At 70.7% G+C, this 57671-nt stretch carries 53 protein-coding genes and 1 riboswitch (2 of these 54 cut by a window edge); of the genes, 27 read left to right on the top strand and 26 right to left on the bottom strand.

From position 1 onward, the window contains the following. From ASG41_RS20935 to ASG41_RS20895, 9 genes are all read left to right on the top strand, one after another. On the top strand, window positions 1-1242 hold the 3' portion of the coding sequence (locus tag ASG41_RS20935) for an SCO6880 family protein (protein WP_056300280.1). Its footprint begins 264 nt before the window's first position; only the last 1242 of its 1506 coding nucleotides appear in the window; its start codon lies beyond the left edge, outside the window; its stop codon occupies window positions 1240-1242. Window positions 1243-1289: 47 nt separating this feature from the next. Next, on the top strand, window positions 1290-2798 hold the full coding sequence (locus tag ASG41_RS20930; protein WP_369800068.1) for an ATP-binding protein: 1509 nt from the start codon (window positions 1290-1292) through the stop codon (window positions 2796-2798). Between the two features lie 2 nt (window positions 2799-2800). Beyond that, window positions 2801-3913, top strand: coding sequence for a C40 family peptidase (locus ASG41_RS20925; protein ID WP_235564969.1), 1113 nt, complete (start codon window positions 2801-2803; stop codon window positions 3911-3913). Then, window positions 3910-4392, top strand: coding sequence for a hypothetical protein (locus ASG41_RS20920; RefSeq protein WP_056300086.1), 483 nt, complete (start codon window positions 3910-3912; stop codon window positions 4390-4392). The genes ASG41_RS20925 and ASG41_RS20920 overlap by 4 nt, the downstream gene beginning before the upstream one ends. Before the next feature lie 284 nt (window positions 4393-4676). Then, complete coding sequence (locus ASG41_RS24975) at window positions 4677-4832, top strand: hypothetical protein (RefSeq protein WP_235564968.1); 156 nt, start codon at window positions 4677-4679, stop codon at window positions 4830-4832. Continuing rightward, a complete protein-coding gene (locus ASG41_RS20910) occupies window positions 4832-6109 on the top strand; it encodes a hypothetical protein (RefSeq protein WP_056300078.1) in 1278 nt (425 codons plus the stop codon). The genes ASG41_RS24975 and ASG41_RS20910 overlap by 1 nt, the downstream gene beginning before the upstream one ends. 350 nt (window positions 6110-6459) lie before the next feature. Next, window positions 6460-7626, top strand: coding sequence for a type IV secretory system conjugative DNA transfer family protein (locus ASG41_RS20905; protein ID WP_235564967.1), 1167 nt, complete (start codon window positions 6460-6462; stop codon window positions 7624-7626). Further along, a complete protein-coding gene (locus tag ASG41_RS20900; protein WP_235564966.1) occupies window positions 7620-8105 on the top strand; it encodes a hypothetical protein in 486 nt (161 codons plus the stop codon). The genes ASG41_RS20905 and ASG41_RS20900 overlap by 7 nt, the downstream gene beginning before the upstream one ends. A gap of 68 nt (window positions 8106-8173) precedes the next feature. Continuing rightward, complete coding sequence (locus ASG41_RS20895) at window positions 8174-8677, top strand: hypothetical protein (protein WP_200939165.1); 504 nt, start codon at window positions 8174-8176, stop codon at window positions 8675-8677. Between the two features lie 38 nt (window positions 8678-8715). Here the strand turns inward: ASG41_RS20895 and mobF are convergent, their stop codons facing one another. Continuing rightward, the gene (gene mobF / locus ASG41_RS20890) at window positions 8716-13941 is read right to left on the bottom strand and encodes a MobF family relaxase (protein WP_200939164.1); all 5226 of its coding nucleotides are present in this window, start codon (window positions 13939-13941) and stop codon (window positions 8716-8718) included. A gap of 378 nt (window positions 13942-14319) precedes the next feature. On the opposite strand from mobF, the gene ASG41_RS20885 reads away from it, so the two are divergent. The 4 genes from ASG41_RS20885 (at window position 14320) to ASG41_RS20870 (ending at window position 15828) form a co-directional block, all read left to right on the top strand. Next, on the top strand, window positions 14320-14619 hold the full coding sequence (locus tag ASG41_RS20885) for a hypothetical protein (protein ID WP_157499029.1): 300 nt from the start codon (window positions 14320-14322) through the stop codon (window positions 14617-14619). Window positions 14620-14745: 126 nt separating this feature from the next. Then, window positions 14746-15258 (top strand): hypothetical protein, encoded by a 513-nt coding sequence (locus ASG41_RS20880; RefSeq protein ID WP_200939163.1) that lies wholly within the window; start codon window positions 14746-14748, stop codon window positions 15256-15258. A gap of 13 nt (window positions 15259-15271) precedes the next feature. Next, the gene (locus tag ASG41_RS20875) at window positions 15272-15520 is read left to right on the top strand and encodes a helix-turn-helix domain-containing protein (protein ID WP_056300069.1); all 249 of its coding nucleotides are present in this window, start codon (window positions 15272-15274) and stop codon (window positions 15518-15520) included. Next, entirely contained in the window at window positions 15517-15828 is a 312-nt protein-coding gene (locus tag ASG41_RS20870) for a hypothetical protein (RefSeq protein ID WP_157519599.1), read from the top strand. Before ASG41_RS20875 ends, ASG41_RS20870 begins: the two co-directional genes overlap by 4 nt. Before the next feature lie 587 nt (window positions 15829-16415). On the opposite strand, the gene ASG41_RS20865 is transcribed toward ASG41_RS20870, so the two are convergent. From ASG41_RS20865 to ASG41_RS25140, 6 genes are all read right to left on the bottom strand, one after another. Then, window positions 16416-17078 carry a DUF4396 domain-containing protein gene (locus ASG41_RS20865; protein WP_056300061.1) on the bottom strand — a complete coding sequence of 221 codons (663 nt, stop codon included), beginning with the start codon at window positions 17076-17078 and terminating at the stop codon, window positions 16416-16418. Window positions 17079-17315: 237 nt separating this feature from the next. Continuing rightward, window positions 17316-17942, bottom strand: coding sequence for a DUF305 domain-containing protein (locus ASG41_RS20860; RefSeq protein ID WP_082557191.1), 627 nt, complete (start codon window positions 17940-17942; stop codon window positions 17316-17318). Window positions 17943-18057: 115 nt separating this feature from the next. Further along, the gene (locus ASG41_RS20855; RefSeq protein WP_162245592.1) at window positions 18058-18513 is read right to left on the bottom strand and encodes a hypothetical protein; all 456 of its coding nucleotides are present in this window, start codon (window positions 18511-18513) and stop codon (window positions 18058-18060) included. 175 nt (window positions 18514-18688) lie between these two features. After that, window positions 18689-19174: a signal peptidase II gene (lspA, locus tag ASG41_RS20850; RefSeq protein WP_157519621.1), complete on the bottom strand. Its 486-nt coding sequence runs from the start codon at window positions 19172-19174 to the stop codon at window positions 18689-18691. A 41-nt stretch (window positions 19175-19215) separates the two neighbouring features. After that, window positions 19216-21213 (bottom strand): cation-translocating P-type ATPase, encoded by a 1998-nt coding sequence (locus ASG41_RS20845; protein ID WP_304438038.1) that lies wholly within the window; start codon window positions 21211-21213, stop codon window positions 19216-19218. A 94-nt stretch (window positions 21214-21307) separates the two neighbouring features. Then, window positions 21308-21706 carry a metalloregulator ArsR/SmtB family transcription factor gene (locus ASG41_RS25140; protein ID WP_056300054.1) on the bottom strand — a complete coding sequence of 133 codons (399 nt, stop codon included), beginning with the start codon at window positions 21704-21706 and terminating at the stop codon, window positions 21308-21310. 193 nt (window positions 21707-21899) lie between these two features. Here ASG41_RS25140 and ASG41_RS20835 point away from each other — a divergent pair, with 193 nt between their 5' ends. Genes ASG41_RS20835 through ASG41_RS20820 form a run of 4 tightly spaced genes read left to right on the top strand, consistent with a single transcriptional unit; the run spans window position 21900 to window position 24747 of the window. After that, the gene (locus ASG41_RS20835) at window positions 21900-22535 is read left to right on the top strand and encodes a thioredoxin domain-containing protein (RefSeq protein WP_235564964.1); all 636 of its coding nucleotides are present in this window, start codon (window positions 21900-21902) and stop codon (window positions 22533-22535) included. 2 nt (window positions 22536-22537) lie between these two features. Further along, window positions 22538-23230: a vitamin K epoxide reductase family protein gene (locus ASG41_RS20830; RefSeq protein ID WP_082557188.1), complete on the top strand. Its 693-nt coding sequence runs from the start codon at window positions 22538-22540 to the stop codon at window positions 23228-23230. Further along, complete coding sequence (locus ASG41_RS20825; RefSeq protein ID WP_369800067.1) at window positions 23214-23891, top strand: TlpA family protein disulfide reductase; 678 nt, start codon at window positions 23214-23216, stop codon at window positions 23889-23891. Before ASG41_RS20830 ends, ASG41_RS20825 begins: the two co-directional genes overlap by 17 nt. Continuing rightward, window positions 23884-24747: a cytochrome c biogenesis CcdA family protein gene (locus ASG41_RS20820; protein ID WP_056300051.1), complete on the top strand. Its 864-nt coding sequence runs from the start codon at window positions 23884-23886 to the stop codon at window positions 24745-24747. Before ASG41_RS20825 ends, ASG41_RS20820 begins: the two co-directional genes overlap by 8 nt. Window positions 24748-25156: 409 nt before the next feature. On the opposite strand, the gene ccsB is transcribed toward ASG41_RS20820, so the two are convergent. The 3 genes from ccsB to ASG41_RS20805 all read right to left on the bottom strand — a co-directional run bounded on the left by ccsB (window position 25157) and on the right by ASG41_RS20805 (window position 28943). Further along, window positions 25157-26176 carry a c-type cytochrome biogenesis protein CcsB gene (gene ccsB / locus ASG41_RS20815; RefSeq protein WP_056300047.1) on the bottom strand — a complete coding sequence of 340 codons (1020 nt, stop codon included), beginning with the start codon at window positions 26174-26176 and terminating at the stop codon, window positions 25157-25159. Further along, complete coding sequence (gene lnt, locus ASG41_RS20810) at window positions 26173-27801, bottom strand: apolipoprotein N-acyltransferase (protein WP_235564962.1); 1629 nt, start codon at window positions 27799-27801, stop codon at window positions 26173-26175. Before lnt ends, ccsB begins: the two co-directional genes overlap by 4 nt. A gap of 101 nt (window positions 27802-27902) precedes the next feature. Then, complete coding sequence (locus ASG41_RS20805) at window positions 27903-28943, bottom strand: cytochrome c oxidase assembly protein (RefSeq protein ID WP_235564961.1); 1041 nt, start codon at window positions 28941-28943, stop codon at window positions 27903-27905. Window positions 28944-29229: 286 nt separating this feature from the next. On the opposite strand from ASG41_RS20805, the gene ASG41_RS20800 reads away from it, so the two are divergent. Continuing rightward, on the top strand, window positions 29230-29808 hold the full coding sequence (locus tag ASG41_RS20800) for a M23 family metallopeptidase (protein WP_235564960.1): 579 nt from the start codon (window positions 29230-29232) through the stop codon (window positions 29806-29808). A gap of 184 nt (window positions 29809-29992) precedes the next feature. On the opposite strand, the gene ASG41_RS20795 is transcribed toward ASG41_RS20800, so the two are convergent. The 3 genes from ASG41_RS20795 to ASG41_RS20785 form a co-directional block, all read right to left on the bottom strand. Continuing rightward, on the bottom strand, window positions 29993-30310 hold the full coding sequence (locus ASG41_RS20795; RefSeq protein WP_235564959.1) for a plastocyanin/azurin family copper-binding protein: 318 nt from the start codon (window positions 30308-30310) through the stop codon (window positions 29993-29995). A 254-nt stretch (window positions 30311-30564) separates the two neighbouring features. Then, window positions 30565-31524: a M56 family metallopeptidase gene (locus ASG41_RS20790; protein WP_056300044.1), complete on the bottom strand. Its 960-nt coding sequence runs from the start codon at window positions 31522-31524 to the stop codon at window positions 30565-30567. Then, a complete protein-coding gene (locus ASG41_RS20785) occupies window positions 31521-31895 on the bottom strand; it encodes a BlaI/MecI/CopY family transcriptional regulator (protein ID WP_055767950.1) in 375 nt (124 codons plus the stop codon). The genes ASG41_RS20790 and ASG41_RS20785 overlap by 4 nt, the downstream gene beginning before the upstream one ends. Before the next feature lie 293 nt (window positions 31896-32188). Here ASG41_RS20785 and ctaD point away from each other — a divergent pair, with 293 nt between their 5' ends. The 6 genes from ctaD to ASG41_RS20755 all read left to right on the top strand — a co-directional run bounded on the left by ctaD (window position 32189) and on the right by ASG41_RS20755 (window position 40886). Further along, window positions 32189-33895 (top strand): cytochrome c oxidase subunit I, encoded by a 1707-nt coding sequence (gene ctaD / locus ASG41_RS20780; RefSeq protein ID WP_056300257.1) that lies wholly within the window; start codon window positions 32189-32191, stop codon window positions 33893-33895. 106 nt (window positions 33896-34001) lie between these two features. Next, on the top strand, window positions 34002-34691 hold the full coding sequence (locus tag ASG41_RS20775) for a copper resistance CopC family protein (protein WP_162245591.1): 690 nt from the start codon (window positions 34002-34004) through the stop codon (window positions 34689-34691). Between the two features lie 140 nt (window positions 34692-34831). Continuing rightward, window positions 34832-36898 (top strand): cytochrome c oxidase assembly protein, encoded by a 2067-nt coding sequence (locus ASG41_RS20770; protein ID WP_056300038.1) that lies wholly within the window; start codon window positions 34832-34834, stop codon window positions 36896-36898. A gap of 50 nt (window positions 36899-36948) precedes the next feature. Then, a riboswitch (cyclic di-AMP (ydaO/yuaA leader) is annotated at window positions 36949-37098 on the top strand. A gap of 226 nt (window positions 37099-37324) precedes the next feature. Beyond that, window positions 37325-38368: a M23 family metallopeptidase gene (locus ASG41_RS20765; RefSeq protein WP_235564958.1), complete on the top strand. Its 1044-nt coding sequence runs from the start codon at window positions 37325-37327 to the stop codon at window positions 38366-38368. Window positions 38369-38583: 215 nt separating this feature from the next. Next, the gene (locus ASG41_RS20760; RefSeq protein WP_056300034.1) at window positions 38584-39885 is read left to right on the top strand and encodes a M23 family metallopeptidase; all 1302 of its coding nucleotides are present in this window, start codon (window positions 38584-38586) and stop codon (window positions 39883-39885) included. Between the two features lie 74 nt (window positions 39886-39959). Further along, window positions 39960-40886 (top strand): cation diffusion facilitator family transporter, encoded by a 927-nt coding sequence (locus ASG41_RS20755; protein WP_056300030.1) that lies wholly within the window; start codon window positions 39960-39962, stop codon window positions 40884-40886. Window positions 40887-41085: 199 nt separating this feature from the next. Here the strand turns inward: ASG41_RS20755 and ASG41_RS20750 are convergent, their stop codons facing one another. Then, window positions 41086-42144, bottom strand: coding sequence for an arsenic resistance protein (locus ASG41_RS20750; protein ID WP_235564957.1), 1059 nt, complete (start codon window positions 42142-42144; stop codon window positions 41086-41088). A gap of 69 nt (window positions 42145-42213) precedes the next feature. Here ASG41_RS20750 and ASG41_RS20745 point away from each other — a divergent pair, with 69 nt between their 5' ends. After that, window positions 42214-42615, top strand: coding sequence for a MerR family transcriptional regulator (locus ASG41_RS20745; RefSeq protein WP_056300026.1), 402 nt, complete (start codon window positions 42214-42216; stop codon window positions 42613-42615). 226 nt (window positions 42616-42841) lie between these two features. Here the strand turns inward: ASG41_RS20745 and ASG41_RS20740 are convergent, their stop codons facing one another. The 9 genes from ASG41_RS20740 to ASG41_RS20700 form a co-directional block, all read right to left on the bottom strand. Further along, window positions 42842-43102 carry an SHOCT domain-containing protein gene (locus ASG41_RS20740; protein ID WP_056300024.1) on the bottom strand — a complete coding sequence of 87 codons (261 nt, stop codon included), beginning with the start codon at window positions 43100-43102 and terminating at the stop codon, window positions 42842-42844. A gap of 186 nt (window positions 43103-43288) precedes the next feature. Continuing rightward, a complete protein-coding gene (locus ASG41_RS20735; RefSeq protein WP_056300021.1) occupies window positions 43289-44758 on the bottom strand; it encodes a multicopper oxidase family protein in 1470 nt (489 codons plus the stop codon). Window positions 44759-44904: 146 nt separating this feature from the next. Then, window positions 44905-46941 carry a heavy metal translocating P-type ATPase gene (locus tag ASG41_RS20730; protein ID WP_200939162.1) on the bottom strand — a complete coding sequence of 679 codons (2037 nt, stop codon included), beginning with the start codon at window positions 46939-46941 and terminating at the stop codon, window positions 44905-44907. Between the two features lie 310 nt (window positions 46942-47251). Then, window positions 47252-47863, bottom strand: coding sequence for a DUF305 domain-containing protein (locus tag ASG41_RS20725; RefSeq protein WP_235564956.1), 612 nt, complete (start codon window positions 47861-47863; stop codon window positions 47252-47254). A 121-nt stretch (window positions 47864-47984) separates the two neighbouring features. After that, window positions 47985-48455 (bottom strand): hypothetical protein, encoded by a 471-nt coding sequence (locus tag ASG41_RS20720; protein WP_157519593.1) that lies wholly within the window; start codon window positions 48453-48455, stop codon window positions 47985-47987. Window positions 48456-48646: 191 nt separating this feature from the next. After that, window positions 48647-49066 (bottom strand): YkvA family protein, encoded by a 420-nt coding sequence (locus ASG41_RS20715; protein ID WP_235564955.1) that lies wholly within the window; start codon window positions 49064-49066, stop codon window positions 48647-48649. A 227-nt stretch (window positions 49067-49293) separates the two neighbouring features. After that, complete coding sequence (locus ASG41_RS20710) at window positions 49294-50379, bottom strand: cation diffusion facilitator family transporter (RefSeq protein WP_056300005.1); 1086 nt, start codon at window positions 50377-50379, stop codon at window positions 49294-49296. Then, window positions 50376-50744 (bottom strand): metalloregulator ArsR/SmtB family transcription factor, encoded by a 369-nt coding sequence (locus ASG41_RS20705; RefSeq protein WP_304438037.1) that lies wholly within the window; start codon window positions 50742-50744, stop codon window positions 50376-50378. Before ASG41_RS20705 ends, ASG41_RS20710 begins: the two co-directional genes overlap by 4 nt. A gap of 408 nt (window positions 50745-51152) precedes the next feature. After that, the gene (locus tag ASG41_RS20700; protein WP_055767973.1) at window positions 51153-52271 is read right to left on the bottom strand and encodes a TDT family transporter; all 1119 of its coding nucleotides are present in this window, start codon (window positions 52269-52271) and stop codon (window positions 51153-51155) included. A gap of 104 nt (window positions 52272-52375) precedes the next feature. Between ASG41_RS20700 and ASG41_RS20695 the strand changes: the two genes are divergently transcribed. Both ASG41_RS20695 and ASG41_RS20690 read left to right on the top strand, forming a co-directional pair. Then, window positions 52376-52990 carry a uracil-DNA glycosylase gene (locus tag ASG41_RS20695; RefSeq protein WP_055767976.1) on the top strand — a complete coding sequence of 205 codons (615 nt, stop codon included), beginning with the start codon at window positions 52376-52378 and terminating at the stop codon, window positions 52988-52990. Beyond that, the gene (locus ASG41_RS20690) at window positions 52981-53955 is read left to right on the top strand and encodes a LysR family transcriptional regulator (protein WP_200939161.1); all 975 of its coding nucleotides are present in this window, start codon (window positions 52981-52983) and stop codon (window positions 53953-53955) included. The genes ASG41_RS20695 and ASG41_RS20690 overlap by 10 nt, the downstream gene beginning before the upstream one ends. A 527-nt stretch (window positions 53956-54482) precedes the next feature. On the opposite strand, the gene ASG41_RS20685 is transcribed toward ASG41_RS20690, so the two are convergent. The 3 genes from ASG41_RS20685 to ASG41_RS20675 all read right to left on the bottom strand — a co-directional run. Next, window positions 54483-56651 (bottom strand): heavy metal translocating P-type ATPase, encoded by a 2169-nt coding sequence (locus ASG41_RS20685; RefSeq protein WP_082523326.1) that lies wholly within the window; start codon window positions 56649-56651, stop codon window positions 54483-54485. 193 nt (window positions 56652-56844) lie between these two features. Further along, window positions 56845-57474 carry a DUF305 domain-containing protein gene (locus ASG41_RS20680; RefSeq protein WP_055767978.1) on the bottom strand — a complete coding sequence of 210 codons (630 nt, stop codon included), beginning with the start codon at window positions 57472-57474 and terminating at the stop codon, window positions 56845-56847. Window positions 57475-57587: 113 nt separating this feature from the next. Continuing rightward, a protein-coding gene (locus ASG41_RS20675; RefSeq protein ID WP_055767983.1) for a DUF6153 family protein crosses the window boundary here: on the bottom strand, window positions 57588-57671 show its 3' portion. 357 nt of this gene lie beyond the right edge of the window; only the last 84 of its 441 coding nucleotides appear in the window; its start codon lies off the right edge, out of view — the gene reads right to left on this strand; the stop codon is at window positions 57588-57590.

Genomic DNA, 57671 nt, shown 5'->3' with positions numbered 1-57671 from the left:
TGGTCCGACTGGCAGTCGCGGGTCGCCGCGGGGACATCACGAGACCTCGACGAGGCAGACCTCCCCGGCGTGCTGTCAGGCGTCAGGACCCATGACGGCCCACCGTTCGGTCCGCTGCTGACCCGACCGGCCGTCGTCGCCGACCACCGAGGGCGCACCTGGGCGGTGGTCGCCCGGATCACCCATCCCGGGATCGGGCTGGCCGAGGCCACAACCAGGTCACGCATGGGCACAGGCCTGGCCGAACTGCTCGAGGGCGCAGCCACGACGGAGTTGGTGTCCGCCGTCGCCCTGCAGGTCCGGACCCTGCCCGACGACGGCGCAGAGCGCACCGCATGGCAGCGCGCCCACCTGCGCAACGAGGCCCCACCTCTCGCGCGGGCCATCAACGCGGAGCTTGCTGCCGTCATGACCGCAGCCGGGGTGCGGCACGAGGCCTTCGTGACGGTGGTCGTGCCCGAACGCCGTATCGCCAGGCAGGCACGAGAAGCCGGGGGAGGGGTGGACGGTCGTGCCCGCGTCCTGCAAGGCGTGATGGGGGAGCTGGAGGCTCGACTCATCGGGCCGGTGGGCTGCACCAGCGTGACGTGGCTCGACTCCGCTGGCCTCGCGTCTGCCATCCGGACCGGTTTCGCGCCCGGTGACCGGGGGCCGCTGGCGGACGCAGCCCTCGACCCGGGGGTCACAGGGCTGCCGATGGCCGCCGCGGGGCCGACCCTGGCACCCGCAGCGGAACGGCGGCACTACGCCCACGATGCCTGGCACTCCGCCACGTGCACCGTCCTGCTTCCTGACAAGGGCGCAGTCATGGGTGCCCTGGCACCTGTCCTGATGCCGACGGCCGCAGGGGAGCGGCGGTGCGCCACGGTGTTCTTCGAACCGATCAGCCACACGAAGGCCGATCGCATGGTCGGCAACGAGTCCATGAGCTCCGAGTTGGCCACTGAGATGCGGCGGCGCGGTGGGTTCCGCTCCAGGGCAACACACCGACGTGACGCCGCCCGCGTCGAGGGCCAGGACGTCCGCCTGGCGCAGGGCAACGCACTGGTCCGCGTCGCCCTCGCCGTCTCGGTGACCGTTCCCGGCACGTGGTCGATCACGGAGTACGGCCGACGTCTGGAGTCGAGCGTCACGGGGAGCGGGTTCCGCCCGCTGCGCCTCGACCTGGCCCAGGACGCAGCCTTTGCCGCGGCCTGCATCCCGCTGGGCATCGGGTTGCCCCGACGCCGGGGCCTGCGATGAGCCGCCTGCCCACCGGCCGACACCGGGGGAGGGGGATCACCCAGCTGGTGGCCGACTTCGGACACCAGCTCCCGCCGCTCACCCCTGAGCCACTCGGCGCCGTGGACGACGCGGTCCTCGGTGAGGCGATCGGCCGTCACGGCCGACGAGGCCGAGCCACCGGCTGGGCACCGGTGTCGGCACCCCTCGCCGTCTACCGGATGACCTCGGAGCAGGTGGGCGGGGTCTGGCCGCTCATCGCCGGAGACGGGCTGCCCCCAGGTGGGGCGCTGCTCGGGCTCGACCACCTGTCCGGAGGGGCCTTCTCGGCCGACCCCATCGGTTGGACGCTGAACAACACCGCCGGCGTCACCAACCCGAACATGATCTTCTTCGGCGCACCGGGACGAGGGAAGTCCGGCACCGTCAAGATGTTCGCGCTGCGCCAGATGGCCTACGGCTACCGCACGTTGGTGCTCGGCGACGTCAAGGACGAGTACGACCCCCTGTGCCGGGCGCTGCAGGTGCAACCGCACGCCGTCGGCCACGGGTTGCCCGCCCGGATCAACCCGCTGGACTTCGGCCCGGTCGGGAACGACTGGAGCCGGCTGTCCCGGTCCGAGGCCCAGCGCCGGGCAGCCATGGTGTTCTCCCGGTGGCTGCTCCTCCTCCGTGGACTGGTCGGTTCTCAGCACGTGCCGTTCGGGCCGACGGCTGAGACAGCCGTCGGCCGGGTGCTCCGTGATCTGACCGGCTACACCGACGGCGCCGACCGGATGCGCGAGATCACCATCCCCCAGCTGTGGGAGGCGCTGCGAGCTCCCGGTGAGGAGCTCGTCGATGCCTGCCGGTACGCCGACCGGCAGCAGTTCCTCGACGACACGCGACCGGTACGGGACGCCCTCGGCGCACTCGTCACTGGTCACCTGGCTGGGCTCTTCGACGCGCCCACCACGGTCTCAGTGGACTGGCGTGCCCCGATCCAGTCGCTCTCGCTGTCCCGACTGGACCCACTCGGCGATGAAGCCGTCGGGGTGGCACTGACGTGCCTGAACTCCTGGGGGCGCGCCATGACCCAGCTGGCAGAACCCGGAGACCTGCGGATCGTCATCCGCGACGAGTGCTGGAAGCAGATGCGGCTGGGCACCGACGCGGTCAAGTCCTTGGACGCCGACCTCCGACTCTCCCGCAAGGACGGGTGCGTCCAGGTGGTCATCGCACACAAGCCCTCCGACATGCTCACGGTCGGCGACAGCGGAAGCCAGGCCGTGGCCATCGCCAAGGACCTGCTGCACCTCTGCGCGACGAAGGTGTTGCTCGGCCAGGACGACCAGATCGGCGACGAGCTCTCCGGGCTGCTGGGACTCAGCGCGATGGCGGAACACATCGTCACCGACTGGGCCGCGGCCGATCGCGGGCGCGCGCTCTGGTTGGTGGGGAACCACGTGGCGAAGGTGCAGACCGTCCGCACGTCCCTGGACGTCGCCTTGACGGAGACGAACGACGCCATCACTGCTCCGCCGCCCCCTGCGGACGGTGTGGGCGAACCCGGGCTCGCACCCCCCGGGGGGTGGTGACCGTGTCCGGGCCCAACCAGGGAGCGACGGCGGCGGCCGTCGTCGTCTTGCCGATCGTGTCGATGGTGGTGGCCGTGATCGTCGTCGTGACCGGTGGCGGTGCGGCCTCATCCCCGGCCAGCACCGGAGGCTGCGGATCGGGCGGGACAGCCCAGACAGTCGCTGACATCGACCTGGACGCCGAGCAGATGGGGCACGCCCAGACCATCGTCTCCGTCGTCGCCACGAGGCAGCTGCCTGCTCACGCTGCGGTCATCGCGCTGGCGACCGCCTACACCGAGTCCCGTCTCATCAACTCCGCCGTCCAGACCGACCACGACTCGGAGGGGCTGTTCCAGCAGCGGGTGTCGATCTACACCGAGGCCGTTGCCATCGACCCCGTCCGGTCCACCGGAGCCTTCCTCGACAGGCTCGTCGGGGTCGCGGACTGGCAGACCATCCCTGTGGGCGTGGCGGCCCAGACCGTGCAGATCAGCGCCTACCCGGATCGCTACCAGCCCAACGCCGCGCTCGCTGCTGAGCTCGTCGGTCAGGTCTGGCCGACCGCGGTGGCCGAGGGGGTTTCGTCGCCGCCGGCTCCCGGTGGGGAAGCGGCAGTAGCGATCTGCCCGGGTGCCGGCGGGGCCGTACCCGCGGGCGAGATCGTCGGGCCGCGAGGGAACAACGTCGCCGGGACGACGACCATCCCGGACGGGTTCGTCATCAACGGGTCGGCGCAGGGCATCGTGGCCGTGCAGTACGCCCTGGCCCAACTCGGCAAGCCCTACGTCTGGGCAGCAGCCGGCCCCGACTCGTTCGACTGCTCGGGCCTGACGATGGCCGCCTGGGCCGCCGCCGGGGTGGCTCTGCCCCACTTGGCGGCCGGACAGACACGGAACGGCGAACCCAGCCCGACCAATCTGACGCAGGCGGTCGCTGGGGACCTCGTCATGATCCCGGGGTCCGGCGGCACCGCGGCAGCACCGGGGCACGTCGGCATGGTCGCCGGCTACGTCGACGCAGCAGACGGCCGTCACCTCTACCTGATCCAGGCACCGATGACCGGGATCCCGGTCCAGCTCACCGAGGCCACCCGGTGGGACGGGCAGATCGTCGCGGTCAGGCACATCGCATGAGTTCCCCCAACCGACGAAGCCGCGAACCGCAATCGATCAACCAAGGCTGGGAGCTGGCCGTAGCCGCGGTCGGCGGCGTCGTGATCGCTGTGGTCCTCACGGCCCTGACGGGGGTCGGGGTCGGGGCCGCGCTCTGGGGAGGCGGTTGGGTGTGGCCGCTCGGCACCGACTCGGTCATGAGCGTCGTCTCGGGTCTGCTGCACGGTGACCTGCGACAGGGGTTCACCCACGCGCAGGCTCGCCGGCTGGCGGGTCCTGTGCCCACGTACGTGGCGGTGGCCGTCGCGGAGGTCGTCCTCGCCGTGGTCGCCGGTGCCGGTTTGGTGGTGGTCCGGCGGCACATCCTGCCGAGTGACTCCCGCGGGGGGATGGCCACGCGCTCCGAGGCAGCGAATGCCCTGGGCATCCGACAGCTGCGTTCTGCTCGCTCCGTCATCCGCCCCGATTGCTACGGCACGGGATCGCAGGGACCGCCGTGACACCGGCCGTCCACAGCCGGGTGACCACACCGCGCCCCGTCCACAGATCCACAGGACAAGCGCTCGCCGACGGCCTCTCCGAAGGACCGTCTATCGACCCACACCCCGATCCCTCCAGGAGACCTGCGATGACGCTCATTGACGACGACGGCCGAGCAGACCAGTCCGCGGTCGCCCGGGAGCACGCTGCAGCGCTGTTCGCGGCTGCGGCACGAAGCGACCGGGCCGGGTCGGCCACACAGTTGCACTGTCTTGCGGCGTGGTCGGCGCTCGACGTGCCCAGCATGCTGGTTCCCGGCCTGACCGACGGAGCCGAGCCCGACGAGCTCATCACGCAGGCCCTGCGGATCCTCGGTGAGCTGGATGCCGCCGAGTTCGCGGAACCCGAGGTGCTGGCCGCCGCTCGGCACGGACGCCGCGCCCTGCGCGGACCGCGCTGATGGCGACCTCGCTCGGGCAGTTGCTCGACAGCCTCGTCGCGACGGCTGAGGCCGTCGCCCCGACGCCGGGGACCCGGGCCGACGCGGCCCTTGCACTCGGGCAGCTGGGCAGGGCCCTGCAGCAACTGCGCCAGGACGGCGTGTCGAAGGCCATCGGTGCCCAGCAGGAACGCCAGGTCGGCGCGCTCGGTCTGGCGTGTACAGAGGTGTCCCGTCGCGCACCGGCGAACGAGGGCACCATGGGAACGCTCGCGGCCGCCGCAGCCGACACGCTCGCAGCCCTCTACGACCACAGCACCGTCAGCGCCAGATGGGCCATGGCCACCGCAGTCACTGACGCCGTCACCCCGGTGGCACGGCTGGTGGGAGGTGGGCTGCCTGCTGGACCCACGTCGCAGTGGCTGGACGAGGTGTACCGGCAGTCGGTGCTGGTCCAGCAGACAGCCGCGTTGAACCCGCCGTCCCGGGCCGGCGCCGCCATCCTCGACCGGCCGCTCCCCGGGCCAACTGTCCCGGGGAGTACGGACCCTCGGGACGTCGTCCCCGAGACCGTTGCGGTCCTCCTGCGTGCCACCGGCAGCTCGCGGAACACACCCTCGGTGGCCGAGGTCCTCGCTTACACGCTGGCGGCTGAGACGCTCAGCAGTGCCGTCCAACGGCTGGACGGCACTGCGGCGCCAGAGGGGGGCCAGCTCGCTGCCCCCGGGTGGCGCGCCGTCCGCTCGGCGCTGAGGCCGTACGACGACGGCACCCGGCGTCCACATCCGCACGCCCCTCCGGCCGTCGATGCTGCGTTGCGCCTTCACGGCGCGCTCAGCCATCCAGACGCCGAGTCATCGCCCGGGCTGCACGGGGTCCTGGCCGCTGCAGCGCAGCACCTGCCGACCCTTGCCTCGCAGTTGCTCTACCGGACGGTGCGGTCGTGGGCGGACTCCGGGACCCTGCTCGCCTATGCCCGAGACCTGCCGCCCCGGGACGACCGAGTGGCCGCGTTCCTGCGTGGCTACCAGCCCAGCGGCCTCGTCCGCGTCAATGCTGTCGACCTCCAGCCGGTGGCCGGCGCCATCCACAACGCTCGTCTCCTCTCGTTGGACGTGGCAGCACGGGTGGCCCCGGCCGACATGGACGCCGACTTCCCGCGTCGCTCGCTGGCCGCCAACCAGGCCTCCCTGGGCCGACCGGACGCCGCGTCGGCTCTACAGGCGGCACGGATCGAGGCTGGGCGGCAGCTCCTGCTCGGTCGAGACTCTCAGCCCGGTCGGACGTGGGGACGCTGATGAGCACCTGGGGCCGCCGGGCCCGGTTCGAGCCCACCGATGTCGGCTGGCGGCTGGGGCGCTCGACGACTCCGAGGGGCGTCGAGCTCTGGTGTCGGTTCGACCGGACCGCTGGGGTGTACGGGGAGCAGGGCTCTGGCAAGACGTTGGACCTGCTGGCGCCGGCCCTGCTGGCACACCGTGGCGCCGCCCTCGCGACCTTGACGAAGGTGGACGACCTGCTGCTGACCGCAGGCCGGCGCCAGAGGCCCAACAGGCCCGGTGAGGCTCCCCGTCCCATCGCGGTGCTTGATCCGTTCGGGTCGGCGCCCGGGGTCCCGGAGCTGGTGTGGGATCCCGTGGCGGGGTGCGTGGACCCCCACGTCGCCGAGCGGCGGGCCAAGGCGTTCTCGGCGGGAACGGTCTCCGGATCGGTGTCCGGTGGTCGGCAGGACAACGCGGCACGCTTCTACGCGGCGGAGACGGCGAAGGTCCTCCAGGGGTTCCTGCATGCTGCCGCGCTGACCGGTCGGACCCTTGACCACGTCCTCGAATGGGTCGCCAACCCCGTCGCCGCCGAGCAGCCGGCTGAGATCCTGCAGCGGCACCCACACGCGGCGCGCTTCTGGGACGGGTTGCTGTCCGGCGCGCTGCGGGGCAGCCCGGACACCGTCGGCAACACCGTGACGACCGTGCAGCAGGCGATGGCTCTGTTCTTCCAACCGGAGATCCGAGCGCGCTGCGTGCCGACAGTCGGTCGCCCCACTACCGACCTCACGGACCTCATCTCCCGGCACGGGACCGTGTACCTGCTCGGGCGCGAGGACCCCTACGCGTCAGCGGCGCCGCTGATGACCGCTGTCGCCGAGCACGTCCTGGACACGGCGCTCCACCTGGCGAACACCTCGCCGCACGGACGACTGACCCCGTCGTTCCTGGCCTGCCTCGACGAATTGCCTTCCACGACGCCGCTGCCCACCCTGCGTGTCCGGATGGCCAACGAGCGTGCCCTGGGGCTCTCCTTCATCTACGCCGCCCAGACCTGGAAGCAGATGGTCGTCTCGTACGGGGAGGACGAAGCGCGCTCGATCTTCGGTCTGACGAACACGCTGGTGGTCTTCGGCGGTGGGAAGGACGTGCACTTCTACCGGGAGCTGTCCGAGCTGCTGGACGACGTCCGGATCGCTCGGCGGACCGTCACCGACGGCCCCGGGGGCGTCGGGACCTCCCGGTCGGGGGAGGACGTCAGAGTGCTGCGTCCGGGGGACATCCGGCTGGTCCCGGAGCGGCACGCCCTGGTCATCGCCGGGACGACGCCCCCGATCCTCGCCCGGCTGCGTCGCTGTCTGGACGGCAGGGACGGTGGAGAGCTCATGGCCGAGCAGGAGTCCGCCCGGTCGGAGGTTTCGCGGGCTCGGGGGAAGGCTCCCGACGCCGATGCGCGCACGAGGCGCGCGGTCACCTACGCCCACGAGCACTGGTTGACCGCTCGTCCGCTCGAGGGCGACCCCGCGGGACAGGACGACGCCCCGTGGTGAACCTCCTGCCCTTCCCACCCCCACCAATGCTCGTGCAGGGTTCTCTCGAGCTCCTCTGGGACATCAGCCGGCGGGACCCCCGCCACCCAGCGACCGCTGACGCGCTGGCCGGTCTGGAACGACCATGGGAGCCCGCTGCCTGCACGAGCGAGCTCGGTGCCGCCGTCTGGTCGTGGTGCGACGACGTCATCGCGTGGGTCAACCACGAGTTCGCCTGGCGACCGGCACACATGGTTCCGGCCTGCTGGAGGCAGCACCCGCACATCGCTCGTGAGGTCCCGGTCCTCGCCGTGCTCCGGTGGCAGGCAGAGATCGCTCCCGGCCCCGAGTTGGTCGAGGAGTGGCACAGGTACGCGCTGCCCACCTTCTCGGATCGGATGGCCGACCGGCTCGGAGAGAGCACGTGTCGCACGGGGCGACACCAGGACTGGCCTGCGCAGAGCCGGTACGCCAGCTTCGTCGAGGACCTCGCGCGGTGACGACGAACGCTGCCGTTCGCGTCACGAACCTCCAACCATCCAGTTCCCGATGACGAGAAGAGGCAGACGTGCACTCCGAGCCACTGGCCAGCGACTTCGAACTGGCCGATGTGGAGGCCGCCCTCATGCGGTCGGCCGCCGGGGACAACGCCGCTGAGGCCTCAGTGCTGCTCCTCTTGCATGCGGGCCACTGGTTGTCAGAGCTGGTCGCGGCTGGCCTCATCGCCGTCGACTACGACGACGTCCCGGTTACCTCGTCGTCAGACCGTCCTCTCAGGGTCGGTTGGGCTGCAGTCACCTGGATCGACGTGGACGCCGCCGTCCTCGCTGGTCGCATCGTGGGAAGCGGAGGCCAGCTGAGGATCCTGCGTGCTGCTGCGTCCCTGGCCTCAGGGCATCTCGTCGACCTCGATGACCTTCCCTCGGGTCTGGATCGACGGCACCTCCACCTGCTGGTCGCAGCGATCGCCCACGCGGGCGGGAGTCATCAGCACCGCCAGGAGCCGGACGCCAGTCTGGAGTTCGGGGGCCACGGGGCGCCCACGCTCGGAGCCTGGCCGCCGCGAGGCTGAGGTCAGGTCGCGGCCGCCGGGCGCCGCCAGAACGGCGATCACCGTCCGTGGCCGCCACCGGCGGTCGACCGCGCAGCCCGCCGGGTCAGGGTGGCCGCCCTGTCGAGTTCTTCCTGTCGGCCCTTAGTGCTCGGCCGGAGGACGGGGGCCGGCGTCACGGGGCGGGTTACCCGGTGACCTGATCCTGCGGCTATCGAGGTGGGTCCTGTCCCCCCGCGGGCCACCGTGCTTCCTGGAGTCCGCTGATCGGCCGCAGCCAAGACCTCGCTGAGGGCGATGTCGGGGGCGATCCCCGTCCGGGCAACCACGTGGGTCAGATGCTCGGCCCAGGTCGTCCTGACGGTGCTCGCGATGACCTCCGCAGCTCGGCGCGTTGCGTGAACGCGCCCCTCGACTGTGTCGAGGCGATCGACGAGGACATCGATGCGAGCCTCGATCATGGTCGCTGCCAGGCTGGGGGCGTCGCTCAGCGCATCGCGGAGCGCGCTCGGGCCTTGCGTCCGAAGTAGGTCGGCCGGGTCCATCCCGCACGGCAACACGAGGCGTCGTGGGTCGCCGCCGGAGTCGGCGAGCTGCCAGTAGATCCGTTCGGCTGCCAGGTGGCCCGCGCGGTCGTCGTCCGTGCCGACCACGATGTCCTGCCCGCCTGCGCCGACCACCGCGTTGAGACGCGCCGCCTGGGTGGCGGTGAACGCCGTGCCCATCGGGGCTACGCCGACGAACCGGCCCGCACCGGCGAGGTTGACCGCGAGGGCGTCCATCGGGCCCTCGACCAGGACCGCCGTCGCCCCGCGGCGGAGTTGCGTCGACCCCTCGATCAGGCCGAAGAGCTCATGCCCCTTGGTGAAGAGCTCGGTGTCCGCGGTGTTCAGGTACTTGGGCGCGGTATGGCTGCCACCGTCGTCGGCCGGGTTGCGGCGGCCTATCCAGCCGTGGATGCCGTCATCGCCCTGGATCGCAAAGACCAAGCGATCGCGGAAGCGATCGATGAGCTGGCCGGTGGAGGCACGGCTCGCCAGCCCGGCGGCCAGGAGTTCGTCGTCGCTGGCGCCGGCGGTCCGCAGGTGCACTACCAGACGGTTCCAACCGCCCGGGGCGTGCCCGACGATGAAGCGTGCGTCGTCGACGAGGTCGGTGCCGAGTCGGTCCGCGAGGTATGACCTGGCCCAGGAACACGGGTAGGCGGCGGCGAAGTAGTCGGCGGCGAGTCGGTTGAGCTCCAGCAGCCGAACCCGATCTGCTGGGAGCCGCCCATGCGTGCCGGGCTCGGCCGGGGTTGGTCCCGCCACGGGGCCGGCTGGCTCGGGTCGGGGTGCGGCGTCACCGGGCGCGGTCGGACTCGGCGGTATTTCGTCATCACCGGCGCTGGCTGATGAGGGCGAGGCTGGGGCGGTTGCTCCATCCGCGGCCAGCGCGGCGGGTGAGAGGTGATCGGCCAGGCGCCACCAGAGCGCAGCTGCAGGCTGTTCATCCGGAAGCGGTCGAGCGCAGGCAGACCGGACGAGGGAGGTGACATCGATGCCAGCGCCCTCGGCGGTGGACATCCGCTCGCACAGGAGCGGCCAATAGGGGTCGTCGCACAGCCGTGGTTCCAGGCCGTCGGCCATCGACCTCCACCGCTCGGTGGCGGTTCCGGGTCGACCGAGCAAGCGGGATCGGCGGTCGTCGAGGTCGCGCTGCGAAGCGGCCTCGGCGGCCAACGGCAGCGGTGGACCCGTGGGTCGCCGTTCGTCGTCCGGGATGCCGTGCGCGGCCCGCCAGACGGCTGTGTCCGCGAGCAGCGAGGCATCGTGGTCGACCAGAGGCTGGGCCCATGCCGGAGCGTCGGCCGCCGTCCAGGCAGCAGCCTCGTCGCTGACCCTGACGGCAAGCCGGGAGACCTCCTGGGAGCGTCCAGTGAGGTAGTGGCCCCACTCGGCGTCGTGGCGCAGCGCATCAGGAAGAGCGGGAAGCCAGGGGAGAGGGCCAGCGTGAGGCGACCGGTCCCCGGAGGGGCCGAGCCGCCAGTCCAGGACCGCGGCGATGTCCCGGGCATCACCCAGGCCACGGGGATCGTCGATGGCCCGCCGGAGGAGCTCCACGGGATCCACGCCACTGACGGCGCTTAGGGCCAGGTGGCCTCGCAGTGTGGGGTAGCTGTCCTCGTCGGTCAGCCCGTGTACGTCCTGCTCGGCCGCCTCGTCGATCTTGGAGAGCAGTTCCGGTCCGACGACGTGCTGGGCCGCTGTGGCGAGCGCGTGCTGGTACTGCCCGACAGCCACGTGGAGGCAGGTCGCTGGATCGTCCTGCGCTCGCCGCAGGCCGGTGGCAGAGGTGGGTGCGTCGTCTCGAGCAAGGACCCGACGGAGGACGTCGACGGCGGTCGGAGGGAGCAGAGCATCCCGGGTCACGAGGCTGTGCGGATCACCGTCGCCGATGGTGCTCAGGAAGACGTGGTTCTCGTGGCGACCGCGGGTCATCGCGACGTACAGCAGCTGGCGTGACTCGGCGCCGGTGGCGATGGCGTGGCAACGGTCGGCGGTGATGCCCTGTGCCCCGTGCACGGTGGTGGCGTAGCCGAGGGTGACGTGGGCTTGCACGTATCCCGCGGGCAGGGTGACGTGCTTCCCGGTGCGCCGGTGGACGACGTCGAGGTCACCGCCGGCCCGCACCCCCGTGACGGTCCATCGGTCACCGTTCTTCACCCAGTCACCCTGGCCGGCGGCGAGCAACCGGTCGTTGCGGCGGGTGATCACGACATCGCCGGCGGAGGCGCGGCTGGAGTCGGGGAGGTCCACCTCGAGACCGGAGGATCCCTGCCTCGCGATCCGCTCCGTGCGTGCTTTGGTGTTCAGTTCGAGAACCAGCTGGCGAGTGGGTGCGAGCAGGACGGCATCGTGGCCTGCGGTGAGGTCCGTCGCCCAGGCGGCGAAGGCGCCGTCGACCACCGTGGATCCTTCTCCGACGTGCAGCCGGCCGTTGTCGACGTAGAACGCCAGGGCTGCTGGGTCTCCGTCACGGAGCGCGAGAGAGGCAGCTCCTTCGGCCTGGTTGGGAGCCCCGGTGACCGGATCGATGAAGCGGACCACCTGGGTGAGCCGCGCGGCACCCTGGGTGTGGGCGAGTTCGCGCAGCAGCCCACCTGCGCCGATCGGCCCCAATTGATGGTCGTCGCCGATCAGGCGGATCGAGCCTCCAGCACCGACCACGAAGTCGACCAGGCGCGCGAGGTCGCGGGTGGGGGCCATGGCGGCCTCGTCGAGGACCACCAGCGTGGAGGGGCCGATCGACTCGACCCAGGCCGGGACGTCGACGCCGGTGGTGACCGCGTGGACGAGCTTGGCCAGGGTGTCGGTCTGCGAGCCCAGGTGCTCTCGCAGCACCGCGCTGGCGCTGGCGGAGGGCGCGAGGCCGACGACGCTGCCACCACCCGCCGTCCACGCTGCTGCCAACATGCTCAACGCCGTCGTCTTGCCGGTCCCGGCCGGGGCCAGAGCGAGTTGGACCCGTGCTCCGGAGGTCGCCAGCTCACGGACCAGCTGTTGCTGTCCCGTGTTGAGGACGGTGCCGTCCGCGGCTGCCGTCGAGACTGCCGCCATGACGGCTGCAGCCGGGGTGACGCGTCCGTCGCGGCGTTCGGCAGCTAGGAGCACGGTCGCCTCGTCGGCCAGCATGCGACGGGACGTGTACGCCTCGGCTCCGGCGACGTCGAAGACAGACGATCCATCGGTGCGCCGTAGAGAGCCGGGCACGGACTCCCTTGCCCCGTCTTGCAGGCGCAAGGACCGCTGGGGTGACAGCGCTGCAGCGACGACGGCCTCCCCTGCTCGGTCGAGCTCAGCGAGCGGGATCCCCGCGGCGCGGAGCTGACGTTCGGTCTCTGCGCGCACGTGCGGCTCTTGCCAGGTCGACCGGTTGCCCTCCATGACGGAGACCACCAGGTCGGCCGTCGCTGCGACCCAGGCGCCGGTGGGGCGCCCGGGACCCGGCCCTGGCGGCGCATGGAGGGCTGAAGCGACGTAGGCCCGGATCTCGTCGTCACTCCCGAGCACGGTCCTGGCCTCCGCCCGCCACGCGGTCCTCTGTTCCGCGTGAGAACGGGGCTCGTGCTTCGCCGATCGGGTCTCTAGGTTGGCCTGCTGGGCCAGTCCGACGGACTCCTTGGCCGACGGCGGTCGCCCGTGGTCGGCTTGGAACTGGGCGGCAAGGACCGCCCTCCGGGCGTCGATGTCCGATCGCCGAGACGACCAGAAGCGGGGGAGCGGGCCGTCCACCCCGACGATCTCGCGCACCGGGCGCTTGCCGGGATCGATGGCCGGTCGGTCGGCGAAGCGCACGCGGAGGCGGTCGGTGAGCAGGGCTTCGACGCGCGTGTTGTAGCGCTCGGACGCGGCGACGTTGTTCTTGTAGACCGCGCGCCCATCGAGCGCCAACCACCTGTCATCCAGGGTCTGGACCTTGTTGCTGATCGCTACATGGGTGTGCAGGTCGGGGTCCCCGGCCCGGGAGTCGCGGTGGGTGAAGGACGCGGCGATGAGCCCCCGGACGTCGACCTGCGCGACCCCGCCGCGACCGGTTCGGGTGTAGGTCGCGTGGGACTCCAACCAGGAGACGGCGTCTTCGACGGCGTCCTGGTGTGCCCGCTCGATCACCGCCGCGACGTCGTGCGGTGCGATCGCCCAGAGCGTCGAGACGCTCTTGACTGGGCTGAAGGTGAGGTCGTAGCCGGCGACGGCGGTGGTCGGCTGCCGAGAGATGCGTGCCAGGTGACCGGACAGCTCACGGGCGTCGAGGGCGGGGCGACCGAACCTCTCCTCGAACATCGCCCCGGCCACCTCGGTGTGGATCCGGGCGCGCTCGTCGTCTGAGACCGGCGAGGCGGCAGGCAGACCGAGCGCTTGGTTGAGCTCGCGGAACTCGACGGCACAGCGCTCCCGGAAGTCGTTCGACGCCCCGAAGACACCGAAGGGCCTGCCGAGACGGCTCGCCCGGTCGATCTCCTGTGCATCTCGTCCACCGGCTCGAGCCGCCTGCTCGATCTGAGCGGCGTTCGGATGACGGCCATGACCGAACAGCGCGACCATCTGCGCCTCGGTGACCGCATCGCCGACCGGGAAGTCCGATCTGCCGGCGAGGCCCCGGCCCATCCAGCGCCCCGGCGCTTCGCCCTTCTCGCTGTAGTACGCGCCCAAGCCGCCGGCCGGCTGATCGGTGGCGTCGTGAGCAGCCACTTGGCGGGTCAGGTAGGTGTACCCGGACCCCGCCGTCAGCTTGTGCACCGTCATCACAGCTGCACAGGCGGCACCCCTCCTGCAGGCGTGTCACCCGGAGTGCATGAGGTGTGTCGATGCTGGTCTTGGTCTTGGTCTTGGTCTTGGTCTTGGTCTTGGTCTTGGTCTTGGTCTTGGTCTTGGTCTTGGTCTTGGTCTTGGTCTTGGTCTTGGGTCTTGGGTCTTGGTCGTGGTCTTGATCTGGAGTCCTAGGTCTCCTCGTCTCGGGTGGACGCAAGCTCACCTCGAGGGTCGGACAAGCCACTAGCACCAGTCCCTCCCGCCACCCCGGCCGCGCCACGTTGTCACCCCGATTGCGCGGCGGTGCGACTGCTGCTGCGGTGGAAGGGTCGGTCCGGCCGCTGTCGGACCCCGGCCCTACGGTCCCCGCCGATGGACAACCGCACCGTGGACCCACCCAGCCCGGTGTGGGTCACCAAGCCGCGGTTCTCCAGCGTCGACGACGTCCAACCTGGGCTGCTCTACGCCTGGGAACGCGACCGGTACGCACTCATCTGGCGGGCCCGGGTGTGGTGCCTGCGGGAGACCGCACCCGGCTTCCCCGGACCAGACTTCCGCGGAACCGTCGTCGCCAGCCGCGTCGCCCCCCGCGACCCCAGAACTCATTGGTCGGTGGCTATCGACGGCGCCCTACAGGCCGCAGCTGCCGTCCCGGCCGGCAGCCTTGCCTGACCAGCCCAGGCACCCAGAGGGGTGGCGTCCATCCACAGACCCGCTGCGATCGGCCCGCGATGTCAGCAGAGAGAGGCAGACTCACCAGCAGAGCAATCGACCGCCGAAGCGAATCGAGGACCCGCTGTGCTGTTCGAACCGAAGGCCAGCGACTTCGAGGCCACCGATCTAGAGAACGCGCTGCTGCGCACCGCGGTGGGGGACTACGCCGCAGAGGCCGCCGTGCTGCTGCTGGCCAACGCCGGGCACTGGCTTCCCCAACTCGCCGCCGCCGGCCTCATCGCCGTCGACTACGACGACGACCCCACCGGCCCACCCACCGGACAAGCCCCCGGCGTGGGGTGGGCGTCGGTCACCTGGGTCGACATCGACCCAGCCCTGCGCCATGGGCGCATCCACGGGTCCAGCGGACAGCTGCGCATCCTGCGCGCGGCGGCATCGATCGCCGACGGTCAGGCCCTCGACCTCGGCGACGTCGCCTCCGGGCTGGATCGCCAGCACCTCCAGTTGCTGCTGGCCGCGATCGCCCACACCGGTGGCAGCCACGAACACCGCACGCAGGACTTCTACCCCCACACCGGTGCGGTGTTCCTCAGCGATCCGTTGCCCTCGCTGCAGTCCTGGCCACCCCGCGACTGAGCCGGCCGCACCGATGCCGCGCACCCCGAAGCCGACCTGGGCGCCCCTGCCGGAGTTCGCCGGCACCTCCACCACCGGCCCCGCCAGAGACCGGGCACTGCAGGACCGCCTCGAGGCCTACGTCGTGAAGGCCTACCGGCAGGGCATGTCCATCCGCGACATCGCCCAACTCGTCGACCGTGCACCCACCACCGTCCACGGCATCCTCAAGGTCCACCAGGTGCCCCGCCGTATCCAGGGTCGACCACCGGCCCAGCCATGACCGCGCCACCCGCAGCGCCACAACCGGGCAACCGCGCCGGTAGGGGAGTGCTGCGGGAGCTGGAGAACGCAGCCGCGGTCAAGCGGGCCGCCCGCCAGCGCATTGCAGACGCGGTCGCGCACCCGAGCGGCGACACGGCTGAGCTCGCAGAGCACCGGGCCGCCCACGACATCGCCACCGCGCGCTGGGTCAGCCTGCTGCGCGCGGCCAATCACGACGGGCACCCGGTGGCCGTCATCGCCCGCGCTGCCGGCGTCACCGCGGCATCGGTGCACTACCGACTGGCGGCTACCCCGCCGGCGGTCTAGCTGGTGGCGATGTCACCGGGGGACAGGCCCAGGCGCAACCGCACGAAAGCAGAGGATGCCGCGACACCCAGCGGTCAGTGCTGGGTCCGCCGATACCTCGACCCACCGCCGTTGGGTCGACCCGGGGTCTTGCGGCTACGACGACTTCCAGATCGGCACCTGGCGCACCTTCCAGCTCTAGGCCCAATTGTGCGTCTAACGGCTCAAGCAGCGGTGAGATCCCGGCGCTGGAAGCACATCTGCACCCCCCGCGGCGGCGGCCAGTCGAGCGGCAGGTCGACTATGACCGGCGTCCCGCAGAGCGCGACCAGGTGCTGCGTCTCGCAACTGGCGATCCCCACAGCATGGGCCGGCCCCACCATGACGTTCCGCCGGAAAGTATCCCCACCAGCAGCACCGGGGTTTTGGGGCCTCGAAGGCGCGGGTTCGGAGCCAGTGAGGCACGCGAGGACTGTGCGCCACGCTTGTTCAGAGGTCACCTACATCGCTTCAGGCAAGAACCACCAGGAGGCATCTGAACCCCTTGGCGGGGCGTGACCTGGGTGACCACGCCCCGCCGCGGGACTCAGTTCCCGGTGGTTCGTGGCTCAGGCGGCTGTGGGGAGGCGTGCCGGAGTGCGCCGGAGTGCGGCGACGGCGGGTGCGCCGGTGAGCAGGCCGGCGAGGATGCCGATCTGCATAAGGAACCAGAACTGCACGTCGGCGGCCGGGGGCATGAGGTCGTTGAAGTGCAGGAGGAGCATCCAGCCGCCCATTCCGATGTCGAAGGCGACCACGGTGAGGGTGGCGCGAGCGACCGCGGTCAGCGTGGTGGCGCCATCGGTGGTGCGCTCGTGGACGGCGAGCAGCGCGATGGCCACGACCGCGATGACGGCGATCATGACCCACAGGTCGGTGCCGGCGATGGTGAGCCCGGAGGCAATCACCAGGGGGACACCGACGAGGTGGGCCAAGGCTGAGGCGGTGCCACCGGGCAGGCTGTCCACGACGACGGGCCGGGCGTCGGTGGGTCGGGCGCCGGGCTGGGGCTTTCGGCCGTAGCGGCGGTAGAGCACGAGGGCAGCCGGGCCCAGGAACAGAGCTGCACCGACCCAGGTGATCTCGGCAGTAACGGTGCGATGGCGGTGCCCGCGGGCCCACACGTCGGTGGCGATCACCGCCGCGCTCAGCAGCGCCAGCAGTCCGTAGGTCCAGGCCAATGGGGTCAGCCAGTCCGGCAGTGCCGCGCCCATCGTGGTGTTCATGTCCATGTCAGTTGTGGTCCTTCAAGTGGGGTCAGTTGTGGGGAGTGCGGGTGAGGCATCGGACGCCGGCGAGGACGGCGGTGCCTCGGGGTGCAGGCCGGGGACGGCATGCAGGTCGTGTCGCGGTGGCGCACGTCGAGGGCTTGGAGGTCATCGAGGGCCGCGGTTCTCGGCGTCCACGGCTATCGGGTGACTTTGGGCGGGGGCTGCGCCGGGCTGGCCGCAGCCTCCGCTGTCGGGGGGTTACTGCGTGGACAGGCTCTGCAGCAGCTGTTCCATCTCGGTGATCTCGGCACCCTGGGAGGACTGGATGTCCTGGGCGAGCGCGATCGCCGCGGGGTCCTCGCCGTCGGCGATCTCGGTCTGGGCCATGCCTACAGCGCCGGTGTGGTGCTCGAGCATCAGCTGCAGCCACATGCGGTCGAAGTCCACGCCGCTGGCTGTCTCCAGGGAGGACATGTCGTCCTCGGTCATCATCCCGCTCATGCCGGAGTGAGCCATTCCCGAGGTGTCGTCTGAGCTGATGGCCCCCCAGCTGTTCAGCCAGCCGTTGAGAACGTCGATCTCGGGCCCCTGAGCAGCCTGGATGCGGCCAGCCAGGTCCAGCACGTCGGGGTTGTTAGAGCGGTCGGCGACCAGGTCGGCCATCTCGACCGCCTGCTCGTGGTGGGGGATCATCGACTGGGCGAAGGTGATGTCGGCGGTGTTGAACGTGGCCTCTGCCGGGACGGACGTCGAGGACCCCGCCGATGAGGGGTCTGTGCCGCCAGAGCAGGCCGACAGGGCCACCGAGGCGGCGATGAGGGCACCGACGAACCCGGCGGCGCGGGAGCGGTGGGGGGAACGGGTCGAAGCATGGTTGCTGAGCACAGGGGTCTCCTGAAAGGGGTGCCGCACCCGATATGAGCCGGGCACGAAGAGGGCAGGGAAGGTCGAGCACGCGACTCCGGGCCACACGTGGGCCACGGGTGTCAGGTGGTTCGGCCTAGACCCTCAGCACGCAGAGACGACTGAGCTCGAGAGGTGCTGGGTGAGGGAGCGCCTGGTCGAGGGCGCTGCGCAGCAGCACGGTGGGACGGGGCACAACGGTGAGGAGGCGCCGTCGCGACAGCCATGAGGCCAGCACTGCCAGTGCCGTGCCGATCCCGCCGGCCAAGACGGCCATGCACACCATCAGGGCGTGGGCCATGGTCCCATGACCGTCACCGGTCTGGCCGTCGTCGATCCAGGTGGGTGCAGCTACCAGCGATTGCGGTAGCGCGGAATCACGGGCGTTGGTCCCCGCATCAAGTCCGGCCCCTTCCCCCGTCTGGTCGGGTGAGGCGGGCGTGGCGTGCGAGGGCATGTCGGCCATGGCCGAGTCGCTGTCGGTGCAGCTGAGGCCGTGCATGCTGAACACTGCGCCGAGCACGAGCAGGGCCCAGAGCAAACGTGCCCGCATGACACCCCCCACCGCTAGCCGATACCCCACCAGGGTAGGCACGTGGTGCATCGGACCGCTTCCGGCGCTGGTGCAGGTGGCCTGCAGGCGCGAGTGCGCGGGCACCGGCGACCGCACGGCGGCGCAGCCGCAGACCGCAGATGGGGGAGGCAGAACTCCCCAGTGGCGATCGTCGTCATCTCTGGTCAGTAGTCATCGGCCGCGCCTTGGTGGCTGCGGTGTCCTCGATGTCGGGGTTGAGGACGGTACTTGCGGCGAAGACGACCGCCCCGCAGGTGATGAAGACATCGGCGAGGTTGAAGGTGGGGAACCAGCCGGTGTGCAGGTAGTCGGTGACGCGTCCGTCGCCTGCGCGGTCCACCAGATTGCCCACAGCGCCTCCGACCACGGCGGCCAGCCCAGCAACGGGCCACCCGGAGGTCCGCGCACGACCTGCCGTGACCCAGGCGAATCCGGCGACGACGACAGTGACCGCCGCAGTGACGGCCAGGACCAGCCAGCCGGGCAGGTCGGACCCCACACTGAACGCGGCGCCTGTGTTGTAGCCCAGTCGTAGGTCCAGAATCCCGACATCCAGGGTCCGCCCGTCGCCCAGGCGTTGTTCTATGAGGGCTTTGACCCCCAGATCCACCCCCACCAAGACTGCAGCGACCACAGCCATCACCAACCGAGCTCCCGACAGCCAGGCTGACTGTCGGATGTTCATTGGTGTGACCTGCCGGCGCGGATCCCGTTGGCGATCACGAACACCTCGGCGACCTCGTGGATCACGATCACTGCGGCCAGGGACAGCACCCCCAGGGCGGCCAGCGGGATGAGCACGATGAGGATCGCGGCGGACAACGCCAGGCTCTGCAGCATGATCGTCCGGGCCCGCCGGGCGTGGGCCAGGGTGCGGGGCAGCTGGTGCAGGCTCTCGCCCATCAGGGCGACGTCGGCGGTCTCGATGGCGACGTCGGCGCCCATCGCGCCCATGGCGATGCCGACGTCGGCGGTGGCCAGGGCGGGGGCGTCGTTGATGCCGTCCCCGACCATCGCCACCCCACCTCGGGTGCTCGAGCGCAGCTGGTCGACCAGGGTCGCCTTGTCCTCGGGGCGCAGCTCGGCGTGCACGTCGGTGATGCCGGCGGCCCGGGCGAGGTGGGCGGCGGTGCGGGCGTTGTCGCCGGTGAGCATCGCCGTCGCCACGCCCATCCTGCGCAGCCGGGCGATGACGTCGGCGGCCTCGGGCCGGAGCTCGTCGCGGATGGCGAGGGCGCCCAGCAGCTGGCCGGCGGATTCGACGAGGACGACGGTGGCGCCGGCGTCTTGGTGGTCCCGCACCTGTCCGGCGAGGGTGCCGGGCTCCAGGAAACCTGGTCTGCCCAGCCGCACCGGGGTGCCGTCCAGGACACCGGTGAGGCCCTGACCGGCCAGCGCCTGCACGTCTGTGGCGACCGGGGCCGGGGCGCCGTCGTGCGCTGCGGCCCAGTGGGCGAGGACCGCGGCGGCCAGGGGGTGCTCGCTGCGGGCCTCGAGGGCTGCGGCGACGGTGAGCACCTGCTCGGCGTCGTGGCCGTCGGTGGTGAGGACGGCGACGACGGCGGGGGAGTTGCGGGTCAGGGTGCCGGTCTTGTCCAGCGCCAGGGTGCGGACGGCGCCGAGCGACTCCAGGGCGGCGCCGCCCTTGACCAGCACGCCCTGGCGGGTGGCGGCACCGATCGCGGCCACCACGGTGACCGGGACGGCGATCGCGAACGCGCACGGGGAGGCTGCGACCAGCACCACCAGCGCACGCTCGATCCACACGCCCGGGTCGCCGAGGAGGGAACCCAGGACGGCGATCGCGGCGGCGACGACGAACACCGCGGGCACCAGCGGGGCGGCGATCCGAGCGGCCAGGCGCTGGGCTGCGCCCTTGCGGTCCTGGGCCTCCTCGACGATGTGCACGACGCGGGCCAGGGAGTTATCGGCGACGGTGGCGGTGACGGTGACCTGCAGGACCCCGCCGCCGTTGACCGAGGCGGCGAAGACCTCGGTACCGGGCTGCACCTCCACGGGCAGGGACTCCCCGGTGATCGCGGAGGTGTCCAGGGTCGATCGGCCGTCGGTCACGGTGCCGTCGGTGGCCAGCCGCTCTCCGGGCCGGACGACCAGCACGTCGCCGACGCGCAGGTCGGCCGGGTCGACCTCGGACTCCGAGAGCCCTGCGGGGCCGGGGCGGAGCACGGTGGCGCGGGCGGGCACCAGGTCCAGCAGGGACCGCAGGCCGCGGCGGGTGCGGTCGACGGCGTAGTCCTCCAGCGCCTCGGCGAGGGAGAACAGGAAGGCCAGCATCGCGGCCTCGCGCACCTCGCCCAGGGCGATGGCGCCGATCATGGCCACGGTCATCAGCGTGCCCACGCCCAGCCGGCGGTGGGCCAGCGCACGCAGGGTGCCGGGCACGAAGGTGGCGCCGCCGGCGAGCACGGCACCGAAGGCGAGCAAGGTCCCGAGCACGACCGGTCCACCGGTCCAGGCCGTGGCCTGCGAGGCCATCCAGAACAGCCCTGCGGCGCCGGCCAGCTGGGCCGACCGGGCTCGCCACAGTGGCAGGGCCGGCTCGTCGACCGGGGTGCTGGGTGCCGAGCAGGTGGGGTCACCGCAGCCATCGCCGACCGCGGCCAGCTGGTCGACGGTGCTGGGAGCGCAGCAGGCGCAGCCCTTACCGCACCCCGTCACCGGTTCCGTGGGACGAGCCGAGGTGAGGGGGATGGTGGCGAGTGCTCGCGCCGGCGTCCGGGGCGTCGGCTCGTCATCGGGGCCGCAACACAGGTCAGACACCGGGCGCCGCCGAGACGACCGGGCGGCCGGCGTCCGGGACAGCCGCGGGCGGCACGATCCCGGCCATGGCCAGCAGGGCCTGGCCGATGTCGGTGAGCCGGTACATGACCAGCTTGCCGTCCTTACGGGATGCAGCCATCCCCGCCGTCCGTAGCACCCGCGCGTGGTGGGACACCAGGTTCTGGCTGGCCCCGACGATCCAAGCCAGATCGCACACGCACAACTCACCGCCGGCTTGCAGCGCTGCAGCGATACGCAGGCGCTGTGGGTCGGCCAGGGCCCTGAACTGCTGAGCCGGCCCTGCGGCCTGTTCGACGTTGGGGAGCCCTCCGCGTACGGCCTCAGCATGAGGCAGATCCAGGCACAGCAGGTCGCAGCGGTCCTCAGTCACGGGTCACTCCACATCGCAGCACTTGGACACCCCTAGTGGGCTCAGGCTGAGTGACACTACAACATACTGACGCCTGTAGGTATGTTCACCCCGGGTTGATGCGCAGGTTTCCTATCCTGGATAGTAGGAAGCGTCCGTCTTGCGGCCCGTCTCGTGGCCGCCATCTCGAGGAGTCATCCTGCGGTCCAACACCATGATCTCGGTCCTGCTCGTAGCGGTCTTCGCTGCCGTGGTCGCTGTGGCGGTGATGGTGTTCGGCGGTGGGGGCTCAGACGCCACCGCGGACGGCCAGGGTGGCGAGGATCTGGTGGTGCGGGAGAACAGCCACCGCCTGGACACGGCCCCGGGGGAGGTGACTCTGGTGGAGTTCCTGGACTTCGAGTGCGAGTCCTGCCTGGCCGCCTACCCGGTGGTGGAGCAGCTGCGCGAGGACTACGCCGGACAGGTCACCTTCATCGCTCGTTACTTCCCGGTCGAGGGTCACTTCAACGGGCAGAACGCTGCGGTTGCCGTGGAGGCGGCTGCCCAGCAGGGGCAATTTGAGGCGATGTACCAGCAGATGTACGCCACCCAGACCCAGTGGGGTGAGCAGCAGACCTCCATGGCCGGGTTGTTCCGGGAGTTCGCGACCGACCTGGGGCTGGACATGGATGCCTACGACAGCGCCGTCGCCGACCCGGCGACCCTGGAGCGGGTGCTCGCCGACCGCGACGACGGGCTGGCCCTGGGCGTGCAAGGAACTCCCACGTTCTTCCTCAACGGGGAGCAGCTGACAGTCGGTTCGGCTGAGGAGCTCATCGCCGCCGTCGACGCGGCCGTCAACGAGTAAGCGTGTCCACCCCCACCTCGGTGTCGGTTCCGGCCGCCGACCCAGGAGCCTGGAACAGCACGCCTGAGTCATCAGGCCGCACGCCCCCGGTCGGGCCGGGTCAGCCCGGCCGGGAGCGGCGGCTGGGGGCGGGACTGATCCTGGGTGGCGCGCTGGGACTGCTGGCGGCATTCGTGCTTGCGGTGGAGAAGTACCGACTGCTCACCGACAGCGCCTACGTCCCGACCTGCAGCATCAACCCCGTCTTGAGCTGCGGGTCGGTGATGACCAGCCCGCAGGCCGAGGCATTCGGGTTCCCCAACCCCCTGCTGGGTCTCATCGGATTCAGCGTCGTGCTGGTCGTCGGCGCGGCTCTGGCCGGCGGCGCGGTGCTCCCGGTGTGGTTCTGGGCCGGGTTGCAGGTCGGGGTGAGTGCTGCGGTCGTCTTCGTGCACTGGCTGATCGCGGCCAGCCTGTACCGCATCGGGGCGTTGTGTCCCTACTGCATGGTCGTGTGGGTCGTCGTCATCGCTCTGTTCGTCGCCGTCACCGCCCGCAACCTCACGGCTGTCACGAGGCGCCAGCCCGGGCCGGCGGCGACGGCGGTCGGCGTCCTGCATCGGCGGCAAGGGGTGATCGTCACGGCGTGGATCTTGGTGATCGCCACCTTGATCACCGTTCGGTTCTGGACCTTCTGGAGTGTCTCCCTTGGCTGAGGGCCAGGCAGGGATCTCCAGACGGACGGTTCTGACGGTCGGTGCCTCCGGGGTGCTCGGGCTGCTGGTCGCCGGCTGCGGCAGTTCCGGTGCCAACCCGAGCACGAGCGGTGCCGGCGGGGATTTCGACTTCACTGCGGCCACCCCGGCGGCCCAACTGATCCCCGCCGAGGATCGGCAGAGTGCCCCGGAGTTCGGCGGGGAGCTCCTCGACGGGACGACCTTCGAGTCCTTCTCGCTGGCTGGGGACATCGTGGTGATCAACTTCTGGGGTTCGTGGTGCGCACCGTGTCGGGTGGAGTCACCGGAATTCCAAACCGTCTTCACCGACGTCGCCGAGGCCGGCGTGGCTTTCCTGGGAGTCGCCGTCCGGGACCAGAGGCAACTCGCCCAGGCCTTCACCACCGACTTCGGCATCACCTACCCCTCCTTGTTTGACCCCTCCGGGGAGGTGGCGCTGGCGTTCAACGGGTTCCCCGCCAACGTCGTCCCTACGACGATCCTGCTGGACCGGGAGAACCGGGTCGCCGCCGTCTACGTCTCCGCCGTCGCCGAGGACGACCTGCGGACCAGCCTGCAGACCCTGCTCGCCGAGGACCCCACCCCACCCCCGACCACCCCACCGTCGGCCCCACCTTCGACCGGCGCGCCCGATGAGTGAGTTGGGGTCGCTCTTCGCCGGGTTGGTCACCGATGGTTCCCTCGTGGTGGCCGTGGCCGTGGCGGCCCTGGTGGGTTTGATCAGCTTTGCCTCGCCCTGCGTGCTGCCGCTGGTCCCGGGTTACCTGGGCTACGTGGCCGGGCTCAGCGGCAGTCAGGCTGCCCGACCGGGGGTACCGGCCACGGCCGGGGCGACCCTCCAGACCCGAGGCGGGGCAGGCGTGGCTGCGCTGGGGCACGACGAGCCCGGACCCGATGCTCCCCAGGGTGGGCGCGGGCGGGTGCTGGCTGGGGCCGTGCTGTTCGTGGCCGGGTTCACGGTGGTCTTCATGTCCTTCGGCGCCGCGTTCGGGGGCCTGGGCAGGCTGTTGCTGGAATGGGCGCCAGTGATCACCCGGGTCATGGGTGTGGTCACCATCGTCATGGGTCTGGCGTTCCTGGGCGGGTTGGGCTGGCTGCAACGAGAGCGACGGCTGCACCGCCGGCCACCGGCCGGACTGCTCGGGGCACCACTGCTGGGCATGGTGTTCGGGCTGGGCTGGACCCCGTGTCTGGGTCCGACCCTCTCGGCGGTCAACGCCCTCGCCTACAGCGAGGCCTCAGCGACCCGCGGCGCCATCCTGGCCTTGGCCTACTGCCTGGGTCTGGGATTGCCGTTCGTGTTCATCGCCAGCGGAGCCCGGCGGGCCCTCACCCTGTCCCGGTACGCCCGCCGCCATGCCCGCACCGTCACCCGCATCGGCGGCGGCCTCCTGGTCCTGCTAGGAATCCTGCTGGTCACCGGCACCTGGGACGCGATCATGATCTACACCCGAGCATGGTTGGCCACGACCGGACTGGGCTCTTCGTTCGTCTGAGGGCCACCATCGCCCGACGTCGACTGCGCCCGGGTCGGCCGTCGGTGTCACCAGATGCAGGGGCACCCGGGTGACCTCACAGGGTGGCGGTCCCAGATGGGTTCGCAGCGTGCGCTGCTCGGGCCGACGTCGAAGCCGCCGACGCCCTTCGACGCCTGCCCCCACCAGGAGGGCAACCGCCACGCCGACGGCCGCGGATGCTGCGACGTACCCCGTCGACCACCCCCCTGCGACCACGTCGGCAGCGGCCTGGCCGCTGCCGGGGGTCACCGTGGCCTCGGCGGGGTGGCCGTGCGTGGCCACCCGGGTCAGCAGGCCGACCACCAGCACGGTGGCCGCTGCGGTCGCCGTCAGCACGACCGCTCGCCGCCGCGGGCGGCGCGGGCGGCGCGGGCGGCGCCCGAGAATCTCAGACACCGCCGTAGGAGTGCAGGCCGGTGGAGACGAGGTTGACAAAGAGCAAGTTGAACACCAGTGAGCCGAAGCCCACCAGGTTGATCCACGCCGCCGGCGCACCCCGCCACCCCGCAGTGCTGCGGGCGTGCAGGTAGGAGGCGTAGGCCACCCAGGAGATGAACGCCCACGTCTCCTTGGGATCCCAACCCCAGAACCGGCCCCACGCGCTCTCGGCCCAGATCGCCCCGGCGACCACGGCGAACGTCCAGATGGGGAACGCGAACACCGCCGCCCGGTGGGCTACCCGGTCCAGCGCGACCGATGAGGGAAGCCGGTCCAGCACGCCCATCCGTGCGCGGGGCGGGCGTCCCTCGCGGCGTCGCTGGAGCAGGAACAAGACGCTGGCGGTGGCACTGACCAGGAACACCCCGAAGGAGATGATCGCCGCCGAGACGTGCACGACCAGCCAGTCCGAGCGCAGAGCGGCGATCAGCGGGCCGGCCTCGGCGTAGAGGAAAAAGCCGATGAGCACCAGACTGACCATCACCGGGCCGGTCACGAAAAGCCCGATGTGACGCATCGCAGGCACCCGGAACGCTGTGACCAGGTAGGCCAGGACACCGATCAGCACCGCCGCGGTCCCGAACTCGTACATGTTGCCCCACGGGGCGCGACCGGTCCCGAAACCCCGCAAGGCGAGCACGGCGGTCTGCACGACCGCGCCCAGCACCGTCAGGGCCAAGGCCAGCGTGCTCCAGGAGAACCGGCGTGCGGGCCGGACGAAGGGCGAGTCGGCGGAGGGCGGGTCGGCGGCCGGCGGCTCGGCGGCGAGCGAACCGCCCTGTCCCGGCGGCTCCGTCCTCGGTCCAGCCGGGATGAGCACCGGGGACCGGGACTCGGCGTCGGCTGCGGTGGCCCGTTGCCGCGATCCGAACGCGAGCTGGGCGCAGAAGGCAAGGGTGGCCAGGCCATAGGCGAGCACGGAGACCGTGAAGAGCTGGTCGGACAGGGAGGCCATCGTCTGGGTGCTCATCGAATCAGGTGTCCTCGGGGTCGTCGGTGGGGGAGCTGAGCGGTGCGATCGGGGTCGCCAGCAGCAGGAGAAAGAGCGGGAGAAGTCGCGGGGGCAGCGGCGTGAGCTGTGCGCCGTCTCCGCACAGCGGGCCGGGTCGCCGCGACGAGTGCTGCCAGGGCAGCCAGGCTCAGTGCCGCCTCGGGGGCCGCACCCACACGGGTGGCCAGCGTGGTGCTCTCAGCAAGGGTGACCGGGCCGACGAACTGCCACGGTCGGAACAGCTCGGACTCATCGACCACCGTGCCGTCGGGGTCGATGACCGCGGACAGGCCACTGGTCGCGGACACGATGACCGTCCGGTCGTGCTCGATGGCCCGTAGGCGACTCATCGCGAGCTGCTGAGGGCTCTCATCGGTGAACCCGAAGGTCGCGTTGTTGGTCTGCACCACCAGCAACCGGGCACCTTGCTCGACGACGTCGCTGACGAGTCCGTCGTAGGCGACCTCGAAGCAGATGACGTCCCCGACCGGTACGCCGGCGATGTCGAGCAGCCCCACCTCCTCACCGGCCACGAAGTCCCGCTCGAGTAGGTCGACCTGGTCGCTGAAGAGCCGGAAGAACGACCGGGCGGGCATGTACTCCCCGAAGGGCACCGGGTGGCGCTTGGCGTACTGCTGTCCCGGCCCAGTGACGGGGTCCCAGACGATGCCGGCGTTGGTGAGGTTCTCCCCCGGTCCTTCCAGGACCGCCCCGATGAGGATGGGCACACCGATCGCCTGGGCCGCCTGAGTGATGTGGGCGGCCGCGTCGGGGTTGGTCAGGGGGTCGATGTCGGAGCTGTTCTCCGGCCAGATGACCAACCGGGGGGCTGGCTCGGTCCCTGCGTCCACAGCTGCAGCCAGGTCGAGGGTGGCCTGGACGTGGTTGTCCAGAACCGCGCGTCGTTGGGCGTTGAAGTCCAGGCCCGCTCGGGGCACGTTGCCCTGGATGACCGCGACGGTCACTGCCCGCCCAGTGTCGGTGGAGGAGGCCGGACTGAGATGGAATGCCGAGGCCCACAGGGGGACGCTGACCAGCATCGGGAGCATGGCCGACAGCAGTGCCGGCCCACCGCGGGGCCACGCGCTGCGGTCGGGTGAGGGCCGTGGCTGGCTGCGGCTGACCATCACCGCAGCGATCTGCGTGCCGGTCAGCGCGACCGCGAAGCTCACCAGCGGTACCCCACCCACGGCGGCGAGCTGGGCCAGTGGGGAGTCGGCCTGACTGAAGGCCAACCGTCCCCACGGCAACCCACCGAAGGGCCATCGCGACCGGGCAGCCTCCACGGCGACCCACAGACATGCCGACCACCACGCTGCGCCCGGAAGCCTGCTCAGGGCAGCGCATCCTGCGCCCAGAGCGGCGTAGAACAGGGCTTGGGACACGGCCAGAGCCACCCAGGGAACAGCGCCGACGAACACCCCAGCCCAGCTCAGCAGCGGCAGCATGAACGCCAGACCGAAGACCATGCCCAGGACGGCGCCCTGCCAGGGTGAACGCCGGTGGGTGGCCCACGACAGCATCGCCGGGGCCAGCAGGGCCAACGGCCACAGGTTCCAGGAGGGGAAGGCCAGCCACAGCAGCGCCCCGCCGGCGCCCGCCACGGCCAGCCCGGCGAGCGCGCCTGTCCTGGTTGGACTTCTCCACCGGGGAGCACCTGGGGCGGGGGCTGTCGAATCTCGGCCCAGTAGGGCTGGCGCCCCGGTCACCGGGAGGGCACGGCGTCAGTACCGGGGGAGCGCGCCGACTGTTGGGCCAACTGGGCCAGGTGAGCGTTGTAGGCGGCCAGGTCCAGGTCCCCCGAGCGGGCCTCGGCTCGGTCAGCGGCCCGGTTGCGGCGCTCATCTGATGCCACCCAGGAGAAGAACACCACGCCCAGCACCAGGATGGTGGGCAGTTCGCCGAACACCCAGGTGAGGCTGCCGGCGGTGGACTGGTCGGCCATCGGGTCGATGTCCCAGGCAGCAGGGGGGTCACTGAAGATCCGAACCAGGGGGGTGCTGGCCATCATGATCGCGACGCCGAAGAAGGCGTGCATGGGCATTGGGAGCAGCAGCTCGAGCATCCGCACCGGATGACGGGAGGAGTGTGGCCACGGGTCCACGGCCAGCACCCCTCCGAAGAACAGCAACCCGGTGACCAGGAAATGACCCAGCATCACGATGTGACCGACGGCGTTCTCCATCATCAGGTCCACCAGCGGGGTGAAGTAGATGCCGTACAGCGACGCGATGAACAACGGCATCGTGAAGCCCGGGTGTGACACGACGGCCGCGAACCGGCTGTGCAGCGCCACCAGGAGCCACCGGCGGGACGCCCCCGCCCGCTCGTGCCCCCGAGGCAGGGTGCGCAACGCCAAGGTCACCGGCGCCCCCAGCAGCAACAGGATGGGGGAGACCATGGACAGCACCATGTGCTGGCTCATGTGGATGCTGAACAACACCATGCCGTAGCCCTGGACCCCTGTCGCGGTCACGGCCAAGACGCTGAGCACACCCAGGGTGAACGTCATTGTCCGGTGCCAGGCCCAGCCGACGCCCGAGCGCCGCAGCCGGATGACACCCAGCAGGTACAGCGCCAGCGCCAGAACAGCCAGAGCGGGAATGACCGATGTCCAGTCCAGCTGGATGGCCATGAGGCGGGCCAAGGTCGGCGGCTGGGTGGGCATCCACATCACGCCGCTGTGATCTGCACCCACATCTACTCCTGCCGCCAGTGTGTCGCGGTCCGCCTCCGGGGCGGGCACCCGCTCGACTCATAGTCTCCTATGCGGGATCGTAGATGACCGCGGTCCCCGCTGCGACGACCGACCGGATCGCACGGCGCGCCAGTGCGACCGGACACCAGGTAAGGGGTTACTGCAGGTGAAACACGCCCCAGACAATGCCGTGGCGGCACCGCAGGCCCAGGCAACTCCTCGTCTGAACGTAGGTCGCAAGGTCATCCATGGACGACCACAGGCCCTTCTCGGCGCCCTGATCACCGGCGCTCTCCTGGCCGCCATCGGAGCAGCCCCCTGGTCCGGTCGCGGGGTGGAAGCCTTGCCGGACGGCGGGACCAGCGTGGCTGCCGCCTTGGAGCTCAGCGGGGACAGCGCGGACGCGGATTCCGAGGTCTTCGCCCAGGCCCAGGCTCAGGCCCAGATCAGCCAGAGCGAGGCCGCCGCCCGGTTGGAGCTCCTGGCGGCCTCGCGTGCAGAGCGCGTCGAGCGGGAGCGACCACAGGCCGTGCTTCCGGTTCAGGGCGTGCTGACCAGCAGTTTCGGTGCCCGATGGGGAACGACACACAACGGGTTGGACTTCGGGGCTCCCATGCTGACTCAAGAGGTCGCGGCCGCCGATGGTGTGGTGGTGCGGGCCGGGACGGCCAGCGGGTTTGGGCTCGCCGTCTACATCCAGCACCCCAACGGCGACGTCACCGTCTACGGCCACATGGAGACCATCCAGGTGCGGGCCGGTGACATCGTGGCCGCCGGAGACCCGATCGCCCTGCTGGGCAATCGGGGTCAGTCGACCGGGCCGCACCTGCACTTCGAGGTCCACCAGGGCGGCATGAACGGACCACGCTTGGACCCGGCGCAGTGGCTGGCCGAGCGCGGAGTGCAGCTGTGAGCACGCAGTTCGACGAGTTCACCCGCTAGTAGGTGGCCGACAAGGACCCGGTTCGGCACCTGCCCGGGCCATTTTGGCAAAGCTGACCTTCCGGGTGCCTCCCAGTGAGGCCAGGTCCGTGCGGGTGGTGCTCTGACCCGTGAAAAAGGGTCCTGCCGCCGCCGCCGCCGCTGTTGTTGGCGGCTCAGCCGGATGTCACCGTCATGGTCCCCACCTGGCCGAGGGCCAGGTGGAAGGAGCATTCAAAGGGGTAATTGCCAGGGGCGGTGACCTCGAAGTCGATGGTGGCCTCATCACCTGGCCCGAGGATCGGGATCTCCTCGGTGATGGCGGCGGGCCCCTGGCCTGCGCTGAAGAGGAAGTTGTGGGTCATCTGGGTCGCTTGGCTGGACAGGGTGAGCCGTACGGGTCCCGGTGCGACCGTGAAGGCGTCGGGGAGGAACACGAAGTCGTCGTTGACGACCAATTTCACTTCCTGGGTCCCGTCGACTGCGGTGGTCACCGCGGCTGGACCAGAGGCGCTGCCGCCGCTGACCGAGGAACCGGCGGGTGCATCACCGCCTCCCGAGCAAGCACCCAGCAGGGGGGGCACTGGAACCGAGGGCAACCGCTGCCAGGAACCCGCGGCGAGTCAGGGGCAACCCGACGGTGGCGCCCAGTGGTCCTGTCCCGCTGGTGGTGGCCATGCCCCCCACTCAACCATCTGCGACTAACAGCCTTAGTAGGAGCGGGTGGGGCAGCAAATGGCAGTCGAGATCAGAACGACACGGCGCACAGGTGATTGAGTGCCGCCACGACGGTCGGGGCCACGGTCACCAGCAGTGGAACGCCGACCAGGGCAGCGACGCCGACCAGCACCATGCCCTGGCGTCCCCGTTCCAGCGGAAGGGCTGGGGCGAGCAGACGGCCCACCCGGGCGGTGGTGGCGTGGGTGGCGGCTCCCCCGGCCATGGCGAATGCGGCGCCGGGAGCCTGCATCGAGGCCAGACGGACGATCGCTGAGGCAACGCTGAGGCGGTCGACCCGCTGGACGGCGCTGTCATCGGCAGCCATCTCGATCAACCGACGAGTCTGGGCGGTGGCGGTGGCGAAGAGTCCCACGTGCGGGAAGGCGCGCTGCAAGGACTGGGAGAGCACCACGGCGATGTGGTGACGGGCATTGAGGTGCGCCCGTTCGTGGGCCAACACCCCGGCCAGCTCGGCGGGGGTCAGAACCTCCAGCGCCCCTGAAGTGATGACGACCTGCGCCGAGCGGCCGGGCACACAGAAAGCGGCTGGGGCTGCGGCCTGCACCACGTGCACGCCCAGCCGGGGGTCCGCGGCACTGATCAGGGCCAGGGAGTCTCGGACCCGCCGCCGGTCCCGGTGCGCCCCGATGGCCTCCACGGTCACCCATCCCACCGTCCACGCCACCGTCGCGGCGCTGATCAGCAGCCCGATCGCCGGCTCCAGGGAATCGCCGTGGAAGCCGTAGGCGTCCTGGATGCTCTGAGCGCAGGCGTGCACCCACCCGGCGATGTCGGTGACCCAAACAGTGGCCGGGACCAACAATGTCAGTCCCATCAGGACCGGCACGGCCACTGCCGACAGGCACAAGGCCTGCCACAGCCCGATCGCCAGCTTCGGGGACCTCTCCACCCACCCCGCGTGGCGCAGGCGAGGCCCCAGCAGCAGGAGAGCCACACCCGCTGCACCCAGGATCCAGGTGGCGGTCACGCCGGAGTGTCCTTCTCGGTCTGTGCGGCCCGAACAGCCTGCTGCAGCTGCGTGACGACCGCGGGGTCGAGGTCGGCGACGAAGTGCATCAGCACGGCCCCCGGGTCCCCGGCGTCTTGCAGCACACCCTGCAGCAGGGCCGCTGAGTGCTCGGCCCGAGACCGCAGGGGTCTGTAGCTCCAGGCCCGCCCGTGCATCTCCCGGGTCACCTCGTTCTTGCGGTGCAGGTTGTCCAACACGGTCATGACCGTCGTGTAGGCCAGGGTCTTGGGTGTCTGCAGGGAACCCAGGACGTCGCGGACCGTCGCCGGCTCCCCGCGGTCCCACAGCACCTGCATGATCGCGGCCTCGAGGTCTCCGAACGGGCGCACGTGTCTCCCTGCAGATCGTTGTCGGTCCAGCGGTCGGTCCCCGGGGCGGCACGGTCGGTGACCAGGGTGTGCGGCCGGGACGACGTCCTCATCCTGCCCTGTCGGTCGGTACCGGGCGACGACCTCGCTCTCGCGCCGTGCCTGACGGCGCGCGTCGGGCACCTGACACATCTACTACGCTGCCTAGCAGACGGGGAGACCCGTGGCCGCCCCGCTCGGTGCGGCCAGAGCTGTGGAGAGAGGTCGCCGTGACCATCGCGCCGGTGCAGATCATCAGTCGACCCAGCCCCCCGATGCCGGAGGGCAAGGGCTCCCGACTGGCGGATCTGCTGCGCACGACCGACCACAAGAAGATCGGCGTGATGTACATGATCACGTCGTTCACCTGGTTCATGGTCGGTGGCCTGATGGCCATGCTCATGCGCGGTGAACTGGCCCGCCCCGGGCTGCAGTACCTGTCCAACGAGCAGTACAACCAGCTGTTCACCATGCACGGCACCGTGATGTTGCTGTTCTTCGCGACGCCGCTGTTCTTCGCGTTTGCCAACCTGATCCTGCCGCTGCAGATCGGCGCGCCCGACGTCGCGTTCCCCCGCTTGAACGCCTTCTCCTACTGGCTGTTCCTCTTTGGCGGGTTGATCGCTATGTCGGGGTTCCTGACTCCTGGTGGGGCAGCAGACTTCGGGTGGTATGCCTACAGCCCGCTTTCTGATGCCACCAACTCACCGGGCGCCGGCGCCGACCTGTGGATCGCGGGGCTGGCCGTGTCGGGCCTGGGCACGATCCTGGGTGCGGTCAACTTCATCAGCACCATCGTCTGCCTGCGGGCGCCGGGGATGACGATGTTCCGGATGCCCATCTTCGTGTGGTCTTCCCTCATCACCAGCGTGCTCATCCTGCTGGCCTTCCCGATCCTCACCGCAGCCTTGTTTGCGCTGCTGGCCGACCGGCATCTCGGTGCGTTGATCTTCTCGGCCGCCAACGGCGGGCCGATGCTGTGGCAGCACCTGTTCTGGTTCTTCGGCCATCCCGAGGTCTACATCATCGCGTTGCCGTTCTTCGGGATCATCTCCGAGATCATCCCGGTGTTCAGCCGCAAGCCGCTGTTCGGTTACAAGGGCATGATCTTCGCGATCATCGCCATCGGCGCCCTGTCGCTGACCGTGTGGGCGCACCACATGTTCGCCACCGGCGCGGTGCTGCTGCCGTTCTTCAGCTTCTTGACCTACCTGATCGCGGTGCCCACCGGGATCAAGTTCTTCAACTGGATCGGCACCATGTGGCGGGGGCAGCTGACCTTCGAGGCCCCGATGCTGTTCTCCGTCGGCTTCCTGGTCACCTTCCTCCTGGGTGGGCTCACCGGCGTGCTGCTGGCCTCCCCGCCCCTGGACTGGCAGCTCAACGACTCCTACTTCGTGGTCGCGCACTTCCACTACGTGGTCTTCGGCACCGTGGTGTTCGCCGCCTACGCCGGCATCTACTTCTGGTTCCCCAAGATGTGCGGCCGGATGATGGACGAGCGGTTGGGCAAGCTGCACTTCTGGCTGACGTTCATCGGGTTCCACGCCACGTTCCTGGTCCAGCACTGGCTGGGTTCACAGGGGATGCCGCGCCGGTATGCCGATTACCTGGCCAGTGACAACTTCACCACGCTGAACACGATCTCCACGGTCGGGTCTTTCATCCTGGGTGCCTCGACCATCCCGTTCCTCTACAACGTGGTGCACTCCTGGAAGTTCGGGCAGCTCGCGTTGCGCGATGACCCGTGGGGCCACGGCAACTCGCTGGAGTGGGCCACGTCCTCCCCGCCGCCGCGGCACAACTTCATCGAGATCCCGCGGATCCGCTCCGAGCGGCCGGCGTTCGAGCTGCACTACCCGCACCTGCAGCGACGGCTCCAGGAGGAGGCGCACGCGGGCAAGAAGCACGGGCCCTACGCCAGTGAACTGCTCGAGGGCACCGGCGCCCGACAGGGTGCCAACGACCCCGACCCGACCTGACACCACGGGGGAACCACAGGTCGCCAGCTGGCGACTAGACGAGGGGATCGCCGAGGCGGTCCCCGAGCACCCCGCAGCCCACCAGCCCAGGAGCCACCCTGTGACCGTGCAGTACACCGCCCGAGCCCTGGGCCCCCATAGCCTCCAGGCAGGTCAGGGCGCATGGGGGTCTGGCACCAGAAGAACGTCGCTGCGTGCAGCGGTGGTCGTGGCATCGGTGCTGTTCGCTGTTCTGCTCGGGGCGCCCTCCGCGCAGGCGCACAGCGACCTGGAGTCCGCCAGCCCCGCGGTCGACGGCACCGTCGAGGAGGCACCTGGTGCCCTGGAGCTCACCTTCACCGACGGGGTGCAGCCCGGGTTCGCCCAGATCGCGGTCCTGGACCCCAGCGGCACCGACGTGACCGATGGTGAACCCACCGTGCAGGGCGATGTCGTGACCCAGCCGGTCTCGATGGGTGGCGGCGGTGCCTATGGGGTCTCCTACCGGATCGTGTCCGCCGACGGCCACACCATCCAGGGCACCTACGGCTTCACCTTTACCCCAGCGGCGGTCACCGCCGACCCCGCAGACCCCACTCCCGCCGGAAGCACGGCCCCCCCGAGTGCGGACTCGACGCCGGCTGCATCGACACCGACCACGCCGAGCGCGGCCACACCGGCTGTCGATGAAGCAGCTCAGACGGGCGATTCAGGTGGCATGTCGGTGGCAACGGTGATTGGTCTGGCCGTCCTGGCGATCCTGCTGATCATCAGCTTCACCCTCGCGCGCCGCCGCCGGCTCATTCACAAGGCGTGAGCGCCGGCCCCGACGAGGCGCCGCACGGGTCAGCGGCGGGCGAAAGGCAACCCGCGCGGGCGGGGCGAGTAGAACCTGCCGACACCGGGGCGCCTGCACCAGCGGACGCCCGGTCAGCAGGGATGTCCTCAGGGGACGTCATGGTGGTCGCCCCCGCTGTGTCCATGGGGCGGCAGCGGGGGTGGCTTGTGCCGGCGGGACCGGTCATCGCACTCGGCGCCCTGATCATCGGGGTCGGCACGACCCTGGCGCTGTTGTGGGCGTCGGGTTCCCTCGTCGCCGAGGCGCTGCCCGGGATACCGGCCACCTCGGCCGCGGTCACCTGGGCCATCCCGGTGACCCGGGTCGTGGGCGACCTGGCGGCGGTAGCGACAGCGGGGTGCCTGATGGCCGCTGCGCTACTGGCCCCCGGGCACCGGCAGATGAGTGTCGCGGGCTACCGCTGGACACGGATGGCGACCTGGCCGGCAGCCGTGTGGCTGCTCAGCTCGATCCTGGTGGCACCCCTGCAGCTGGCCGACTTCCTGGGCACCGACCTGGCGTCGGTGAGTGCACGCGGCCTGTTCTCCTTCACCACGACCATCCCGCAGGGCCAGGCCCAAGCCGCAGTAGCGGCCTTGACCCTCGTCCTGGTCATCGGATCCCGGCTGGTGCTGACCACAGCAGGCAGCGCGGCGCTTCTCCTCATCGCCCTGCTCGCCAGCCTCCCCCCGGTGTTCACCGGACACGCCGCCGGATCGGGCAGTCACCAGGCCGCGATCTCCGGTCTGGCGCTGCACGTACTCGGGGTGCTCGCCTGGGCCGGCGGGGTGCTCTCCCTGATCCTCATCCGCCGCCTGCCCATCGCCGCCTTGCAGGTGGCAGTGACCCGGTTCAGCGCGGTTGCACCGCTGCTCGTGCTGCTCGTCGCCCTCAGCGGTGTGCTTACAGCCGCGACGCGGCTGACCGGCGTCGCTGATCTGGTCGACACCGACTACGGCCGACAGGTCGTGATCAAGACAGCCGCGCTGCTGGCGTTGGGCGGCCTGGGGTGGGCCCACCGGCGCCGGACCCTCCCCAGCCTGGCCCGGGGGGACCACCGTGCCTTCCGCCGTTTGGCCATCAGCGAGGTGCTCGTCTTCGCAGCGACGATCGGTGTCGCGGTGTCCCTGTCGCGCACTCCTACCCCGCAAACCACGCCGAATCCGGGGGAGGAGGAGGGGAGCGCCTTCGACGCTCTGGGTTTCCCTCTCCCACCCAACCCCACCCCAGGACAGTGGTGGACCCAACTGTGGCAGCCCTACCCCGATCCGCTGTTCCCTGTCCTGATCGCGGGTGCGGTGGTGGCGTACGTGTGGGCAGTGCGCAGGAGGACCCAGGCCGGGAAGTCGTGGCCTGCCCGGCGCACTGCACTCCTACTGGGCGGTGCCGCCGTGCTCCTGGTGGCAACGACCAGCGGGCTGGCTCGCTACGCCCTGGTCTCTGCACCCGCCCACGCCCTGCAGTACCTCCTGCTCGGCCTGCTCGGGCCGGCGTTGGTTCTCCGGGCAGCACCGGGTCAGCTGCTCACCGACCACCTCGACCGTCGATCACCCGCGACGGAACCAGTTCTGGATGACAGTCGGGGGGCCGCCCAGTGGCTGGAGGCGATCACCTCCAGCCGCGCCGCCCTCGTCCTGCGCCGGCCCGGACCAGCCCTGGCCCTCTTCGTGGTCGTTGTCTACCTGGGGTACACCGGTCCGGTGCTGGAGATCGTCATGCGATCCCACGCCGCCCACGTGGTGTCTGTCATCGCGACCTTCACCGCGGGCATGGTGCTCCTGCGGTCCTGGTTCGACAGCGACATCCCCCGCAGGCTGCGGGGGTGGTGGATCGCGGGCTGGGCCGCCATTCACGTGCTTGCCTCGGTTGCTCTGCTGACCTGGCCCACCGCGCTGGCGGTGGGCTGGTGGACCGAGATCGACCCGGCGTGGCGCCCTGCTGCACTCACCGACCAACGACATGCCGCCGTGGTGTTCCTGCTGGTGGGGCTGATGACAGCCGGAGCGATCGCGGTCTGGGCACTGGTTCGAGCGTCGCGCTCCCCGAGTCCGGTGCTGCAGGCAGAAAACTCGGACTCCTGGCCAGGCGGCTACGCCACGCTGAGCCATCAGGACCCGACCCTGTGCGACAACACAACGCCGGGGGACGCAAACGGTCGTGACCGAAACGTGACCTCTACTAATTGAGCTAGTAGCTTGATGGCGTCTGTTCAGGCCACGCGCCCTTCCTGGGTCCTTGGGCAGACCCGCCTAATCGTCGCCTGACCTCTGCGGGTCAGTCGGCGGGCCGGGGACCCATGTGTTCCTGGGGTGAATCTGCCACCGCGCAGTAGGGCTACTTCCAGCCCGAACCCGTCAGCTAACTCGGTCGGCGGAAGGAAGAACGGAGCCCGCTGCACTGTGGCGACCCTGCACGACCCTCCCCAGGAACTCAGCCCCCTACACGGCGCCCGCAGCACGCGGAGCGCCCGCAGCTTGAGACCCCGGGGGCGTCCGGCTGTCCTGGCCCTGCTCTGGGCTCTCGTCGCGACCGCAGGTCCCGGCATCGCATCAGCGGCACCGGCAGAGCCCACGGACAGCGCAGCAGCCCCGTCCCCGGGGACGACCGCCGGCGTGCCCGGTGAGGAGACTGCCTCGCAGGAGGCGGCGCGTCTGGAGAGCCTGCTCGAGGCAGCCCAGCAACGACTGGACCAGGCCACCGTCCAGGCCGAATCGACGGTCGAGCTGACCCGACTGGCCGCCGCGGAGCTGGACACAGCGACCGCCGCCGCAGCAGCGGCGTCTGCAGCAGCCCAAACCGCCCAGGCGGCGACGGACCAGGCGCAGAGCCAGGTGGCCGCCGCAGGGAGGGCGGCGTTCATGAGCTCGGGTGACCTCGCCCAGGCTGGGCTCCTGCTGGAGGCCGATGATCCCGAGGACCTCCTGGCCCGCGCCACCACGCTGGCGCTGCTGGCTGATGACCGCGCCGAAGACATCAGCGCATTGGAGGAGGTCCAGGGACAGCAGGAGGCAGCCGACGCGAGCGCCCAGGAGGCCGTCCTGCGCCAGCAGGAGGCGCTGGGTGCAGCCCAGCAGGCCGACGCCGATGCCAATGCCAGATTGGCTGAGGCTCAGCAGAGCTACGCCGCAGCATCGGCGGAGCGCGCTGCCCTGCAAGAGCAGCTGCAGGTTGCCCAGGTCGCAGCCCTCACCGAACAGGGCGTGGATGATCCCGAATCAGTCGTCGCCGCCGGGCAGGCCGCGGTGGCCGCCTCGGGCGGTGATCTGGTGGCCGGCCAAGTCACGTCCTGTTATGGAGCGCGGGGGGGCACCAACCACAACGGCATCGACATCGCCGCCCCGATCGGCACGCCCATCTACGCCCCCGAGGGGGGCGTCGTCCTGAACGCCGGACCGGCCAACGGGTTCGGGCTCGCCGTCTACATCCAGCACTCCGACGGCACCATCACCCTCTACGGACACATCAACCAGTTCTTCGTCACCGCCGGTCAGGTCGTCGAGGCCGGGGAGCTCATCGCCGAGGTCGGTAACCGGGGTCAATCCACCGGCCCGCACCTGCACATCGAGACCCATGTGGGTGGCCTCTATGCCACCCGCACCAATCCGGCTCCCTGGCTCGCCCAGCGCGGCATCACCCTGGGAGGTCGCTGCGCTTGACCATCAGACGCGCGCCCAGCAGTGCCGACCGAGGTCCAGCCGGTGACCGACCCGGGTGACCCGTTCGGGGTGGAGACTCAAGGACGCCACCACGCCGGCCGTTAGTACTACGACAGGTAGTTGTCGTATCCGCTGGAGGCCAGGCCGTCGTGAGCACTGCAACAACCCCACCACGGGAACATCACGGCCTGGGCCGGCGGCAACCTCGGGTGGGCGTGGCGGTCGGCGTGCTGGTGGTCGCCTTGACCTGGTCGGCCGGGCCGGCGCAGGCGGCACCGCTCAACCCCAGCGACACCGAGATCTCGGCCGCCCAGGACGAGCAGGACGCCGCGGCCGCCGAGGTCGGACGTCTGGCTGCCACCATCGCCGACGCCCAAGCCCAACTCGAGCAGACCAACGCCGTCGCTGCAGCCGCCGCGGATGCCCAACTCGTCGCCGAAGCCGACCTGCTCCGCGCCCAGGAGGCCGCGGTCGTGGCTGCGGTGGAGCTGGAGGCGGCCACGCTCGCCACGCAAACGGCACGAACGGCGGTGGGGGACCTTGGTGCCGAGACGTACATGCGTGCCGGGGACCTGGGCGGGATCAGCGCTCTGCTCGCCGCCGAAGGACCCTCGCAGATGCTGCAGCAGGCCGTCACCCTGGAGTACCTGGCCGCTGACCGGGTCAGCCTGCTGGAGGACCTGGAGACCGCTCAGCTGCGACAGGCCAATGCGACGTCACTGGCCGATGCAGCGGTCGAGGACAGCGCCGACGCGCAGGCCGCCGCAACCGCGGCCGCTGACACGGCGACCGCTGAACTCGCGCTGGCGCAGTCGGCCCTGGACGGACTGGCCACCCAGCAGGCCGACCTGCAACAGCAACTCCAAGACGCCCAGATCCGGCTGTTGGAACTGCAGGGCCAGCGCGACGGGTACGCCGCCTGGCAGGCGCAGCAGCAGGCCGCCCAGCAAGAGGAAGCAGATCGAGCCGAGGCAGCTGCTCAGGTACTGGCCCAGACGGCAGCCCAAGCACGCGCCGGCAACGGGCAAGGCGCCGGCGGCGGTGCCGCAGCCACCGCGGTCCCCCCTCGCCCCGGGCCCGCCACCACGGCTCCGCGACCCCCTAGTGCAGGTGGCGGCGTGGCACCGACCAGCGGGCGCTTCACGTCCTGCTATGAGATGAGGTGGGGCCAGATGCACAACGGGCTCGACATCGCCGCACCCATCGGAACCCCCATCTACGCCCCGGTCGCCGGCCGGGTCGTGCGAGCGGGACCGGCGACAGGCTTCGGGCTGGCCGTCTACATCCAGCACGACGACGGCACCGTGACCGTCTACGGCCACATCAACGATTTCTTCGTCACCACCGGCCAACGCGTCACGGCGGGACAACTCATCGCCGAGGTCGGCAACCGCGGCCAGTCCACCGGCCCCCACCTGCACTTCGAGGTGCACAGCCAGGGCATGTACCAGGGGCGGACCAACCCGATGCCCTGGCTGCGGGCCAGGGGAATCGAGATGGGCGGCCCCTGCAGCTGACACCCCCTTCCCTTCCCCGCGCCCGGTGAGGCATGCTGACATGCGCACACCCGCATGTCAGAGGAGACCGCGTCATGGGCCACGACCACAACCACGCACCCTCACCGGGGGCCACGGTCTCGGCCGGCTACCGCAAACGGTTGGTTGCGGTTCTGGCCATCACCGTCACCGTCCTGATCGTTCAGGTCGTGGGCGCGCTGATCTCCGGCTCGTTGGCCCTGCTCGCCGACGCAGGCCACATGGCCACCGACAGCCTGGGGGTGGTGTTGGCGTTGGTCGCGGTGACCCTGGCCCAGCGAGCTGCCTCGGCCCGGCGCACCTACGGCTGGCAGCGCGTTGAGGTGCTGGCAGCCCTGGGAAACAGCTTGCTGCTGCTCGGCATTGGGCTGTACATCGTGGTGCAAGCCGTCCAGCGCATCGGGGACCCCCCGGAGATCCGCTCCGGAGTGATGCTGGCCGCCGCTGTGCTGGGGTTGGTCGCCAACGGGGTCTCCCTGCTCATCCTCAAGGGCGGGCAGGACAAGTCGCTGAACATGCGCGGGGCATACCTGGAGGTCCTGGGTGATGCGCTGGGCTCGATTGCCGTCATCGTCGCGGCGATCCTCATCATCACCACCGGGTGGACCGGTGCCGACGTCGTGGCATCGCTAGTCGTCGGGGCCCTCGTCCTGCCGCGGGCCTGGTCATTGCTGCGCGACGCCCTCGACGTGCTGTTGGAGAACGCCCCTCGCGATGTCGACATGGCCCAGGTGCGCCAGCACATTCTCAAGACCGACGGAGTGGTCGACGTGCACGACCTCCACGCCTGGACCATCACCTCGGGCTCCAAGGCGCTGTCGGCTCACGTCGTGGTCAGCGAGAACGCACTCGCCAACGGCCACGGCGGACGGGTGCTCGATGCCCTGGGGGGCTGCCTGGGTCAGCACTTCGACATGGAGCACTGCACTTTCCAGCTGGAGTCTGCAACCCACCGGACGCATGAGGCCCCAGTCCACGATTAGGTCAATGCCAGTCCTGCGCCCGACTGCCCTGACACCCATATCGGGGCGCCTCTGGGTGCCGCCGTGGTGGTCGGCACGGGGTGGTGAGGGTCGGGCTCGAGTGTCTAGCTGAGGTGAACGGTGGCGTTGATAAGCAGCTGCTGTTCTGACTTCCGCTCGGGTCCAGGTCTGCCCGTCCGGGCATCCACGCTGCTGCAGTTCAGATCGTCTCCCTGACGTCCTCTGGCTCAGGGATCAGCAAGGGGATGAGCCGAACGAGGACGACCATGCCGATCAGCTCGATGAGGGTCTGGGTGACCACGGTGACCGGTGCCAGGGACAGCGCGGGTGGCAACGCGAGGGCCAGCGGCAGTACGACCAGGGAGTTGCGGGTTGCTCCGCTGAACACCAGCGCCCGCCGGGAGGGCACGTCCAGCGCGAAGGCCCTTCCCGCAGCCCATCCCAATGCTGTCGCAATGACCAGGAACGCCGCGTACAGGGGGAGCAGGAGGACGAGCTGGTCGGCCTGGGAGCTGACCGCGGCGGCCTGGGAGGCGACCACAACGAAGAGGGTGGCCATCATCAGCGGCACCATGGCGCCCAGCACACCGGTCTGCAGCCGCTGCCCGATGGGGTGTCGAGCGGCCAGGGCCTGCGTGCCGGCCGCTGCGGCCAGCGGGATGACGATCAGGACGAGGAAGGCTTCTGCGAACGGGCCGACGTCGACCACTGCGACCCCCTCGCGGCCGATGAACAGCAGCAGGTAGACCGGCAGCAGCAGCACCTGGGCGACCATCAGCAGCGGGGCCGCGGCCAGCAGCTTGTGCGAGGCGCCCCCGGCCAGCCCGCTGAACACGATGACGTAGTCGATGCACGGGGTCAGCAGCACCAGCAGGACTCCGAACAGCAGCGCTGGTTCCCCGGCGACGACCCGGGACAGCGCGAACGCCACCGCGGGCATGAGCACGAAATTGACGACCAGCACCGCGAGCAGGAACCGCCCGTCGCGCAGCGCTGCCCCGATGGAGGCGAAGGGCACCCCGAGGAATGTCGCGTACAGCAGCAACCCCAGCACCGGGTTGATCGCGGTCTCCAGGTGCGCCGTGCCGGACACAACCACGCCAATGACCCCGCCGGCGGCGATCGCGGCCAGGTAGAGGCCGATCTGGTGCCGCTCCAGCCAGGCCACGGCGGCCTCCGCGGCCATCACCGCAGGCGCCCGCCCGGCGGCGGGGAGGGGGGCGACCGCCGGGTGGGGTGTCGGGTCGGGGTTGGGCACGTGGACCGACGGTAGAGCTTCAAGCTGCTCGAAGGTCAAGACCGCCGCCGGTCACCTACCGTCGTCGCCGTGAGGATCTCGGAGGTGGCCCGGCGAAGCGGTGTCCCGGCGACGGCGTTGCGCTACTACGAGACGCTCGGGCTGATCACCGCCGCCCGTGCGGGGAACGGCTACCGAGACTTCGACGAGGACGTGTTGACCCGCCTGGACCTCATCGAGGCAAGCAAGGAACTTGGGCTGCCCCTGCAGACGATCGCCGGGCACCTGGACACTCTGCAGACCCGTTCGTGCACCCAGGTTCGGGACGACCTGCGCCCCCTGTTGGCCGACCAGCTACGCCAGATCCAGGCCAAGCGCGACCGGCTCGAGCGCCTGGCCGAGCGCCTGGCTGCCGCCGACAAGGGGTTGGCTGACTGTCCGGACTCCCAGAAGCACTGCTCGTCTGAATGTGCGCTGGGCGCCCGTCGCTGACCGCTCCCGGGCGGCGCCCTTAGCCGTCGGGAACTGCGCGTCAGCTACGAGCCCTCCGCCGGTGCGTCACTGTTGGGTAACCCGACGTCGACCCACAAACCCCCGTATGAGGACCTACACAATTCGCGTCACAACGCGTCCCGAAACTCGATGTGGTTTTGGCGGCTTCGGGCTATCAGGCCTGCACATGCGGATATCGCGACTGGCTGCGGCCGGCGAGATGAGGTCACTTGTCGGTTCCGGTCGGTGATTGACCGCGCAGGACGGCGAGGCGGTTGCGGTATTCGGTCTCGTCGATGTCGCCGTGCGCGAAGCGTGCGGCCAGGACGTGCTCGTAGGTCGCGGGAGCTGCGGGTTGGGCGGTGGTGCGGGTGGAGCGGACGAGGAAGACGACGCCGGCGACGACGATCGACCAGAAGATCACCATGGCTACGACCATCAGAGTCATCCCCCAGCCATTCATGCCGTTGTTGTACGAGAACATCATCGTGGGCTCCCTGCTCGGTCGTGCGGTGACGCGGTTGGCCACTGGTGGGCGAGAAGTGGCCTGCCTCTGGGTCGAGCTTGTCGGGTTTGCGGCTGGTCTTCGACTGGCGCAGGTCACGTGCCTGGGGGTCGAACGTCCCGTTCGGGGCAGCGGTGGGCGTGGCCTGTGGCGCGTTGAGGACGCAGGTCAGTCGGTGTAGGACAGCACCGTCATCATCCCGGCCTCGCCGTGGTAGGCGTTGTGGCAGTGCACGAGCCACTGGCCGGGGTTGTCGGCGGCCAGGTCGGCGATGACGGTCTGGCCGGGGACGACGAGCATGGTGTCTTTGCGTGGCCCGGTGGTGCGTCCGCGGACCTGCAGGGTGTGGCCGTGGACGTGAAGGGGGTGGAACATCATCGTCTGGTTGCGGATCGTCAGCCGGACACGTTCTCCTTGCCGGAGGTGCAGGTCCTCCCGGTCGTCGAAGGTCCGCCCGTTGATCGTCCACCGGTAGCCGGCCATTCCGCCGCCTAGGTCCACGTTCAGCTCGCGGTCGATGCCGGTGTCGGCCAGTCCCACGGCGGGGTCGGCGGAGAGCTCCAGCAGGGCGGTGACCTGCCGGTCGAGCTCGGACACGGTCGTCGAAGCGGTGGGTGCGGTGGCACTGGGGCTGGTACGCAACACGAGCAGGCCCGCACCGTTCTTGCCCTCGGCGCGGGCGATGAGGGGAAACGCCCCGTCGGTCAGGGTGATGAGGCAGTCGGCGCGCTCACCCATGCCGAGCAGGACGGCGTCGGTGTCGGTGTGGTCGACGGGGAACCCGTCGGTGTGGGTCAGGGTGAGGCGGTGGCCACCGACCGCGACCCGGAACGCGGTGTCGGCGCCGGCGTTGATGATGCGCAGCCGGATCCGGGCACCGGGGGAGAAGGTGGCGGTGGCGGGTGCGTCGGCGGTGCGACCGTTGATGAGCATGTGGGGGTACGCGACGTCCCCGCCGTCCCCACCCAGCAGAGACCCGGCAGCAGCACCTCCGCCGCCCATCCCACCCATGCCGCTGGTCGAGGAGGTGAGTCGGGCCAGGACGTCGTCAGGTGTGGTGCCGGTGCCGTCGATCCAGTCGTCGAGGACGACGACGAGGTCGGCGTCGTAGCCCAGTGGTTCAGCGGGGTCCTCGACGATGAGTGGCGCGTAGAGGCCCCGGTCGAGCTGGACCCCGACGTGGGGATGGAAGAAGTAGGTGCCGGGGTTGGGGGCGGTGAACCGGTACGTCCGGTCCGCACCGGGGGCGATCGCGCGTTGGGTGATGCCGGGGACGCCGTCCATGTCGTTGCGCAACGCCAGCCCGTGCCAGTGCACCGAGGTGGTCGCCGGCAGCTCATTGGTCACGGTCGCCACGACCTGGTCCCCGGCTCGGACGCGGATCTCGGGACCGGGCACGATGTCGTTGAACGCCCACGTGGACACCGTGGTGCCACCGAGATCGACCGTGGTGACCCCGGCGCGCAGGGCGACGGTGGTGGTGGCGCCGGTGGTGGCCCGGGCGGCCTCAGCCGCGGCCACCGCGCGGCTGCCGGGGCCCACCGCCCGCGCCGCGGTGGGGGAGGAGCACGCTGCCAGCGCCACGGCGCCCACGCTGCCGGCCGCTGCTCCCAGGAATGTGCGCCTGCTGATCGACATCCACGCGACCTTCCTTCTTGCCCGTACCCGGTAGGGGTATGCCCAGCATTGGGTTGTCGGGTGTGTGTGAGCTGGGTGGACGGTGTGGCCAGCACAGCGCACCGGGCCATGGGGGACCAGGGTCGTGAGGACGTGGTCCGGGAGTCTCAGGTCGGGGGTCGGTGGTCCTCGCCTGGGTCGGCGGAGCCGGCGGGGACCGGGTCGGGTGCCGGGATGTCCTGCGGGGTGCGGTCGGTGGTCAGGTCAGCGGGTAGGAGGTCCAGGCGTCGCAGGAGCTGGGCGTTGAGGGCGACCACGACGGTGGAGGCGGACATGAGCAGGGCACCGATGGACATGGGCATGACGAACCCGATCGGCGCCAGCACGCCGGCGGCGAGGGGGACGGCGATCAGGTTGTAGCCAGCTCCCCAGACCAGGTTCTGGATGCTCTTGCGGTGGGTGGCGGTGGACAGGTCGATCACCGAGACCACCGATCGGGGGTCGGCTGAGGCCAGCACGATCCCGGCCGAGGCGATGGCGACGTCGGTGCCTGCCCCGATGGCGATCCCGACGTCGGCGCGGGCCAGGGCGGGGGCGTCGTTGACGCCGTCGCCGACCATGGCGACCCGCTTGCCCTCGGCCTGCAGGGCCGCGACGGTGGCGGACTTGTCCTCGGGTCGGACGCCGGCGAAGAACCGGTCCACGCCCACCTGTCGGGCAACCGAGGCGGCGACGGCCTCGGCGTCCCCGGTGATCATGACGACCTCGATGCCGCGGCGGTGCAGTTCACCGACCGCGGCCCGGGACTCGGGGCGGACCTCGTCGGCGAGGGCGAGGGCACCTGCGACCCGTCCGTCCACGACGACGTGCAGGATGATCGACCCCTCGCCCCGCCAGCGGTCGGCTGCGGGCAGTTCGGCCGCGCCGACCTGGGTGAGGAGGGCCGGCCCGCCGACCTGCACGGTGTGGCCGTGCACGGTCGCGGTCACCCCGACGGCGGGGGAGGAGGTGAAGTCCCCGGCGGTGGGAACGTCCAGCCCCCGCGCGCTGGCGGCGCGGACGACGGCCCGGGCCAGGGGGTGCTCGGAGTCGGTCTCGGCCGCCGCGGCCAGCGCCAGCAGGTGGCCGGCGTCCCCGTCCGGGTCGGCGTGCTGGACGTTGATGACGGTGGGGCGGCCCACGGTGAGGGTGCCGGTCTTGTCGAAGAGCACCGTGGTGACGCCCCGCATGGCCTCCATCGCGAGGCGGTCCTTGACCAGCACCCCGACACGGGCGGCCCGTTCGGTGGCGATGGAGATGACCAGCGGGATGGCCAGCCCGAGGGCGTGCGGGCAGGCGATGACCAGGACGGTGATGGCCCGGATGACGGCCTGGTCGGGGGAACCGATGACCGACCACACGATCGCGGTGGTGATCCCGGAGCCCAGGGCGAACCAGAACAGCCACCCGGCGGCGGTGTCGGCCAGCCGCTGGGCGCGGGAACCCGAGGCCTGGGCGTCGGCGACGAGCTTGCCGATGCCGGCCAGGGCGGTGTCTTCCCCGGTCGCGGTCACGCGCAGCCGGATCCCGGAGTCGGTGGCCACGGTGCCGGCGACGACCCGGTCACCGACTTCGCGGCGGACCGATCGGGACTCCCCGGTGATCATCGACTCGTCCACCGCGGCCGAGCCCTCCACGACCTGACCGTCGGCGGGGACGCGGCCACCGGGCCGCACGACCACGACATCGTCGACGACGAGGTCGGCCGGGGCCACCGTCTGAATCTGACCGTCCCGGACGCGCTCGGCCTCATCGGGAAGAAGCGCCGCCAGGGAGTCCAGCGCCGAGGACGTCTGGGCCAGCGAGCGCATCTCGATCCAGTGCCCCAGCAGCATGATTACCACCAGCAGCGCCAGCTCCCACCAGAAGTCCAACTCCTGGGACACCAGCCCCAGCGTCGAGGCCCATGAGGACGCGAACGCCACGGTGATGGCCAGGGCAATCAGCAGCATCATCCCGGGCTTGAACGACCTGACCTCGGCGACTGCGCCGGTGAGGAACGGCCGCCCGCCCCACAGGTAGATCACCGTGCCCAGCACCGGGGACACCCAGGCCAGGCCGGCGACGTCAGGGAGCGGGTATCCCAGGATCGAGGCGAACATCTGCGACGCCGCCACCGTGGGGACAGCGAGCAGCAGGTTCCACCAGAACAACCTGCGGAACACCGCCACATGGTCCACGTGCCCCGCGTGCCCCCTGGGGTGTTCGTGACCAGGAGCAGCTTCCCGGGATCCCTCATGGGCCTGGTTCGCAGGCTGGCCTGCCTGATGCTCGGTAGTCGGCATGCGACGTCCCTTCTCGGTCTGGATACCCACTAGGGGTACCACGTATACCACCGGGGGGTATATCACGGCCAGTGCCAAAGGGACCAGAGAATGGCGGATCCACCTCCCCCACCGGCAGCCGTCCTGCAGCACCCAGGGGCGGTGCCGGCAGTGCCGGCACCGCCCCTGGATGTCATGCAACCTGCGGGTACTACCCGGCGAGGGTCTGGAGGAGCTGTTCCATCTCGGTGATCTCGGCACTCTGGGATGCCTGGATGTCCTCGGCCATCGCGATCGCCGCGGGGTCCTCGCCGTCGGCGATCTCGGTCTCGGCCATGCCGACGGCACCGGTGTGGTGCTCCAGCATCATCTCCAGCCACATGCGGTCGAACTCGACACCGCTGAGGGACTCCAGGGAGGCCATGTCCTCGCTGCTCATCATGCCGCTCATTCCGCCCACGCCGGAGTCGCTGCCGCTGTCTGAACCCCAGTCCTCCAGCCAGCCGGTGAGGGTGTCGATCTCGGGTCCCTGGGCTGCCTCGATCCTGGTCGCCAGGTCCAGCACCTGCGGGTTGGTCGACCGGGTCTGGGTCATCTGCGCCATCTCCACGGCCTGGTCGTGGTGCGGGACCATGCCCTGGGCGAAGGTGACATCGGCGGTGTTGAAGGTCGCGTCAGCCGGGATGGAGGTGGCGGCGGATCCGCCGGCGGCCGTGTCCTCTCCCCCCGAGCAGGCTGACAGGGCCAGGGACCCTGCGATGAGGGCACCGGCCACCGAGGCGAGTCGGCGGGTGTACGTGGTTGTGATGGGTGTGTGGTTCACAGTCGACTCCTGAGGCTGCGGCGCGGCGGCCAGGCAGGGCCGCACCAGGTGATGAGGGATGGGTGGAACCGGTGACACCCCTACGTCGCTGAGGACAGCGGGAGGGTGTCGGTGGTTCGGCCTAGACCCTCAGCACGCAGAGACGACTGAGTTCTGGAGCTGGAAGGGACGCGACGACGGAGCCGACGGCGGTCCGCAGTCGATCCGAGGCAGGGGCCATGACGGTGAGCAACCGGCGGCGGGCCAACCACGCGGCCAACACGGCCAGTGCGATGCCCACCCCGCCGGAGAGCACCGCCAGGCACACCATCAAGGCATGCACGGCGCCGCTATGACCCGCAGGGTGTTCGGTGGAGTCACCGACACCGGCGGCGGCCGGATCCGGTGCGGTCTGACCCGGCGTGGCCGTTAGCCCCGCGCCGCCGGCGACCATGTGGCTCATGCCGGTCTGTGCGGTGGGGGCCAGAGCGGCGGCGGCCGTGCTGGACTCAGCAGGCTGCTCGGGGCCCTGGTCCGCGGCGGCGCAGCTGAGTCCGTGCATGCTAAAGACAGCCGCCAGCAGGAGCAGCGCCCACATCAGCCGCGACCGCATCACACCTCCTGGCTCAGGACCGGGTACCCCACCAGGGTAAGCAGTCGCCGCCGTGCAGAGCATCCATCACCATCGCGAGACGTCCAGTGCGTGGGCTGGTCGGATCAGTCCGGCCCGTACAGAATTTGGATCTGCACATCAACGGTTACAGGACCGGAGCGCTGGCCGGAACGGGCACTACTGGTCCGGCATTACCGGCTTGCCCTGACGCGCGCGAGCTGCTTGACCAAGCCAAGTCCCTGCGAGGTGCCCGGCCAGTGCCGGTCGAGGGTGTCCGGTCCCGCCCGCCGAACGACCGAGCGCAACACCAGAGCGACCACGAGCGCGTCGTCGGCGTACCCGAGCACCGGGATGAAGTCCGGGACCACATCGAACGGCATCGCGAGATAGCCGAGCAGGGCCAAGAGGCGGAAGCGGATCGTGCGCGGCAGGGAGCGGTCTGCCGCGAGTCGCTTGACCAGGCGCAGCACATCCGGCAGCAGCCGCATGGCCTCCCGCATCGAGACCGACTCAGGATGCGTCCGGGAATACCGCCAGAGCAGGCCCAGCAGGAACAGGTAGACAAGTACGAACCCCGCCATCGCACCGAGAGCAGCCTGCCACCACCTCACCTGCGCTCCTCGACGGTTGCTTTCGCGGGCCCTGGCCGGACCAAGACATTACGCAGCCACTGGGCAGGACTGGCGGCCACCGCTCGTCGAGTGCGGCTCGGCGCATCGGGGCGTCATCCAGCCGGTGGCTGGTGGCGCCGGTCTCGACGATGATGCCGCCGGTCGACGATGGCGGCGCTAGTTACCTGTTGCATTTGACGCGAACCGCGGCGGTCAACAGATGACCTCTAGGTGGTACTGTGGTGGGCGAGTGCGTGGTGCGGGTCGTGGTCGGCGGTGGCGGGGCTGACGTGGACGGTGGCGTCGACGAGCTTGGGGACGTCGTGCAGCAGCCGGTGGTGGACGTCGACGGCGATGTCGTGCCCGGCGGTGATGGTCAGGGTGGGGTCGACGGTGATGGCGGTCTCGGCGCGGATGCGGTGGCCGGTCCAGCGGACGCGGAGCCGTTCGACGTCCAGTACGCCTGGGGTGGCGCGGATGCTGGCCTCGGCGGTGTCGAGGACGTCGGGTTCGACGGCGTCCATGAGGCGCCGGTAGATGTCGCGGGCTGCGCTCTTGAGGACGAACAGGATGGCAATGGTGATGGCCAGACCGACCAGTGGGTCGGCAAGCGGGAATCCGGCGAGCACCCCGAGAGCCCCGGCGACGACGGCCAGTGAGGTGAAGCCGTCGGTGCGGGCGTGCAGGCCGTCGGCGACGAGGGCGGCGGAGCCGATGCGGCGCCCGACCCGGATGCGGTAGAGGGCGACGAGTTCATTGCCGGCTGCGCCGATGAGGCCGGCGGCGATGACGACGCCGACGTTGTTGATGGGCTGGGGGTCCAGCAGGCGACGGATGGACTCGTAGCCGGCCAGCACCGCCGACAGGGCGATCATCGCGACGATGAAGACCCCGGCGAGGTCCTCGGCCCGGTCGTAGCCGTAGGTGTAGCGGCGGGAGGCGGCGCGGCGGCCGAGCAGGAACGCGATCCACAGCGGGACGGCGGTCAGTGCGTCGGAGAAGTTGTGCACGGTGTCGGCCAGGAGCGCGACCGAGCCGGTGAACCAGACGACGATGGCTTGGGCGACCGCGGTCAGCAGCAGCACGACCAGGCTGATCTTTAGGGCGCGGATGCCCTCGGTGCTGGACTCCAGGGCGGAGTCGATGGAGTCGGCCGAGTCGTGGCTGTGTGGCCGGAAGATCCCCAGCACGAACCCCTTCAGGCCGGTCGGGTGGTCGTGGCCGTGCTCGCCGCGGGCGTGGTCGCTGTGGTCGTCGTGGTCGTGGTCGTCGCCGGTGTGCGGGTGGTCGTGGGGTTCAGGGTGGGTGCTCACGAGGGGGCCTTCTCGGTGCGGGGCGGGAGGGTTGTGACCTCTGCGCGGTGGTGGTCTGGGATGGCGGCGGTGGCGTGGTCGGCGTTGTAGACGGCGTCGGTCACCAGCTGGGCAATGTGGTGGTTCTCTAGCCGGTAGAACACCGAGGTTCCCTCCCGGCGGGTGTGCACCAGACGGGTCATGCGCAGCTTGGCCAGGTGCTGGGAGACCGAGGCCGGGGTCTTGCCGACGTGGTCGGCGAGCTCGTTGACCGAGAGCTCCTGGCCGATGAGGGCCCACAACAGCTGGATACGGGTCGCATCGGACAGCATCCGGAACACCTCGACGGCCAGGTCCACCTGATCGGCGGGCAGGACCGGCTGCACTGATCTGCTTTCCGCATCCATACGCAGAGAGTAGACCAACAGGCTGCAACTAGGTCTTCTACGAAGGGTCAAGTCGAGATCGCCCTGCACGAGCGATCGCCCAGCGGCTCACAAACCCCCGTATATGGATCGACGGATTCCGTGTCACAACTAGGTCCGAAACCGCTAGGGCCCTGGTCTGCGGGGTCGATGCAGTGCTCGGCTCCGACGGTCGTCGTCCCCGATGTGCATGGATCGTCCGTGGTGCAGTGGTGTCAGGAGCGGGCTGGTCGGATGTGACTGCGGGAACCGTGGATAGAGCTCCGCTGCGCGTCCGAGGCCCATTCTGTGGGCCGGAACTGGCTGTCCTGCCAGGCGACGCCCGGGTCCGGCCCAGTCGGGTGCCTGGCATGTCCCGGGGGTCGACGGTCAGCGCAGCAGGGCCCCGGTGAGGACCCCGCGCGCCGTGCGCAGGGCGACTGTCGCCCAGGCCCCCAGCAGCGCGGCGAAGAGCATGACGGCCGCGACCTGCAGGAAGGTCTCGCCGGTGTGCAGGGCGAGCCCGGACGTGCCGGTGACGACGGTGCCGACGGGGAAGGTGAAGGACCACCAGGTGAGGGTGAAGGGCAGGTGCGCCCGGGCAGTGCGGACGGTGACGGCGAGGGCGATGCCGGCCCACATCAGCGCGAACCCCCACACCGGGAGCCCGTAGACCAGCCCCATGGCCTGGAAGGCGGTGGCGTAGGGCTCGGGGACGGCGAGGTGGGCCTGGCTGCCCAGGTTGTTCGCGGCGGTGATCGACTGGCCCAACGGGCCGAGCACGATCCACAGCGTGGGCACCATGGCGGCGGCGCCGATCTTGTGCCGGGCCAGTCGGCCCCACACCAAGGTGATCACCACGAGGCTGGCCAGCAGCGAGAGCCCGAACATCGACCAGCACAGGGTGAACAGGGTGGTGCGCAGCTGTCCGGCGGGCAGTTCGGGGACCAGCAGGGCGCCGGTGGCCGCGGACACCATGGGCGGGACGACGGGCATCAGCCACCCACCGAACGCGGCGTCCTCTGCGACGTCGTGGCGGGTGAAGACCAGGTACGGGAGGCCGACGGCGGTGACCAGGCCGTAGACGGTGCCGGCGACCCACAGGACGGCGAACACCCACAGTGCTGCGGTGGCGCCGATGAGGTCGGCGCCGACGAGGTGGGTGGCGACGCCGAAGGCCAGCAGGCCCATCGGTGGGGCGCCGTAGAAGTGCGCCATGACCGGGTTGTCGGCGTGCCCACGGGCGGTGTCGGGGTGGTAATGCCAGTGCGCGAGGGTGGCGGCCGAGACGGCCAGCAGCAGCACCCCGGCCATCACCCACACCACCTGTGCCAGGACCTGCAGGCCCGGGACGGTGACGGGCAGGGTGGCTGCAGCGGTGGCCACGATGGAGGTGCCCATGACCGAGGCGAACCAGTTGGGGCCGATGGTGGCCACGGCCAGTCGCCTGTCGTCGGCGCTGCCGAACAGGCCCGGTTGGGGGGTGGGCTGGATCGCCGTGCTGGTCATGGGCCCATCCTGCGCCGGTGCAGACCCTGCCGGTAGCCGCCACGTCGTTGTGCATGCACAAGTTCGGGTTGTGGGGCTCGGCGACAGGGCCTAGCGTCGCACCGGTGCAGGAGACACTGCGAGAGCTCAAGCTCGCCCGGGTGGACGCCCCGCACGTCGCGCCGCTGAACGCGCTGGTCCGGCGGTGGCGGGGCCGAGGTCGGGCGGTGCCGTGGTTCGACCCGGACGGCGGGGGCACCGGTGCGCGGGTGCTGCTGCTCCTGGAGAGCCCGGGTCCGGCGACGATGGCGCTGGGGGAGCGCGGGTTCTCCTCCGAGGACAACCCGGACCCCACGGCGCGGGTGCTGCGGGCCGCGCGGGAAGCGTCCCCGCTGGGGGCCGTGGACTGCCTGCGGTGGAACGTCGTCCCGTGGGCGCTGGGCACCCCCGAGGCCTGGCGCAACCCACGGGCGGCCGACCTGGTGGAGGCCGGTCCAGCTCTGGCCGAGGTCCTCGAGCTGGTCCCGCGGTTGCGGGTCGTCGTCCCGCTGGGGACGGCGGCACTGGCCGGCTGGATGCGGTACCTGACGATGCACCCACCCGTGCACCCGGTGGCGACCCTGGCGGTGCCGCACCCCTCCCAGCGCAACACCCACGCCCGGACCGAGGCCGACCAGCGGTTGCAGCACGCCCTGGACGCCGCAGCAGCATGGCTGCCGGAGCTGACGGCGTGCCGCTGAGTCCGCACGTGCCCGAGCTGGGGGCGTTGGAGCTGTTGTTGGACGTGGTGGCCACCGGCAGCATCGGTGCCGCCGGGCGCCGGCACGGTGTCAGCCAGCAGGCCGCCTCGGCCCGGCTGCGCACCCTCGAGCGGCAGGTGGGCGTCGCCGTCCTGGAGCGGCGGGCCCGCGGCACCCGGCTGACCGAGGAGGGGACCGCCTTCGCCGCCTGGGCGGCTCGCGTGGTGGAGGCAGCCACCGACCTGGACGCCGGCCTGACCGCACTGCGTCACCGGGGATCGGCGCGGTTGCGTTTGGCGGCGAGCATGACCGTGGCCGAGCACCTGGTCCCGGGGTGGTTGGCTGCCCTGCGGGCGCACGGGGGCGTCGAGCAGATCACGTTGACGGCCACCAACAGCGCCGCCGTGGCCGACCTGGTGCGCGCCGGCGCCGTGGACCTGGGGCTCGTCGAGGGACCGGATCCCCTGTCCGACCTCTCGCAGGTCGTGGTGGGCACCGACGACCTGGTGCTCGTCGTCGCTGCGGACCACCCCTGGGCCCGTCGACGACGGCCGGTGGGCGCCGCCCTGCTGGCCCGCACCCCGCTGGTCACCCGGGAGGTCGGCTCGGGCACCCGCACCGCTCTCGAGCAGGCCCTGGGCGCCCCGGGCCCGGCGCCGGTGCTCGAGCTCAGCACGGCGACCGCCGTCCGGGAGTCCGTCCGGGCCGGGCTCGGCCCGGCCGTCCTGCCCCGACTGGCGGTGGCCGGTGACCTGCGCGACGGCCGGTTGGTCGCAGTCGGCCTCACCGGGGTGGACCTGGGCCGGCGGTTGCGGGCCGTGTGGGTGGGGCCCACCGACCGACCCCCCGCCGGCCCGGCCCGCGACCTGGTGGCCACGGCGACGGCACGAGTCCCCCCGCCCGAACCGCGGAGGAAGAGTGGCGCGGGCGGGGTGACAGACGCCAGTCGGCAGGACCACCGCTGAGCCCGGCGATGGAACGCCGCCGAGCTCGCGACGCCTGAACCGTGCTTCAGGCCTGATGGACCCCCGGACAACGGGAGAGGACCGCTCGACCACGGATCACCCGACCAGTGCCCAGCGCTGGTGTTCGACCCCGACGCACCGGTGCCGGGACGGCGGTGCGCCGGGGGCGGCGCACCTTGCATCCGGCGTTGCCGGCCCCGTCACGATCGGCACGCTTGCATGATCGTCGTGGGCACCCACCCCCGAGACCGGGACAGCCCATTGCCTGCCCTGGTCGACGACTCCTGGACACCAGGGTCACCCCGGTGCTCGTCGTCCCGCCCCACTGACCTTCCCGGAGCGCACACCGCAACCCGTGTCGCAGTGCATCCAGTGCGGACGACAAGACCCTGTGTACGGATCGACGGATCTCGCTGCGCAACTCGTCCCGGAAGAGGACGGGCGGCCGGCTTGTGTGATGGCAGGGCCCACAGCTCGAGTGCGCAACGCCACCGGAGGAACGATCCGAGCCGAGCGTCGGGGAGTGGTCACGCCTCGACCTCGATCCGGTGGGTCGACGCCGCGGAGGCGCCGGGATCTGGGCGGTGGTGGTCTGGCCCTGTGGGCCCGGGTCGGAGGTCGAGGCGTCGCAGCAGTTGGGCGTTGAGGGCGACGACGATCGTGGATGCGGACATGAGCAGCGCGCCGATGGACATGGGCATGACGAATCCGATCGGGGCCAAGACCCCGGCGGCCAGGGGCACGGAGATCAGGTTGTAGCTGGCGCCCCAGGCCAGGTTCTGCACGCTCTTGCGGTAGGTCGCGGCCGACAGGTCGATCACCGAGACGACCGAGCGGGGGTCCGCTGAGGCCAGCACGATGCCGGCGGACGCGATCGCGACGTCGGTGCCGGCGCCGATGGCGATGCCGACGTCTGCCTGGGCCAGGGCGGGGGCGTCGTTGACGCCGTCGCCGACCATGGCGACGCGTCGTCCTTCGGCCTGGAGGTCGGCGACGGTGGCGGACTTGTCCTCGGGACGGACGCCGGCGAAGTACCGGTCGATGCCCAGCTGAGCGGCCACGGTGCCGGCGACGGCTTCGGCGTCGCCGGTGATCATGACGACCTGGGCGCCGCGGTCGCGGAGCTGGTCGACCGCGGCCCGGGATTCGGGTCGGATCTCGTCGGCCAGGGCGAGGGCGCCGATCACGACCCCGTCGGCCAGGACGTGCAAGATGATCGACCCCTGCTTGCGCCATTGGTCGGCGACCGGGAGCTCGGCGGCGCCGGCCTGGGCGAGCAGGCCGGGTCCGCCGACGGCGACGGCGCGGCCTTCCACGGTGGCTTGCACGCCGATGGCGGGGGAGGAGGTGAAGTCCGCGGCGGTGGGGTTTGTCAGGCCGCGATCGGCGGCGGCCCGGACGATGGCTTGGGCCAGGGGGTGCTCGGAGTCGGTCTCGGCGGCCGCGGCCAACGCGAGTACGCGGTCGGCGTCGAAGATCTGGCCGGGGTCGGCGGTGGGGTGGTCGGCGGTGCGGATGTCGGTGAGGGTGGGTCGGCCGACGGTGAGGGTGCCGGTCTTGTCGAACAGCACGGTGTCCACGGTGCGCATGGCCTCCATCTGCACCCGGTCCTTGATCAGGACCCCGGCGCGGGCGGCGCGTTCGGTGCCGATGGAGATGACCAGCGGGATCGCCAGTCCCAGGGCGTGCGGGCAGGCGATGACCAGCACGGTGATGGTCCGGATGACCGCGTCCTCCGGTGCGCCGATGGTCGACCACACGATGGCGGTGAGGATCCCGGCGCCCAGGGCGAACCAGAACAGCCAGCCGGCCGCGGTGTCGGCCAGCCGCTGCGCCCGGGACCCGGAGGCCTGGGCGTCGGCGACGAGCTTGCCGATCCCGGCCAGGGTGGTGTCCTCCCCGGTGGCGGTCACCTGGACGCGGATGCCGGAGTCGGTGGCCACGGTGCCGGCGACCACCGGGTCCCCGACGCCGCGGGTGACGGTCGGGGACTCACCGGTGATCATCGACTCGTCCACCGCGGCCGAGCCGTCGGTGACCCGCCCGTCTGCCGGGATCCGGCCACCGGGCCGCACGACGACGACATCTCCGACCTGCAGGTCGGCCGGTGCCACGGGAACGATCTGGCCGTCCTGGACGCGTTGGGCCTCATCGGGCAGCAGTGCTGCCAGGGAGTCCAGCGCCGAGGACGTCTGGGCCAGGGACCGCATCTCGACCCAGTGGCCCAGCAGCATGATGACCACCAGCAGGGCCAGCTCCCACCAGAAGTCCAGCCCGTGGGGCACCAGCCCCAGCGTCGAGGCCCACGACGACGCGAACGCCACCGTGATCGCCAGCGCGACCAGCAGCATCATCCCGGGCTTGCGGGAGCCGATCTCGTCCACGGCGCCGGTGAGGAACGGCCGACCGCCCCACAGGTAGATGACCGTCCCCAGCACCGGGGACACCCACGACAGGCCGGCGACGTCGGGCAACGGGTAGCCCAGGATCGAGGCGAACATGCCCGAGGCGGCCACCGTCGGCACCGCCAGCAGCAGGTTCCACCAGAACAGCCGCCGGAACACCGCCACGTGCCCGCCGTGCCCGCCGTGGTCCTCGCGCCCGCCGGCGGGCGCGGCAGTCGGGTGGTCGTCGGCCTGCTGTGGGGAGGTGTGGTCGGCCTGGGTGGCCGGTGGGTGGTGCTGGCTGTGCGACATGATGCCTCCATACCCCCGGGGGGTACCCAAGTAGAAGCCCTTCATACCACCGGGGGGTACCGGTGGCCAAGGGATGACGTCGAGAAGGTCGAGCCAACTGGGCCCGGTGGTTGCGGCGGCACGCGCCCGGGATCGACCTGGGCCCGGCGGGGAGGCGCCGGTGCAACGCCTGCGCCTCCCCGCCGGCTGGGTGTTACTGGGTCGCCAGGCTCTCCAGGAGCTGTTCCATCTCGGTGATCTCGGCGCCCTGGGAGGACTTGATGTCCTGGGCCAAGGCGATCGCCTCGGGGTCCTCGCCGTTGTCGATCTCGGTCTGGGCCATGCCCACGGCGCCGGTGTGGTGCTCGAGCATCATCTGCAGCCACATGCGGTCGAACTGCACGCCGCTGGCGGCCTCGAGGGAGGACATGTCCTCCTCAGTCATCATCCCGCCCATGGCCGAGTGGTCCATGCCGGACATCTCGCTGTCGGCGCTGTCGGCGCTGTCGGCGCCCCAGGTCTCCAGCCAGCCGTTGAGGGTGTCGATCTCCGGCCCCTGGGCGGCCTGGATGCGGGCGGCCAAGTCCAGGACGTCGGGGTCGGTGGAGCGGTCGGCGACCAGGTCGGCCATCTCCACCGCCTGCTCGTGGTGCGGGATCATCATCTGGGCGAACTCGACGTCGGCGTCGTTGAACGGCGCGTCGGCCGGGACCGACGTCGAGGACTCCGACGTAGCAGTGTTCGTGCCACCGGAGCAGGCCGACAGGGCCACCGAGCCGGCGATGAGGGCACCGACGAGTGCCGCGCTACGGGTCGAGCGGAGGAACGCGGGGTCGTTGAACACAGGAACTCCTGAAGGGTGCGACGCCCGGGCGTGGCCAGGGCGCGAGAGGATGAGGGCAGGTCGAGCACGCGACGTGGGGCCCCGACAAGGGCACCGGCGTCAGGTGGTTCGGCCTAGACCCTCAGCACGCACAGGCGACTGAGTTCAGGGGCTGGTGCGCAGGCTGCAGCGCGGTCGACGACGACCCGCACGTGCCC

The organism is Modestobacter sp. Leaf380, from assembly GCF_001424485.1.
Lineage (GTDB): Bacteria > Actinomycetota > Actinomycetes > Mycobacteriales > Geodermatophilaceae > Klenkia.
Note: the sequence above shows the minus strand (reverse complement) of the source record. Positions and strands in the feature narration are given on the sequence as shown.

Bases quoted from the DNA above. Each gene is read 5' to 3' on its own strand.
- ASG41_RS20920 (WP_056300086.1), top strand. From the start codon at position 3,910: ATGAGTTCCCCCAACCGACGAAGCCGCGAACCGCAATCGATCAACCAA.
- ASG41_RS24975 (WP_235564968.1), top strand. From the start codon at position 4,677: ATGCTGGTTCCCGGCCTGACCGACGGAGCCGAGCCCGACGAGCTCATC.
- ASG41_RS20910 (WP_056300078.1), top strand. From the start codon at position 4,832: ATGGCGACCTCGCTCGGGCAGTTGCTCGACAGCCTCGTCGCGACGGCT.
- mobF (WP_200939164.1), bottom strand. From the start codon at position 13,941: ATGACGGTGCACAAGCTGACGGCGGGGTCCGGGTACACCTACCTGACC.
- ASG41_RS20885 (WP_157499029.1), top strand. From the start codon at position 14,320: ATGGACAACCGCACCGTGGACCCACCCAGCCCGGTGTGGGTCACCAAG.
- ASG41_RS20875 (WP_056300069.1), top strand. From the start codon at position 15,272: ATGCCGCGCACCCCGAAGCCGACCTGGGCGCCCCTGCCGGAGTTCGCC.
- ASG41_RS20870 (WP_157519599.1), top strand. From the start codon at position 15,517: ATGACCGCGCCACCCGCAGCGCCACAACCGGGCAACCGCGCCGGTAGG.
- ASG41_RS20865 (WP_056300061.1), bottom strand. From the start codon at position 17,078: ATGGACATGAACACCACGATGGGCGCGGCACTGCCGGACTGGCTGACC.
- ASG41_RS20855 (WP_162245592.1), bottom strand. From the start codon at position 18,513: ATGCGGGCACGTTTGCTCTGGGCCCTGCTCGTGCTCGGCGCAGTGTTC.
- lspA (WP_157519621.1), bottom strand. From the start codon at position 19,174: ATGGCTGTGGTCGCTGCAGTCTTGGTGGGGGTGGATCTGGGGGTCAAA.
- ASG41_RS20835 (WP_235564964.1), top strand. From the start codon at position 21,900: ATGATCTCGGTCCTGCTCGTAGCGGTCTTCGCTGCCGTGGTCGCTGTG.
- ASG41_RS20820 (WP_056300051.1), top strand. From the start codon at position 23,884: ATGAGTGAGTTGGGGTCGCTCTTCGCCGGGTTGGTCACCGATGGTTCC.
- ccsB (WP_056300047.1), bottom strand. From the start codon at position 26,176: ATGAGCACCCAGACGATGGCCTCCCTGTCCGACCAGCTCTTCACGGTC.
- ctaD (WP_056300257.1), top strand. From the start codon at position 32,189: ATGCCGGAGGGCAAGGGCTCCCGACTGGCGGATCTGCTGCGCACGACC.
- ASG41_RS20770 (WP_056300038.1), top strand. From the start codon at position 34,832: ATGGTGGTCGCCCCCGCTGTGTCCATGGGGCGGCAGCGGGGGTGGCTT.
- ASG41_RS20755 (WP_056300030.1), top strand. From the start codon at position 39,960: ATGGGCCACGACCACAACCACGCACCCTCACCGGGGGCCACGGTCTCG.
- ASG41_RS20740 (WP_056300024.1), bottom strand. From the start codon at position 43,102: ATGATGTTCTCGTACAACAACGGCATGAATGGCTGGGGGATGACTCTG.
- ASG41_RS20735 (WP_056300021.1), bottom strand. From the start codon at position 44,758: ATGTCGATCAGCAGGCGCACATTCCTGGGAGCAGCGGCCGGCAGCGTG.
- ASG41_RS20720 (WP_157519593.1), bottom strand. From the start codon at position 48,455: ATGCGGTCGCGGCTGATGTGGGCGCTGCTCCTGCTGGCGGCTGTCTTT.
- ASG41_RS20700 (WP_055767973.1), bottom strand. From the start codon at position 52,271: ATGACCAGCACGGCGATCCAGCCCACCCCCCAACCGGGCCTGTTCGGC.
- ASG41_RS20685 (WP_082523326.1), bottom strand. From the start codon at position 56,651: ATGTCGCACAGCCAGCACCACCCACCGGCCACCCAGGCCGACCACACC.